Genomic DNA, 56,867 nt, shown 5'->3' with positions numbered 1-56,867 from the left:
GTGGTGCTGTTCGGGGTCGTGGCATCGCTTCCGCCCATGCTCGGAAAGGCGAAGGCGAGCAAGAGCGCACGCGAGCTCTTCGGCAAGAACCGCGGCGTCAACCTGCTGGCGATCGCGCGCGTGGCGCTGTTCGGCGCCCGGGACGTCTGGTTCGTCGTCGGCGTACCCGTCTTCCTCTACGCCGCGGGCTGGACCTTCACGATGGTCGGCAGCTTCGTCGCGCTCTGGACCATTGGCTACGGGCTCGTGCAAGCGGCTGCACCCGCCGTGGTCAAGCGCAGCCCTGACGGGCTGACGCAGGAAGTGAAGGCGGCAAGGCTCTGGTCGCTGATCCTCGCCATCATTCCGGCCGCCATCGCTGCCGTTCTGGCGAGCAACTCGGGATTGAGGCCGGATATCGTCCTGGTGGTGGGCCTGGGCCTGTTCGGCTTTGCCTTCGCCGTCAATTCCTCGGTCCACTCCTACCTGATCCTGGCCTATGCCGGATCCGAGAAGGCCGCAGAGGATGTCGGGTTCTACTACGCTGCCAATGCGCTCGGACGGTTCACTGGCACGCTGCTGTCAGGCCTTCTCTTTCAATGGGGCGGCATCTACGCCTGCCTGGTCGGCTCCTGCCTGATGCTGGCCGCCTGCTTCGCGGCGACGCTGGCGTTACCGGCGCGGGGTGCGTTAGTCCCAGCAAAAAGCTGAACACGCAGTGATCCCGGGCTTGCCTTCTTAACTAGTGGCTTGTGCCTTGATCTTAGGTGGCGGCCCAGAAACGGCCCCACGCAGCGTTGCCGTGTCGCAGGAATCTGAAATTGGGTCCAGCGTGAGGCCCGCAATGCCTCATCGATGCCGCCCTGCATAGGCGAGCCCAGCGCCGCCACCTTGACCGGAAGCAAGGCTTTGCCGCGTTAGAGCTCACATGCGGCAAGCCCTAACGTCTCGGAGCGGCGCCTTCTGGGTTAAATGTGCAGGCTCGACATTAAGTAATCCCGAATTTCAAAAAGATTTATTTTGTGTTTTGGCACATCGCCAGGGTGGACGATTATGCTCAATTTGTTTGAGAATACGGCGTCAGTCGAGGCGTCAGCAAAAGATTGGGCAATTCTCTCGATAATCTTCTTGCGCGACAGTGAGACTCGGCCACGGCCCGTACCAAGAACCGGAATAGCGATCTCACCAAGCTCGCCACGCGTTGCCATATACTTCCAAAGCGCCTCCAATGCGTCGTCTATCATTCGCGGTGTAGAGCTCGCGGTTCCATGTTCATTTAATTCTGACATAGCTAGGAAGTAGAAATTCTTACCGTGCGCCTTCACCCTTGCTACCGTCCCGATCTTATATACCTCGTTCTTCCCTTTCCTGTTATTGTCCGTACGGCTCTTTTCGCCATTGAGAGATTCTTCTATTTGCTTCTCAAGATCGCCATAGTTTCCAGGAAAATATTTTAGAAGAAATTGCCCCTGCAAACTTTCCGGCGCGATAAGACCATTGGTGATATCAGTATCAAACGTTGTATTTGTGCTGATAATAACCTCTCCGGGAGAGTCCAAAATATTTCCAATTCGTACTTCGACACTGAAATCACGTTTAGGAATTTTGTACCGGACGCGCGAGACAGGCCGCCTAGTCGCCAGAACGTAAACAAAGGCAACCAGCATTATGATAGGAAAGGCAAATACGCTGTACTTGTCTTTCGTATATATGTTAAAAAATTCGAACAGCTCAATGAACAGCCACATGACGCCGACAGCCGCAAAAAAAACGAGCAACTGCCTCGGTCGAGAAAACCGCATAGCGCCAGTATGACCAGGTGCATATTGAATCGAAAAAGTACCTCACTCTACAGACCCAAACTCATGTAGGTTGCGTCCGTGTAGTGATAATAATCTGTCTTGCCTTCTGATTTATACTTGGCGTGAGACGCTGGCCAATTTGCCATCGCGTGTTCCACTATCTTCATTCCGAAGGGAACATACACTGCAAGCTCGTCGCGAATGGTCGGTGGGCACAGAGCATCTCTTTTTCGAGATCCGTTGAGATTCACGCCGATAATTGGAAGGTCCAGCCTGAGGGCAACTTCCATTTCCCATTTTACGAATCTCGTGAGGCGCGCGGTGTTCTCGCCGATGAGCACCACGAGAAGCTTCGAATTAGCGAAGCGCACACGTAGCTGGCGCTTGATGCTTTCGACCTCGCTTGTGTCGCGCGCCGAGTTTAAGTCGTGCGCATTGTAGAAGTCAAAGGAGAATCTTTGATTAGCTGACCACGCCTGCATCAAGCGGTAATACTTCATATCTGTATCACCATCGAAGCAGATGTATGTTTTGTTGCGGTATGCCATCACACCCCCCCGGGCCGTTCGTAGCAGTATCATCAGGGCTGGAAATCAGAAGCTGCGCAAGTGAGGACGTCATTTCTGCGCGAGAAACTCGTGGAATTGCCCCTGCTGGAAAATCCGCTGACGCATCACGCGACCTTTGCCCTGGCAGCAAATGATCACACGCGTGATCGCGTCCTGGAGGCGACGTTAGCGGCGCAGGAAGCGATTTCTCGTGAACCATGAAAGATCCGGGGCCTCCCGCGGCCGAGGCGGAACAATCTCCTGTGGCATGAGCTGAAACTCATCAGAGTCTTTCGCCTTACCGATACGTCGAAGCTGCCTCCGGAATAGATGGACATCGCCGAAATAATTTGGATACGCCTCCTTTAGATTCTTGACCTTATCTACCTCGACGAGAACGGTATCAAAGCTCGGCCGTTCGGGGTCAATAATGGTTTCGATTTCCTCCCGTTCGTAAGACTCAATACCTTTCATCGGCTCTCGATAAGCCGTGACAGACACTTCATTTGTCGCCGTGTCATAGCGGATCAGGAAATACTTGGTATCGCGATCAAAAATATGACGTTCGGCGGCTCGAAACGCTTGGCTCAGATTGTCTAACGTCGCAGCGGCTCCAAGTCTGCGATCGAGATCGAGAATCTCTTGGCGTCGCGGCCTGCCGACTGGCGCACCTGGGACGGGCGAGCAATTCTCGTGCTCTGCGAACTCCGATGACACCAACTCGAACAGGCGCAGCCAATCTCCGTTACCGGCGCCCCCTTTGAGATCCTCACCTCGGATTAAACCGACAGCCTCGACAGCCGTCGCCCAAGTGTGTTGAAGTTGCGTTCTAACCTGCACTTCGATCCGGCGCCCCGAGAAGTGCTCTACCTCCCCGCTGCCGGTGAATTTGAGCTTGAGGTGATGGCTGCGGTAACCGCCTGGCTTCGGTTCTGCGATGTAGTTGTTCTGGTCAAAGATTATGTGGCGGCAACTGTCACCGTAGGCGTTCACGAGTCGTTGCACGTCCTCCATCCGCGGCAGGATTGCTCGGCAACCACCCAGGTCTTGAATCGCTTCCAGTCCGATATTGATTTTCCGGAGCTTCTTCCGGATGGACGTCATGCGCTTTAGTCGGGCTGCGCTGATTCCAGAGGTCTGTTTGAGACCGAGCTTCCTGACCTTCGCGATTAACTCAGCGTGTATGCGGCGCATCGGCGCCGCATGTGAGTCGCGCCAACTATTCGCGACAGCAAAGGCATGACGAATTTCGTCCTGTGTTTCAGTATTCCAGACAAGATCACCGGCGAGTTTTCTGCCTGCTCGGCCGACATCCTTCTTGCTGTAGACGAAAAGTGGATAGGCGACCATGAGAGGTTCACTGAGAAACAGACAGGGGCGGACGCTCATTATTTAGGCTGCCCCTGCGTCGCCCGGCAACATGCTGTCGCAAATGTCCACAGGCACAAATTATCGCGAGAAGCGTATCCTTTCTTCGACTACCCGGAGGCTGATGCTCCGAATGTCAGCCAAGGGCCGATTGTGTTGAAGAAGTGGGCGTTGCTACGAGACTGAAGTCCTGATTCAGTTGTCCTTGGGAGGGGCGGCCGATGATGGGCGAACGAACAGTGGCGCAGGAGGCGCTGTTCTACGAGTTCAGCCTGGAGCGGCATGTCCCGCCTCAGCACCTGCTGCGCGCGATCGACCGCTTCGTCGACCTGTCCGGCGTCCGCGCGCATCTGCGTCCGTTCTACAGCGACACCGGCCGCCCCTCGATCGATCCGGAGCTGATGATCCGGATGCTGATCGTCGGCTACTGCTTCGGCATCCGCTCCGAGCGCAGGCTCTGCGACGAGGTCCATCTGAACCTCGCCTATCGGTGGTTTTGCCGGCTCGGGCTCGATGGTGATGTGCCCGATCACTCAACCTTCTCGAAGAACCGGCACGGCCGCTTCCGCGACAGCGATCTGCTGCGCGAAGTGTTCGAGACGACGGTTCGGCGCTGCATGGCGGAAGGGCTGGTCGGCGGCGAGGGCTTCGCGGTCGACGCCAGCCTGATCAAGGCAGACGCCAACCGTCAAGACGGCGTGCCCGGCAAGGACGGTTTGCCTCCCGAGGTCTCGCACCATGCCGTGCGCGAGTATCTCGCCGTGTTGGACGATGCCGCCTTCGGCGCGGCGACCCCGGTCGTGCCGAAGTTCATCTCGCCGGCCGCCCCGGCAGCGCGCTGGACCGCGGCCCATGGCGGGCAGGCCTTCTTCGCTTATGCGACCAACTATCTGATCGACCTGAAGCATGCCGTCATCATGGACGTGGAGGCGACCACGGCCGTGCGCCAGGCCGAGGTCGGGGCTGCGCGAACCATGGTCGAGCGGACGCAGGACCGCTTCGGCACCTGGCCCGAGAAACTGGTGGCGGATGCCGGCTACGGCTCGGCCGAGAACCTCGCCTGGCTGGTGCATGAGCGCGGGATCGAGCCGCATATCCCGGTCTTCGACAGATCGCAGCGCCGTGACGGCTCCTTCAGCCGCTCTGACTTCGCTTACGACCATGAGGGCGATCTTTACATCTGCCCGGGCGGCAAGGAGCTTCGACAGTTCCGTCGCGCCTTCGCGGTGCCGCGTGACGGCGTCGATCGCGAGGGCCTCATGCGCTACCGGGCCATGAAGCGTGACTGCGACGCCTGCTCCTTGAAGCCGCGGTGCTGTCCGAAAGACCCAGCCCGCAAGGTCCTCCGCTCCATCCATGAAGGCGCCCGCGACATGGCGCGTGACATCGCCGCCACCGATGCCTACGCAACCTCACGACGCGAGCGGAAGAAGGTCGAAATGCTCTTCGCCCATCTGAAACGCATCCTCAAACTCGATCGTTTGCGGCTGCGAGGACCTTGTGGCGCACGCGACGAGTTCCTCCTCGCAGCCACCGCCCAGAACCTCAGGAAAATGGCAAAGCTGATGCCGATGGGAGCGCCGCCCCAGCCGGCATGAGGGGCGAGCGCCCTCTCACCGATCACCCTGCCTTCGTCGATAGCCGACCCGGCGCCCACTTCTTCAACACAATCGGCCGCGAGCGAACGTGATATTTGCTCACGGAGCCTTCTTTCCATCCTTGTCGAACTGCTTGAGGAAAGCGGTCAGGTCTTTGATCTCCTGATCATTCTTTATCCCGGCGAACACCATCTTGGTTCCTGGAATCCTGGCCTTCGGATCCTTGATGTAGACGGCGAATGTCGCCTCGTCCCAGGTGATGCCCGAGTTCTTGTTGGCGCTCGAATAGCTGTAGCCCTCGACTGATCCGGAATGCCGGCCGAACAACCCGTTGAGTTCTGGCCCGACGCCGTTCTTCGCGGTTTCACCTATCTGGTGGCAGGCACGGCATTTGTTCCAGGAGCGCTCGCCCGCCGAAATGTCCTGGGCAAAGGCAACGGACGGCGAAGCTGCGAGCAAGGCAAGCACAGGCCAGAGGCGATTCATGGTCGATGGATCTCCGATGATGAAAGGGTCAGATGGCGAAAGCGCCACGAAGCGGATGAAACAGGATCACGTCTCCGGGACGAACGCCGCCGTTCTCCGCAGCGATCTCGGCCAAACCGTCGGCTTCAGCGAGGGGTTGCAACCGGGCAGAGCCGCCCCGGCCAAGGATTTCGACGCCAAGGCCCTCGGGACCGTCGACGAGTTTGACCGGAACGAACTCAGTTCGGCCTGCGCGGCGAGCAAAGGCTGACTTGCTCGGTAAGGGAAAGCCGAGCCGCCGTGGAAGCTCCCGCCCCTCAAGGGAGCAAGTCATCGTTCGGCCCAGCAGCAGCCAGCAGACTAGGCTCGAAACCGGATTTCCGGGCAGGCCCAGGTACGCCGCGGTACGGATGCGACCGACGACGGCGGGCTTGCCGGGCTTCAAGGCGATCTTGAGGGTTTCGCCGCTGCCTCCTGCCCGCTCCAGCGCTTCAAGTGCATGGTCCTCCTCGCCGAGGGAGGCGCCCCCGCTGGTGATTACGAGGTCGGCTCGCTCGGCCGCACACTGAAGTCGATCGGCGATCATTTCAGGGCGGTCAGGAACCCAGCCACCGTCGATTGGCACCAGGCCTGATTGCTCGATCAAGGCGAGCAGCATTGGCCGGTTGGAATCATAGATCGCGCTGGGTTCGAGTGCGTCACCGGCCTGTCGGAGCTCGTCTCCCGTCGAGATCACGGCCACACGCGGCCGTGCGCGTACCTTGAAGGTGCCGATGCCCTGCGCGGCGGCAAGGGCGACATGGCGGGCATCGAGACGCTCGCCCACTTGGAGAAGGGTCTCAAGCGGTTGAACGTCCTCGCCCTTGATCCGGATATTGTCTCCCGCCCGGATCGGGCGACGCAGGACGATGATATCGCCATCGCGATCGACATGCTCTTGCATGACGACGGCGTCGGCCCCCTCGGGAATCGGGGCTCCGGTGAATAGCCGGGTCGCTTGGCCACGAGCGATCTTGCCCCCGCGACTGCCAGCGGGAACACGACCGACGACCTGAATGCGGGCTCCGACCGCAATCCCGTCACGCGCCACCACGGCATAACCGTCCATGGCGGACTGGGTGAAGGGCGGAGTCGCGACCAACGCCACAACGGGCTCGGCAAGCGTACGGCCCGTCGCCTGCGCGACCGGGACAATGTCGGCCTCGATCAACGGCGCGGCATAGGCCGATGCGCGAGCGCATGCTTCCGGGATCGAGAGAGTGACGGAAGCATGATCGACGGCTGGAGCCGCGAGCAATGCTTCCGCCGCAACAGGAGCGGTCATGGGCAACCTGCGAGCTGGAAGCGACGGGAAATGAGCGGGTCGCGCATGCGTCCGACCCGCTCATCGTGACGACGTCAGACCGCGTATTCGCGGCTCTTGAAGGACAGATGCCTGGTATTCTCCGGCGCGCTCGCGATCTTCCGGATGTTGCCCCAGGTCTGCTTGTAGTTCGGGATCACGAACTCATTGACGCCTGGCGAGACGACATTGCCTTGGACGCCAGTGGGAAACGCGAACAGCATGAAGGCCTGCTTTCGCTTCGCCGAAGGCGTCGGATAGGCCATGGCCTGCGTCGAGCCATTGTCATTGTAGACCTCGACGAGATCCCCGTCCTTGAGACCGAGCTCGGTCATGTCGGCTGGGTTCAGCTCGATGAAGGGATACGGCTGGGCGTCCATGACGAAGTCGTTCTTCTGGTCGAGATAGGCGCTCTGCCAGATCAGGTTGGCCCGCCCATTGTTTATCAGGAACGGGAATTTGTCCTTCTCGGCCTGCTTGCCGGCAGCCTGGAGACCACGCCACTGCGTCTCCATGAAGGTCGCCTTGCCGTCTTTGCCGCCGAATTTACCGTCAGCGAAAAGCCGCTTCGTGCCAATGATCTTGCCGTCCGCGAAGCCGGTCGCCGGCTCCTGGAAGCCATTCGTGCCCATCGCCTTCAGGCGAGCATAGGTGACGTGCTCTCCGCCCTTCTCATGGGCATGATAGCCGTCCATGAAAGCGTCTTCCTCGGTTTTCCAATCGAAGCCTTTGAAGTTGTCGGCGACCTGGGCCATGCCGATCTCCCGGAAGACGCGCTCCATGTTGTTGGCGATGCGGGCCGCGATCAGACAATCGGGCATCGCCTGTCCAGGCGGGTCCATGTAGCGCTCGACGAGGCGCATACGACGCTCGCCATTCATGGAGGTCAGGTTCATTTCGCCGGAGGTCGCGGCCGGGAGCCAGACATGCGACGCCTGCCCGATCTGGCTCGGTATGATGTCCATATCGACCGAGAACAGGCCGCCCTTCTTGATCGCCTCGACGATGGCGTTGACCAGCGCCGTACGGTCACCGAACGGGACCGAGTCCATGGCCTCCTTCACCAGGTCAGTGCGCTTCTTGTAGGTTCTCTTGAACTGGTAGGCATTGAGCGTCGTCTTGTAGTGGTCGCACCCCCAGATGTGGTGAACGCCCCCCTTGCCCTCGATCAGGAGCTTGTCGACGTATGCCGCCGGGCGACCGACATGGGCATCGGACGGACGCGAGTAGCCTTCCTGGTGGCCGCCCAGACGCACGCAGCCACCTCCCGGCCGACCGATGTTGCCGGTGGCGAGAGCGACATTCACGAGCGCGCCGTTGGTGCGGTAGTTGTCATTGCCCCAGATCAGGCCCTTCTCGTAGGCGAACATGGTGCGGCGACGCGCATTGCCTTCCTTTGGCGACGCGATCCATTCCGCCGACTGGCGGATCTGGTCGACGGTAAGACCGGTCAGAGCGGCAGCTTGCTCCAAGGTCGTCTTGTTGGCCGCGACCATCTTGTCGAAGCCGTTGGTCGAGGCGGCAATCAGTGCCCGGTCGAGCCAACCCTTCTCGGCGATGTACGTCATCCAGGCATTGAACAGCGCAAGATCGCTGCCCGAGTTGATGGCCAGGTGCATCACCCGGTCCTTGCCGGCCTCCACCTCGCAGGCGTTGACCGTGACGGTGCGCCGCGGATCGATGATAACGATCCGCGCAGGGGGATGAGCCTCATTCGGAAGCTCGGCGCGCTTCTTGTCCATCGACGTGCCACGCAGGTTCGGCACCCAATGGTTCAGGAAATAGTTGGTTTGGGTCTCCAGCGGATTGGCGCCCACCACGACGATCGTGTCGGCGAGCTCCGCATCCTCGTAGCAGTTGTTGAGCTCGCCGATGCCCATGTCGCGCGTGGCGTGGACCTCGGAATTGTAGGCGGGCCGGTTGTGGATCCGGATATTCTTCACCTTCATGGCGCCGAAATAGAGCTTGCCGGTGCCCCAGGTGTTCTCGTAGCCGCCCCCGGCGCCGCCATGGTCGAAAGCGGAGACGAAAAGCCCGTCCTCGCCCTGATCCTTGACGATCTGGCACGTGACCCGGGCCACGAGATCGAGCGCATCATCCCAGGACGTCGGCGACATCGCGCCGTAGCGCCAGACCATCGGGTGCGTGAGGCGCTGCTGCTGTGTCGAACGCGCCTCCGAGAATGAAGTCTCCGCCATGCGGGCGCCGCGAACCGAGCCGAGGCCCGAATTCACCACGCAGTTCTTGTCCGGCATGATGACCAAGTGGACGTCCTTACCGTCCTGCTTGACGATGTTGTACATCGACGGCGAATACCAGGCGCTGCTGTCGGCCCCTTGCTGCTGGGCAAGGTCGACCTTGAACTTGTTCTGACTCGGATCCGTGCCGCCCTGCCGATTGATGTCCCAGGTGTAGGCCTTGTAGCCGCATCCGACGATGCAGAAATGGCAGGTGACGTTGTGCTCCTTGGCGTCCGCGGGGACGATGGGGAGGCGATCGATCTGACGCTTATAGGTCATGGCCTTCTCCCTCAGAGCACGTTCGACAGGCGGCCGTAGAGCAGCTCGTCGAGCCCCTCAGCCACGATGTCGCCATTGGCTTCGACCCGCAGCGCATATTGCGGCAGGTTCTGGGTCGACTGCCCCCAAACCTGCTGGCCGCCAGCCTCGCAATCGAAGCGGGAGTAATGCCCGGGGCAGTTCAGCGTCTTGTCGGTCGCGTTGAACGCGAGCGGAAAGCCCTTGTGCGGGCAGACGGTCGAGAAGCCGACGATATCGCCGTCAGGGCCGACGCCTCCCGGAACGCGCTTGCCGAGCTTGATCAGCACGCCCGGCGCATCATCATCGGGATAGGCAACATCCTTCGGCTCGTTGACCTTGAGCTCTGCGACAGTTCCGAGCTTGTTGGCGGGATACTCGACCAGCGCGGCAGCGGGTTTTGCCTGAGCCGGCGCGGAAACGATCGTCGTCGCAGCGGCGCCTGCCGCGGCGAACCCCGCTCCTGACAGGAACCGGCGGCGGCCGAGATCGACCATCAGATCGCACTTCTTCATTGAGGTTCCTCCAGCCAGCTTCTCGTGAGCGGTAGGAGGTGATTGCAGGCCCCGTGCCAGGGCTCAGAAGGCCGAAGTCCTTAACAAAAACAGTGGCCTAAGGATCATGGTCGATCTGAGCATGTTCGAATTCTCGAACATGCTGCGGTTGCGAAAGTAAGGAAATCCAGACCCTGCAATCAGCGCGAAGAGTTCGTCGGCTGCTCGCCGTCGTCGCGACCGAAAGAAATCTCGAAATCCCGCCATTTGAGCCGCCGCAGGCGCATGGCAAGCACGAGCCCGAGGACCCCGATCAAGCTCAACACGGTCGGAGTGGCGACAATCGCAGTGAGGGCATCCATGCTTGGCATCGCGCTTCTCACTCGTCCAGGTCCGTGGTCTCAACGACCAGATGCGGGCGATCGAGTTTCGCCAGGATCGCTTCGGCCGCCTTCTTCGTGTCGAAAACAATTGTAACCGGCCCACCGGGCTGAAGCGTTCCCCGCTCTCGCTCATACTCATCGAGACTGTCCGTCCGACAGACCCCGGCGCTATCGACGATCACATAGCGGCCGATCCTGTGGCGGGGATCAGTCGTCCCGACCGCATAATTGGCGAAGCCGAGCATCGGCAACATGGCCATGCTCGCCGCCGTTTCCGCGTTGCGGAAGCCGTCGCTACCGAGCGGCGTGGCGGCGACCCGAAGTCCGATCCCCGCATCCGAAAAGGACTTGAGCGCGAGCATATGGCTCAGGTCTTCGAATGTGTACCTGCTGTGCTTTCCATCGTCCCGCGAGGCCAAATAGCCGCGTCGCTTCCAATCACGCTGCAACTCGACCGAAACGCCGGTCGCACGCGCCGCTTCACCAGGCGTGTACTCGGTCGAGATATATCGGACCGTCCGGCGTCGAGAGCTCATGCATTGCAATCCGTGAGATGCCCCACGAATACCGCAAAGACAAAACCGTGTCAAAGACCACGGTTTATCTGCAGTCTCAATCTCTCGCGGATCCCAGGCCGTACCGTCTCATCTTTTCCCAAAGTGTGGTCCGGGAGACCCCAAGTGCCTTCGCGGTAGCAAGCACTGCTCCATCGTTTTCAGAGAGAACACGGGCAATATGGCGCCGCTCGGCTTCGTCGCGAATGCCCTCCAACCCCTCCCGCTGAGACGGTTTGAAGGCAGTTTCGAGATCAGGAAACAGATCACCCGGCATCAGCAACGGTCCGTCGCTCAGAGCAACCGCACGTTCCACCCGGTTGCGGAGCTCGCGCACATTGCCAGGCCAACTATGGGCGAGCGCAGCTTCCAGGGTCAGCGCGCTGGCACCTTGAACGCGCTCTCCCATCTCGCTCGCGAATTCCGCCACGAAGCGATTGATCAGCCAGATCACGTCTTCATTTCGATCGCGCAGCGGTGGAACGGGAACATGCACGACATTGATGCGATAGAGGAGGTCTTCGCGGAATGTCCCTTCCCTCACCTTCCGATGCAGGTCTGCATTGGTGGCACAAACTACTCTTGCCCTGAACGGAACGATCTGCTCGCCACCCACCCGGCTGAAATTGCGATCCTCCAGAAGCCGCAGGAGCTTTGCCTGAAGCTTCGGCGCGAGATCGCCGATCTCGTCGAGAAACAGGGTTCCCGCACCAGCCCGCTCAGCGTAGCCAAGATGGCGGGCGTGAGCGCCCGAGAAAGAGCCCTTCTCATGCCCGAAGAGCTCGCTCTCCATGAGGTCCGACGGAATAGCGGCGCAGTTCACGGCCATGAACGGCCCGGCTGTCCCACGGGACGCATGTAGCAACCGGGCGCAAACCTCCTTGCCGCACCCGGTCTCACCCGTGAGCAGGACCGGAGCGCTGACCCTGGCCAGTCGCATGAGAGTGCTTTCGAGCGCGCGCATTGCAGGCGATACGCCGAGAAGCCCCTCGCCCTCCGGCTCAGCCGGATCAACCAAGGTCTCCAAGCGCTCAAGGAATACCGACATCTCGAAGGGCTTTGTGACGTAATCCGCCGCGCCACACCGCATCAACCGCACCGCCTGATCAATCTCTCCGAAGGCCGTCATAAACAGGAATGGGGGAGCTCGTTCGGACTTCACGGTCTCAAGGAAGATCTCCTCGCCATTGCCGTCTGGCAGCTTGAGATCGCAGATCACCGCCTGCGGCCGGCGCTTCGAGAGTCCCTGCACAGCCTCCGCTTTGGTCTTCCACCAGGTGACGTAGGCACCTTCAATGGCGAGCCTCTGGACAAGAGATTCCCCCATGATCGGATCGTCCTCGATCAAGCCGATGGCGCAACGTTCAAGCGACATCGCGAAGCTCCTCTTTTGCGCGCAGGGGGATTGTCATGCGGATCAAGGCACCTCCAAGCGGTGACCTGGCGATCACCACCTGACCTCCCATCTCCTCGAGGAGACGACGCGTGACCCATAATCCGAGCCCCGCCCCTTCGCCGAACGGAACTGGGCTGCTGGTCTCACCGGCAAGAACGGCATAGGCATCGGGGCTGAAGCCGGGCCCCTGATCGTGGACTTCCAGCAGCAAATGATCGCCTTCTATCGCGCAGATTACTGAAAGCTGGCCGCCAGGTGGGCTTACACCGATCGCATTGAGCAACAGGTTCAACGCGATTTGACGGAACGCAGTCGCCTCGATTGGCAACTCGCCCTGGATCGTGTTTTGCCAATCCAGTGTCAATGTGCGCCGGGCAATCTCTGGCCGAACGAGCAATCGCAGATCATCGAGGTCATTTGCGGCCAGATGGCGTGGATCGCGATCGGCACGATATGCCGCCAGCGTCGAGCGGACGACGTCCCGGATTCCCTTGAGGCCGCGTTCAATCAAATCGAGCGAGATCGATCGAACCTTCGGCTTGTCGCCATGGCGCTTCAACGTGTCGATCGCGTTGAACAGGCCGCCGAGAGGGTTGTTGATCTCATGGGCCATGCCGGAGGCCAGGCGTCCGAGACTGGCCAGCCGCTCCTCATTCGCCAGCTCTTTGGCAATCGCCTCGCGCTCGTTGACTGCACGCGCCATCGCGTTGAAGCGGATGAACAGGCGTCTGAACTCGCGGGTCGACGCGACGATTTCGTCTTTAGGAATCGGCTGTACCGGCCCCGAGACGCTGAGATCGAGGTGCCTCGATAGGGTGCCAAGCGGCCCGAGCATGCGCCTGATGATCCAGTAGCCTAAGGCGGCCAGCAGCAAGGCGATTGCAGCGTTTGTGGCGACCAGGGTTCGGAGGACCTCGCCGCGCTCGCGCAGCAGGTGGGAGATATCATAGTCAACATAGATCTCGCCGATGCGGCGATCCTGGTAGAGCAAAGGCCTCCGCGCGAAAGCGCGCCCCTTGCCAGTGTCGACGAAAAGCAGCGCGTCGCCATCGAATGCACGATCTCGTTCAGATTGCCGACTGAGCACAGGCGCTTGCCGGGGATCGCTTGCGGCAAGCGTTTCTCCCTTGCTGTCGACGACCACGATGCTCGCGCGGCCGAAGCCACCTTCGAGCGTCGCTCCCCTCTCGATAATGTCGAAGATCTCCCAGATATCCTCCCGCAAGACATGCGGGATGACTGCCGAGGCCAGGCCGTTGAGGTAGATCGTCGACATCGCCGCGAGCTGTCGCTCCTGAGTCTCGCGCAGTCGCGTCAGCACGACATTGGTTAGTACGATACTGACCACCACCATGAAAACTGCGACGAGAACAGGCGCCTTGAAAGCCAGCGGCCAGCGCCGCGGATCAAGCGAAGCTCGCCTCATCCGAGTGCCCTCACCAAATCCACGCGGGCCGCGATGCTGTCGAAAAGCGCAGGCTCCCCAGGCGTGAAACCATCGAGCCTCAGAAGAGCCAAAACGTCCCGACCCGTCTGATCAGCTGGCATTTCGATCAATGCCCGCCGCAGGCGCGCAATCCCGTCACTCCTGACGTTCGGGGTGGACGTCGCGATGGGCGGGAAGCCCATCCAGGCAGAGCGCCAGGCAGGCCTAGTTTGCCGTGTCAGCTCCGGCTCGGTCTCCGTCATCACCTCCCAGACGTATCCATCCACGCTACCCGATTGAGCCAGGCCCGCGGCTACCGCGCGAACAACGTTTCGATGCCCGTACGTGAAGAAGGTTCGCCGAAAGAAATCCTGGGGCTTGGCTCTACGCTCCGCCAACAATGCCCGTGTCACGAGATATCCCGAGTTGGAGTCTGGGTCAGAGAACGCGTGAATGTCTCCGCGTAGATCGGCGATCGAGCTCGCATCGCGATCAGCACCAACAAGAAGATAGGACTGATAGGTCGGTTTGCCGCGCCAGACGGGGACAGCCACCAGTTCGAGCTCACGACGATAGGCCACGAAGGGAAACCCGCAGATCCAGGCGGCGTCGAGCAGCCCTGAGATCAGCTGCGACGTAATCTCCTGATAGGTCCGCTTCAAAACAAGCTGGACCTCCATGTTCATGGCGGTCGAGAGATACCGCTGCAGCGCTTCGAGCAGTTCGAGATCGGAGGTCAGAAACACCGGTGTCAGGCCGAAGCGGAATGGTTGTTGAGCTCGGAGCACAGAAGGCGCGGCGAGAGTTGAGCTTACACCAATCAAGACGGCTCGACGCGTGAGAGCGCGGCGTTTGACGGCTGGACCTGAGAGCCGGCCGACCCTCGATGTCACGGCAAACCTCCCAGATTTTGCTTATTTTATTTCAATCTGGTCCCTCGCTGGACCCCAGTCAAATAGCTTCGGCATCTCGATGATCGTCGAATTGTCGCCTTCAAGATTCTCTCTGTTGATAGCCTCGCGCTGCGAGCTAGGCGTTCGCGCCACTATCGTAGACCCCGCACTACTCCCGTCGCGCGTTGCCAGATCGCCCCGGTTGCGCCGTCCTGCGACGCGAGTTCCTCGAGGTCGAAAAACCCTTTTGCTTCCGGGCACCCTGCTCCGAGCACCAGCGTCGGGCAGACCCGTATAGTGCTACCGACAAGGCCTGCCAGCCGGGTCGCTCGATCGACCGGCTGGCAGGCATCCGTTTAGATCATTCGTTTGATTTCGACATAAGCGCCGTTGGTTTTCAGCGTGATCGTCACGTCCTTAGCGCCACGATTGCGCCAGAACCAGCCGTGGCCTCCGTCGCCTTCGGCGGTCAGAACGCCTTCGTCGCCAGCGGCGCCGCGGCCCTGCTTGTAACTTTTTTCTTTGCCGCCCCCGGCCGGGGTGCCGTGCATGTCGTAGTTCACGACGCCGCCGTCGGTGGCCCAAGAAAAGTTCACTTTGGCGCCCGCCTTCATCGTCAGCTTGTATTCAACGCCTTCGCTCGGCTTCAGGGTGATGACCGTCTCCTCTTTGCGTCCGGCAGCCTGGGCGACAACCAGCCGCTCGCTCGCATGGGCGGGTGAGACGAGAAGGGCCGCGAGCGCACTGCCGAACAGGCTGGAACGCTGATCCGAGGCCGGACGGTTGGATTGCTCGATGGAGCCCGTCGAATCCTTCTGGCGATCGCGCTGGGCTTCCTCTGCGAGTTGAGCCTTGATCTCGCCCATCTCGGTCAACTTGAGCATGCGGCCGACCCCGGTCGGGTCGATAGCATACTCGGCCGGGAGCACGATGGTGACGAGGATGCCAGCCGCGGCGACAAAGGCGATGGCAGTGGAACGCAGGAGCTGCGCCGAGGTCGGCAGTTCCGCGCGGGTCGGAATATCGGTGTTGTACATGGGTTCGAACCTCAAACCTGCGAGATGAAGTAGCCGGTGAGCTGATAACCGATCAGCACGAACCCGGCGGTGAGCATGACGGTGTTGGCGGCGTAGGCATTGCGCCAGAAGCTGTTGGTGCGACGCCAGAAGCCCATCACGATCAAGATCGTAGCCAGGGCGGTGAGCTGCCCGATCTCGACGCCGACATTGAACGCGAGGAGGTTCGGGACGAGGCCGTCCGGGGAGATGCTGTATTCGAGGATCTTGGTCGACAGGCCAAAGCCATGGAACAGGCCGAAGATGAGCGTCGCGACCTTGGTGTTCGGCTGGAAGCCGAGCCATCTCTGGAACGCGCCCATGTTGTCGAGCGCCTTGTAAAGGACCGAGAGGCCAATGATCGCGTCGATGATGTAGCTGTTTATTCCGACGTTGAAATAGACGCCGAGCAGCATTGTCGTCGAATGGCCGATGGCGAACAGGCTGACATAGATCGCAATGTGCTTCAGCCGGTAGAGGAAGAAGATCACCCCAAAAAGGAACAGGATATGGTCGTATCCCGTCACCATGTGCTTGGCCCCGAGATAGACGAAGGGGACGATGTTCACCCCCGTGATCTCCTGGATGTAACCCTTGTCGCCTTCGGCGACGGCATGGGCGAGCGCAGCGTTCAGGCCGAAGAGCCCGAACATCGCAGCGAGCAGGATTATGAGCAGAGCGCGCAGCTTGCGACGCCCCGCCAATGAGGATTGTTTCATTTGATTTCCAAGATTTGTCGTAAGGGAACGCCGCCTGTGGCGGAGCGCTTTTCAAACGACGACAGATCTCGGAGGTCGATCGAGGCCGTGGCGAAGCCTCAGTTCGGTGTCTTGCGGCTCAAGCCGCATCACGATGCCGACGAAACGCGGTATTCCGAGCCGGGGCTGACCGACCAGGTTCGCAGTCTCGTGAACATGGTCGGAGGTGCTGTGGCCGTGGACATGTCCTGGGACGCGCTCGTTCGGCTCGCCCTCGTCATGCGAATGCCCGTGCTCCGCGATCGCTACGGCAAGTTCGGCATGGCGCAGGGCTTCGGCCTGAGCCATCGCATAGACATTGTGGCCCGACTGGGACCGCGGACAGCAACATCGCGAACACCGCCAAGAAGGCGGCCGCGAGGCTCGATCTGCTTCTGATGCTGCGACGCGGCATACGATTAGCTAGGGACACCATTCTTAACGAAAGTTTGACGTGATGACATGGAGGCGCCGAATCGCGCTTTGACTCATCCTATCCAGGGGGATACCATCAGCTATGTCCGATAGCCATCTTCACGAGAGCCATCCCGAGATCGCCAAACGCCTGAAGCGGGCGGAGGGCCATCTGCGCAAGGTCATCGAAATGATCGAAGCCGGCCGGCCGTGCCTGGAGCTCGCCCAGCAACTCCAGGCGGTCGAAAAGGCGATCGGGCAGGCCAAGAAGAACCTCATCCAAGACCATCTCGATCACTGCCTTGAAGACGTCATCGGCCCTCTCGCACGCGAACAGCGCCGCCCGATCGACGAGTTCAAGGAGATAGCCAAATACCTATGAGAACGTGATCCCAGGCTGCCCTGACTTCGCCGCTCCGCGGCTGATTAGAACTGCATCGGACGATCATGCTCGACGTTCTCGCCAACCGAACCTATCGGCACCTCTTCCTCGCCCAGATCATCGCGCTGCTTGGGACAGGCCTTCTGACCGTCGCGCTGGGACTACTCGCTTTCGCGCTTGCGGGTGAAAAGGCGGGCGCGGTTCTCGGCACCGCGCTTGCGGTCAAGATGATCGCCTATGTAACCGTCGCGCCCGTGGTCGGTGCCTTCGCCGCACAGCTGCCGCGACGCGCCTTCCTGATCGCGATGGATCTCGTGCGGGCCGGGATCGCTCTGCTACTGCCCTTCGTTTCCGAGGTCTGGCAGATCTATGTCCTGATCTACCTGCTGCAATCGGCCTCGGCTGCCTTCACACCAACCTTCCAGGCGACGATCCCCGACGTGCTTCCGGAGGAAGCCGACTATACGCGGGCCCTCTCGCTCTCGCGCCTGGCCTACGATCTCGAGAGTCTGGTCAGCCCGGCTCTCGCGGCACTACTGCTGAGCCTTGTTAGCTTTCACTGGCTATTCTCAGGCACCGTTGTCGGCTTTCTCTGCTCCGCAGCTCTCGTGCTGTCGGTGTCTCTACCCGCTTCGCCCGCCGCCCATCGGCAGGGAGGCATCTACGACAAGACGACGCGTGGGATGCGCATTTATTTGGCGACGCCGCGCCTGCGCGGTCTACTGGCTCTGAACATGGCGGCGGCAGCCGGCGGTGCGCTGGTCATCGTCAACACCGTCGTCATCGTGAAGGGTTGGCTCGGATTGGGCGATGGGCAGGTTGCCCTGGCGCTGGCCTGCTTTGGGGGCGGTTCCATGCTTGCGGCGCTCGTCCTGCCGCGCATTCTCGACAAGCTTCCCGACCGGCGCGTGATGCTGTCTGCGGCGTTCTGGCTCGGCCTCATCCTGACGTTCTTCAGCGCGTCGCTGTTCGCCGCTTCCGGGACCGGCACCACGAACGCGACCTTGCCGGCGGGAAGCCAGGTTTGGTCTTTGCTCCTGTTGACCTGGCTGCTGCTCGGCATCGGCTACTCAGCCGTGCAGACACCATCGGGCAGGCTGCTGCGGCGTTCCGCCCAGGCAGCCGACCGTCCGGCCGTGTTTGCCGCGCAATTTGCGCTATCGCATGCCTGCTGGCTGGTGACCTATCCGCTCGCTGGATGGCTCGGTGCTACGCTTCCGCTCGCCGTCACCGCCTTGGCCTTCTCCGCCCTCACCTTTGCCGCACTCGTCGTTGCCGCACAGGTCTGGCCCGCGGCCGACGCCGAGACCCAGGTTCACAGCCATGACGATCTACCGCCGGATCATCCCCACTTGGTCGAGGCCGATGGCCATCGTCATGACCACGCCTTCGTGATCGATGACCTGCACACCCGCTGGCCCTCGAGGGCCAATTGATGGGCTGGGACGGATAGGCTGATCTCGCTTCACAGATCACCTGTGACATGCGTTGATCGACTGATCAGACCTCAACGACGCAAAGAGGGTCGAACCGTCGATTCTCTCGATCGCCGTGCAGATTTGGGTAACCAGCCTGGTTGGCCAAAACGCGCGTGCGTCCCACCCTGTAGTCGTGCGATCCGTGATCATGGCCATGGATCCAGAGGTCTGGCTGGTAGTCCTCGATTAGGACACTCAGATCCGAGACGAAAGCCGGGGACAGCGCGCTGCCCTGGTGTCTTGGCTGGACCGATTGCGGGTGTGGCGCGTGGTGCGTGACCACAACGGTTGGCCCCTCGTGCGTCTTTGCAAGCTCGCTGCGAATGAAAGCAAGATCGAGCCGGTGTTCGGCCGCTGCATGCCAGGGCATGAAGCGGCTATAATGACCGCTGTCCTCGCGATAGCGAATGAGTCTGTGATCGTTCAGCTCCTGCCCGGCAAACACCATCGACGGCTTAGGTGTCCCGAGGAGGCGATAATCGGTCCATAATACGCAGCCGATAAAGCGGACGCCATCAATGACGACGCTGCGACGGGCGAGCAGCTCGATCCCCGCTGCCCTCGCTGCTTCTCTGCCATCGGCGAGGCTCGACTTCATCTCGCTGCCGTAGAATTCGTGATTCCCAGGTACATAAACGACTGGGCGCCCAGAGAGCGGGCCCAGGTGCTGCTCTTGCTGCACCATCCACGCCACAGCCGCCGTAATTGGCTGCCCCATGTCGCCGGCGAACACCGCCACGTCAAACTCCGGCATAGGCGCAGGAAACTTGAAGGGGCCAAATTCAAGATGCAGATCGGAGATCACCAGCAAGCGCATTCTGCCTCCAAGTCGTTTGAACTGACGGAAGGGTCGAAGTTGGGGGCGGAACTACCGCGCCTTCGCAGCGGCAATTCGCGCGAAGAGGTCGACAACCTCGCTCGGCGCAAAGAAGGATACGCGCCCCGAGTACGAGCTCTCGAACTCCTCGATAGGCATGGCCAGCGCATCGATGGCGCCCGGTCCGAAGACGTCTGCCTCCAGATCGTCGCCGGTGAACAGGACTTCAGAGGGCTGCAGTCGTAGCTCCCTGCATACCAACCGGTAAATCTCATGCTGGGGCTTCATCAGGCCCGCACGAAACGACAGCACGAGCGCGTCAGGTGAATCGGGAAGCTGATCGATCAAGGTCTGCTCGTAGGAGTAAGCGAGGTTCGAACAGATCGCGATCTTCAGCCCGGCTCGACGCAACGCGGACCACATCTCGCTCACGCCCGGTCGCAACCGCGTCGATGCACACTCCGCTTCAACGTCTGCTTCTAGCCGTGCCAGCTCGTCTTCAGTTACGGGGTTGGCCATCTCTCGCGACAGTTGTCGCAAGCCGGTCGGGCGCGTGATTGCCATCACCGCCAGCGCGCCCGACGGTTCATCGCGGAGAAGCGCGTGGAATGGACGACGCTTGTCGACGATTTCTACAACGGTCCCGAATGCATCAAAGCAAACTGCCTGAATCTCACGCGACGTGGCACCTGTCCAAATCTCCTCGTTGGCGGTACTGGCTGGATCGCTCAAATCTATGTCACGGCGAGCCGATGCGCCCTCGACGACAGCAGCAATATGCCGCCGTACGGTCATCTGATCTTCGAATGATCCGCAAAGCACCTCAAGCGGACACAGGCCATTGAACGGAGGAAGCTGTCGGGGTCGAAGCAACCACAATCGCTCTTCTCGTGCGCCGGAAACGAGCAACAAGAATTGGCGCAGGTCGGCAAAAACACCGATTACTACCGAAATCCTTAGTAGCGTGCCTGTATCGAGCGCGAGCGGCTTATGCTCACGAGCAATCCTCGCCCATTTGCGGAGTTGCGGTAATTTGCACTCCAGAAGCTGCGCCTGCTGTCTCTCAGATAGTTCCCAGCGACGAGCAATGTTGAGGAACGTGCGCATACCGGGTGCACTCACGCGAGCGCGCTCTTCGAAACTCCGTTCGGACATTTGGACCTCGTGCGGCGAATTGCTGTTTGCGGACAACTTCGCGGGAAGCTGCGGATAAACGGCGAGATCAGCCTTTGAACGCCTGAGCAAACTCGACCGGGACCACCATTTTTGCGATGCTCCCGTTCACGTTGATTCAGCCGCTAATGCGGAATTTTTCAAAACAGAACGCCACATCGCTCGATGTCGCGTAACGACATAGCTCGCAGGCACTGTTGGTGAAGAAGCGCTGATGAAGGCCAAGTCGGAGTCATATCCACCTGCGGAGACCGCCGCACCTTCGGGCGAGCCTCGCGACCAGGTATATCATTATACCAGTAGTATACGAATTTTCCACCTAAAAAAGGATGGTCCGATCCTGCTCACGTCGGGGAGCATGCTGCCGATGCCTGAAGATGAGGAAATTCCCGGCTTCTTGTGCCAGGCAGCCCGACAGCTTCTCAATATCTCGCAGCAGACGCTTCACGAGCGCGCTGGCGTTTCCAAGAAAACTATCAATGATTTCGAGAATTTATTTGTCGCGCCACAATTGGAAACGAACAGGAAAATTCGGCAGGAACTAGAGAGGCAAGGCGCTCGTTTTTTGATCGGAAGCGAGCGAACTGGTGTCGTCATTCTGAACGAACCCCTCCCAGCGCCCAGGTCAAAAACCCGAGATTAGTGCGCTTCAGAATTAACCATATTGCGTCGAATTGTATGAAATTATCTACACCGCTGGTATATTAATTAGGTCGAGGCCAACCCGAGGTAACCGCCCTGCCCGCCTGCAGCAGCACTTGCCCGATCCGGATCGGCCTGCATCGGAGCCGGATTGATCGGCGCATTCCGCTAACTGCCCACCGGCCGCGACGGCCGTTGATGTGCCTGCAAACCACTTAGGCCAGCGGAGAATTCCCATGATAGGCACGACCCAGGTCTGGCGCGCGAACGCGCTCGAACGAGAACTCATTGCCAGTCTTCCTCGGCGGCGCCGCGGGGCGCCCCCTCACCCGGATATTAGACGGCGGGTCTCACCGGCGCGAGGTGCGACAATTTCGATAGCCGACGGGCCCCTATCGGACCAACTCCTCGATGAGGAGTTCGACGAACTGGGCTGCGAACTGACGACACTACTTCAGATGGCGGCCCAACTTTAACGCTCGGCTCTCACGCCCCACGCGGGCAAAAAGCCCGTCGGCCTAACTTCCTGCGCCATCCTACGCGCCTAGGGCAACGCAGGCCTCATCATATACCCCAAAAAGAACTGCCGATCCGGGTAGCCACACGTCGCTAGCGCCCAAGACGACGCCAAGCGGAACTCACCGACAAGGCGCCTATCGCGTCGCGTCAGCTGACGCGGCAACCCATTATCAAGTAATTAACCAAACCCGCAAAGCAGCCGGTATAGAATCGCTTCATCCGCGATCGGCTTTTTTGGTTCGTCCGGCGCTAACGATAATCACCCCGCCCATACCATAAAGCGAATACAGAGTCGAATCGGTAAAGTCGACGCAAAACCGGTCATGAGTCGGCGTCAAATCGCTGGACAGAGATACCGTTGCCTGAGGTACAAACCCGTCAACCAGCGAATGAGTTGGGATAACAGATGGAGATTTCGCGACAGAAACACAGATTGAAAACGCACAGGCAGCATCAACTTTGGCTAGTTCATGCCCAATCGACCTGAACCATACCCCTTTCATCTACGGAGTACGGAATGGAGAAGTTGGCTGCTCTCGTAGTCCGGCTCGGTCAAATCCGAGTGGAATTTGGCGATCGGGTCGCACTGCGTGCCATTCACGCAGCATCCGTGGCCGCCGCACAGGTCGTTCTGGCGGAGGCCGAGGCTGAAGCGCGGGTCAGGCCCGTTCTAACAGCCGAGATCATCGCCTTCCCTCTCATCGGCAGAACCGAGCCCGAACCAGATCAGGAACCAGGAATGTAGAGACGAAGCTCGAACCGACTCAAAAATGAAAGGGACATTCTGACGCCCGTCAGAATGTCCCCTTGAGACAACCCACTCCTCCGGAACTGGAAAACCTCGGAGTGGACCTACCGAACTCCGGCAGCTGCCGAACTCAGTTCCTCGTGTATACATGCGCGCGTGATAAAGCGCAAGCAGTTTTCACGAGAAATTGGGGTCGCGGTAGTGTGCCTACCGAAGAGAACCCCAAGATGCTTACTATTGAAAACCTGCCTTCTTCGCCGGCTCCGATGATCTATCTGCCGGGCGAGTCGCGTTCGTCTCGAAATGTCCACTCCAAGAGCCGCGGGGCGTGCCGACCCAGCATCGTTGTCCACGGTCGCGAGGTCATGTGCGAGTCTGGTGAGGAACGTGACGCGGCGCAAATCATCGCGACCAATCCAGATGTCGTCGACCTTCGAGAGCAGCCTCCCGCTGTGACCTGGGTCGACGCCGAAGGTACCCCTCGGCGGCACACATTCGACTTCCTGGCAACTTTGCGATCGGGAAAGAAGATCGCAATCGCGGTCAAGCCCATGGAAGTCGCGAAACGCACTCGCTTTCTGGAGACATTAAGTCTCATCGCTCGGCAATTGCCGCGCAGCTTCGCCGATGGCGTAAAGCTCGTCACCGACGAGGACCTCCCGCTAGACCATGTCCATAACGCGGTTTTGCTCAGGCAGTCGCTTCGCACCTCGAACCCGGCGCACGACGAACTCATCAAACGTCTTCTGGCCGAGCATAAGTACGCGACGATCGGGCAGATCATCGAGGCGAGCGGCCTCGAAGGTCAGGCCTTCCAGGCAATCATCCGCCTGATCGCCGCGGGCGTCGTTCGCGTCATCGACAATGCCCGCATCGGATATCTGGCTAGGATCGAGCTCACGATCTCCTCGAGCAATGAGGAGGTCGCGTGATGAACTCCGAATTCACCCCGCGCTTCAGCCTGTCGTACCAGGATCGCCTGGTCATCAACAACATCGCTTACAAGCGCCGCCGCCGTCTGCCCCACGGATATATTCTCGAACGCGTTGATGATCCCGATGTGGTCGAGACTTTCACCGACCGGGATCTCTTGCTGGCTTCCTCAAAGCCCGACTTCCGTTTTGAACGGAGCGCATTTGCCGAGGGCAAAGCGTCCGCTGCCTCCAATTCGGTCGATGGGCTGATCAGTTGGATTCCAGAAGATCAGCAGGAAGAGGTGCTGTGGCGCACGAGGTTTTGCGGAGGGATGGAGAAGGAGATCCAGGCCAAGAATGCCACTCTCTCGGACGCATCCTATAAGAAGTGGGCTCCAGTTGTCGCGCAGCGCGACCATGCTGATGAGCTAAGTCGTACTGCAAACCGCAATGCAGATGGCGAAATCATCAAGCCGAAGGCTGGCGATCGCGAGCTTGGGTGCCGCAAACCTCCAAGCGCGCGCACTTATCGCAAATGGCGCAAGTGGTACCTGGAGGGCGGCGAACGAGCTATCGCGCTCCGGAAGCGCTATTTCAGATCGGGTAACCGTGTAACGGAGCGACTGGGGCTGCCTGAGCGGCAGATCATGCACCGCTTCACCCAGATGTACATGTCGGAAACCCGGCCGACCAAGCGCGATGTCCATCGCCTAATGAAGGCTCACATCATCGAGGAGGAAAACCCGAAGCGGGAGGCGGCGGGTGAAAAGCCGCTTCGGGTCCCAAGCTATGAGCGCTTGGTGGCGGAGATCAACTCCTTCCACGAATTCGATGTTCATGCATGCCGCTACGGTCTCGATGCCGCAAGAAAGCGCTTCGCGATGGTGCAAAACGGCGTCGACGTCGAGCGGCCACTTCAGCGCGTTGAAATCGATGAATGGCGCGTGAACCTGCAAACCCTCTGCGCAGATCTCGGGATCCTCGATAAGCTTTCAGACAAGCTGCAGTCAGAGATCGCAACCGCTCGTCCGTGGCTATGCGCTGCCCTGGATAGCGCGACATCCGTCTGTGTTGGATTCAAGCTCGGCCTCACACCGACGGCCGAGCTTGCGTTGGACACTCTCGAGATGGTGGTGACGCCGAAGGCGCCGTACGCCTTGGCCGCCGGCGCGATGTGCCGAGACGACTTCTATGGCTCGCCCGAGCGCATTGTTCATGATCAGGGGGCCGCTTTTCTGTCCCTGCGGTTTCGTCGCGCGATCATCGATCTCGAAGCCGACGCGGAAGCTCCGCCAGCCGGAATTCCGTCACTTCGGGGTCGCATCGAGCGGTTCTTCAGAACAGCAGGTACGCAAGCGCTTTGCCCGTACACCGGCCGGACTTTTGAATCGATCGCGGCGAAGGGTGATTACGACCCGGTCGCCCGAGTCAGCCTGACCTTACATGAGCTCTGCGATGTCATCACCCGGTGGGTGCTCGACATCTACCACAACACTCCGCACGCCGGTTTGAAAGGAGAAACACCCGCCAACTGCTGGAAGCGGTTGGTCAAGGCCTATGGGATCATTCCATCGCCTGATCGCCACCGTCGTCGTGCCGTCTTCGGTGTCAAGCGCGATTGCTGCTTGACGCCCAAAGGCGTCAACTTGTTCGGCCTCCACTTCAATAGCCGCGAGTTGCAGGAATTTCGCCGCCAGCGAGGTGATGTCACCCTCGAGGTCCGCATGGACCATATGGACCTCGGTCACGTCTCCGTCCGCCTCGAAGATGGCGGCTGGCTCGCAGTTCCGAACGTACGGCCCGGCTTCGACGACGTCCCATTGAAAATTTGGCGCGCGGCGGAGGCGGATCTTCGGCGGCGATTCAAGGCTGAGGCGGCGGTTGCGGATAGGATCGTCGCGAAGGCGATCAAGGATGCCTGGGAGCTTGGCAGGGCAGCTGCTGCCCGCGTGAATATCTTCTCCACTCGGCCCAGCACCGAAGAACTGGACTACGCACAAAAGGAGCTCGGGTACGGCTTTGGTCGACCTGCGCAGCTGGCTGACGGCGCCACGCCGCTCGTCGGCAATCTGCTCGCGGGGGCGATTCCGACCGGGACCAGCGAACGCGCTGTGCCTTCAGCTGTCGCACCCAAAACCAAGACCCGTTCATTTAAGATTACGGATTGATATTTCCATGACCTATAACTCTGACCTCATTGAGGTATTCCGCGTTTCGCTTTCAGAGCAGCAGAAAATCGTTTTGGCGGCGCGTGAAAAGCTGAAAAACAAGCATATCGAGACGGAATGGGATCCTGAGCTCAGGCGCAAGTTCGATACGCTGATGCGTTCCGTTCTGAGCCAGCGGCAGTCTGGCAGCGAGCCAGCGCACGCTCGGCATGAGGGGCGCTGCCTCTTCGTGAGCGGGGAGGCCGGAACCGGAAAAACCGCATCTCTCGAGCGGCTTTTTCGAACACACCCCATCCTTCAGCCTCGGGGAGAGCATCGCTCTCCCTTGCTCAGGGTGATCGTGCCAGCTCCTTGCACCTTAAAAACGCTCGGGCGAGAGGTGCTCAGAGCACTGGGTTACCCTCTGGCTCGGGAATTGGCGGATCACATCATCTGGGCCCGCATCCTGGAGCTTCTACCCGTTGCCGGTGTGCTGATCATCCATTTCGACGAGACGCACAATCTGACGGACAACGCCAACGTGGTCCAAATGGACAACATCAGGAAGACCTTCAAGACGCTGATGGTCTCGTCCTGGCCAGTTGGCCTGATCATTTCGGGCTTGCCTAGCCTGATCCCCGAGATGCGCAAAATCGACGAGATTCGCCGTCGTGGCCAGTTTGTGTCGGTTCCGCTGCTAAGGCTGCCCGACGACAATGAGATGGTCGAAGGCATCATCTGCGGCCTTGCGGAGGTGGTTGGCGTCGCCATTGGCGAAGACGCGGCCGAGCAGATCGCGCCTCGGCTGATCCACGGCGCCTTGCACCGCTTCGGGCTTGTGATTGAGCTGATTCACGAGGCCGTCGAGCTGGCCCTGTTGGACGAGAAGGCGCTTTCGATCGAGCACTTCGCCACTGCCTACACAGACCGAACCGGCTGCGGCGCGCTGATGAACCCATTCGTGGCTCCAAACTGGGCTGATCTCGATTGCTCACAGGTCCTGGTTGATGAGCCGCCAATCGAGCCCGTCCTACCGATTGACCCGCCGCGTCGTAGTGGTCGCGGTCGCAAGAATGGAGGTCGCTCATGAGCGGCCTCTATCCTTCGCTCGAGCTGCGGACCGGTGAGTCACCGGCGAGCTTCCTGTCACGGCTGGCACTTCTGCACCGCGCCCAGAGCCTCAGCGTGTTCGCGCTTGATATGGGTTTCCAGTACCAGCACATCGTAGACGGAGATCGGGCCGCGTTGAGCCGGTTTGCCAGCGTCTCCGGTGCTTCGGTCGAGCAGCTCTTCGATCAGGCCATTGTCCGTGAGCATGACCATTATCTCTATCGCGGGCAGACCTTCGTCAGATCCTCCCTCCGACGAGCGCGAGTCGTGGCCTGCCCCCGCTGCCTGGCGGAGGATCTCGGCGATGGCGCCAGTCCATGGCAAGCGAGCGGCCGCAGCGATTGGCTGTTTCAACATTACCGTGTTTGCCTGAAGCACCATGTGCGGCTGGTGGAGTTCGGCGAGGTCAGCAACGACCAGACCACTCATGACTTTGCCCGGAGAATGGCACCGCTCGTCGTTGATATTCCGACACTCGCTCAGGAGGCAAAGCCGGGCGATCCAACAGAGTTGGAGCAGTATCTTGAAGCGCGTCTGACTGGCGGCGCCGGCCCCCGCTGGCTCGACAGCCTGCCATTCTATGTTGCCTGGAGAACCTGCGAAGTGATCGGTGCCGTAGACCGCAACGGGCGCGATGCGCCCATTCGCGATCTGAGCGAAGAGGACTGGCGACATGCCGGCAGCCGCGGGTACGACATTGCCGCTGGCGGTCCTGCCGATGTTCGAGCGTTCTTGCACGATCTCTGGTCGACAAGCAGTTGCGCCAGGCAAGGCGCCTCCGGCCCTCAGGCCTGGTTTGGGCAATTCTTCAAATGGTTGTACGCGATGAAGGGCGATCTGAACTACGACCCGGTTCAAGCCATCGTCATCGACTTCGTCGCTGACGTGGCCCCTGTCAGCCCGGACGACAGGCTCTTCGGCAAGCAAATTGTTCAGGAACGACGGCTGCACTCGGTCTTCACGGCGGCCCGCGCAAGTGGAATCCATCACAAGCGCCTCAGGAGGGTGCTCCGCGCGTCAGGCGTGTTGCCGCCCGATAGCGACCACCTCAGCGACAACTTGGTGACCTTTCGCCTGTCAGCAGGTGAGCCGATCATCGAGATGCTCCAGAACGTCATCACGCTGAAGCAGGCTGAGACCTACATCAATGCCGGGCGCGTGCACACCAAACTCCTGGCAGATCATGGCTTCATTCAGCCGGTGGAAGGGCATGACCGCCTCGAACTAGGCGATCAGCGCTACGACCGCCGTGAGCTTGACGAATTCATAAGGCGCCTGTCCGCCAACGCTGTATGGGTTAAAGAACCTGAGGGGCCCCAGTTGACCATCGCAGCAGCGGCGAAGCGTGCCTGCTGCTCGGCGATGGAGATTGTAAAACTGATACTCGATCACCAGTTGGGGTGGGTAGGCTCGTGGACCGCGACAACCGGATACCATTCCATTTTGGTCGATGTGTCCGAGATCAAACGGCTTACGCACGGTGAATACGGTGACAATCTTACAATGCGTCAGGCTGCAGACTTACTTCGATCCACCGATAGGGTTGTCAGCGTGCTCGTAGAGCGCCAGCTGCTCGCGACTGAGAGCCGGATCAACCCTATCAATCGATGTCCCTATATCGCCGTTCCACGCAAATCCATCGAAGGTTTCAAAGCTCAATATGCGTCGCTCCATGAGCTCGCCCGCAGTCGCGGACAGCATATGCCCGCCTTGAAGCGGGAATTGGCAATGCGCGGTGTTGAGCCAGCTTGGCCCCCAAATCAGGTTGGCGCGTCGTTTTACGAGCGAGCCGCTATTCCGCCCGGCATCTAAATCGAATCCAGGTTCGCTAGGATTTCAACCCGGCCTCACGGCCGGGTTTTTTTGTGTTTTGGGCTAAGAGAGCGGCTAAGTTTGCGGAAGTACTATCCCTCTGATTGCGGAACTTTGATCCTGGAATCCAAAACTCCCAATCAAACGATTTCAATAACTTAGGGTTTCTATTGCGGAAACACTATGCCTCTCTCTTCATGAAGAGAGAGGCATAGTGTTGCCGCGATTGTCGGTCGAGTTCCGCAATCTGCCTCTGGACGCCCGGCCTGAGCCGGGCGTCCAATATGATTCTAAGGCATTCCGATCATAGCTTGCTGCCGAGGTTGTCGCTTCCCGTCGCCGGCCTGGCCGGCGCTGGACCCTCGGCGGTCCAATTCCTTAGCCCCCTCCCCGATTTAGGTTCAGCGTGACGCTGCAAGTGAGTAGGCCTTCGCATAGCGCGAAGGCCCGTATCGATTAGGACCCAACTTACCAAATTGGCCCTTTCCGGACATCGAGGATGTCTGCATCTGGGCGATTCATTTTGGCATATGGCGCGCAGCATGGGCGGGCCCGTTCCCGCCGTTGGCAAGGTCAGCTTCAGGCCCGTTGAATTCGGAAAGAGTGTGCAGCCCACGTTGGCTTTTGCCCGGTTTGCAAGCTGAACAGCGAGAGTCCACCAAATTGCCATCAGTCGCTGCTCGCGCAGATCATGCTGATCGAACACGGTCGCGGCAGCCGACTCTCGATCTGCATTCTTTATCGGAGTGGTGCGAATACCGGGTGCCGCGGGGTCCGGAGCAGCCTCCGGTTAGCCGCCAATCGGATGCGAGCCGGACCGCGGCACGTCGCGAATGGGGTCGCCCAGAAGCCGCAAGCCATTTAGGACGACGAGAACCGTCCCACCCTCATGGCCGAGCACTGCAAGCGGCAGGGGAAGGTCAAAAAAGACAGCGCTGGTCACGAGAAGCAGCATCGCGCCGATCGCGAAGATCAGGTTCTGGCGAATGATCCACGCGGTGCGCCGCGAGAGCCTGTGCGCCGCCGCAAGCCGCCCCATATCCTCCGAAAGCAGCGCTACGTCGGCCGCCTGGAGGGCTACCTCTGAACCGGCCGCCCCCATGGCGATGCCGACATCGGCACGCGCCAAGGCCGCCGCATCGTTAACGCCGTCGCCGACGAACGCGATCTTGTCTTGCCTCGCTGCTTCGGCGACCAGTCTGACCTTGTCCTCAGGCAGCATCTCTGAGTGGATCTCATCGTCGCGGAGACCCAGTTCCGAGCCGATCCGCAACGCCACCGGGCGCCGGTCGCCCGTCATCATGAGAATCGTTTCGACGCCGCTCCGCCGCAGCGCCACGAGCGCCGCGGCTGAGGTTTCACGCGGCATGTCCGCGACGCTGACAGCGCCGAGGACGCGGTTGCCACGGCCGAGATAGACCACGGTCTCCGCCGCGCTTTGAATCGCCTTCAGGGCCTCGTGGTCGACGGATGCGCCCGTGGCTTCGGTCATGCGGCGGTTCCCCGCCCAGAGCGGACCGGCATCGTCTTCCCCCGCAATTCCCAAGCTGGGAAGCGCTTTGACATTCCGCACCTCGCGCATGGGCAGTCCACGCCGCATGACTTCGCGCCGCAGGGCATTCGCGATGTGATGTTCGGATTGGGCTTCGAGGCTGGCCAGCGTCGACAGGAAATCGCTCTCGTTGCCGTCGAGGGTGACGACATCGGTGACGGTGGCTCTCCCAGCCGTCAACGTCCCGGTCTTGTCGAATGCGAATGTCTTGACGCCGGCCAAGGTCTCGATCGCCGCGCCGCCCTTGAAGAGGACGCCGCCGCGGGCCGCCGCCGAGAGAGCCGAAAGGATGGCGGCCGGCACAGAGATGACGATCGCGCAAGGGCTGGCCGCCACCAGCATGGTCGCAGCACGATACAAAGCAATCTCCCAGCTGTTTCCGAGCCAGAGAAAGACGCCGAGCGCCGCCACGGACCCGACGAGCACCGCGACCGTGTATCGTTGTCCGAACCATGCGCTGAATCGTTCGGAGGGTGCTTTCGCCGCCTGCGCGTCCGTGACGAGCGCGATCATCCGGGCGACCGTGCTCTGCTCAAGCGTTTTCGTGACACGCACCTCCAGAACGCCGTCGAGATTGACCGTCGCCTCGAAAAGCGGCTGGCCCGGCTCCTTGCCGACCGGCATCGACTCGCCGGTGATCGTGGATTCGTCGAGCGAGCCCCTGCCGGAGAGGACCACGCCGTCCGCAGGAACCCGTGACCCGGGGCGAAGGATCACGATGTCGTCGACATGAAGATCGGCCGCGGGCACTTCCTCGACCTCGCCATCGGCTGTCTTGCGGAACGCTGTTTCCGGCCGCAGGGCCATCAAAGCCTCGATGGCGCGCCGGGCACGACCCATCGCTCTCTCTTCGAGTGTCGTCGACAGGCTGAACAGCGTCAGCAGGACCGCGCCCTCAAGCGAGGCGCCTACGGCTGCTGCCGCGAGGGCTGCGACGATCATCAGAAGATCGATGTCGAGGATGTGGTCGCACCACAGTTCGCCCAGCGCGCGCCAGCCGGCCGGCATGCCCCCCGCCAGGTAGGCGATGGTGGTGCCGGCAAGGAAGGCCAGCGAGCCGATCTGGCCAGCGAGAAGCCATTTGCCTGCGACCGCCAAGGCAAGGCCGGTCACCGTTGCCGCGGTCAAAGCAACCGACAGGTTCGATAGGAAACGCTGCAACTGCCCCTCCAGTGCGCGATCAGTGCCAGCCGGCGTCATGTGTGGAGCTGTTTGGAATAATTCTAATATATAGCGTGACTCCCGTTGCGCAACCATCGGGACAGTTTATCGCCCCCGGCGCGGGCGAATGCGAAATCAAGCTGGCCAGCCGATCCGGAGCCGGACGCCGAAGCCGGCCTCTTGCCCTTCCGCGCAAGGGCAATCCGAGCCTGCCCCATACAGGCAGCAGCACCTTCGGGATGACCAGCCCAGCCGGAGCCTTTGGCCAACTGCAAAACGCCGCTTGCATCGATCATTATACATTATATGATAACGTATAATGTATGGTTCTGAGAGGATGCCTGCGATGACCAGCGTGAAGATCGACGACCGGCTGACGGTAGCCTGCCAGCCGCGCCAGGAGGCGCTGGCCGCGCTGGCGGCCGCTGGCTTCGCCACCGTCATCAACAATCGACCCGACGGTGAAGAGCCAGGGCAGCCCGGCAACGCTGCCGAGAAGGCAGCCCTGGAGCGGCCGGGCCTTGCCTATCGCTTCATCCCCGTAACGGCGGCGACGATCACCGAGGCCGATATCCGCTCATTTCAAGAGGCGGTCTCCGGGGCGAAAGGGCCGGTCTACGCCCATTGCCGCAGCGGCACGCGGTCCCTGACTCTTCACGTGCTCGGCGAGGTGCTGGCGGGGCGGATGAAGCCCGGCGACGTCGAGGCCTTCGGCCGGGCCCACGGCTTCGATCTCTCAGGCGCGGTGCAGTGGCTCGCCCGCAATGCGGCCCGGGCGCCGCTGGTAAAGGGCTTCCACGAGCCGCGGACCGGCAGCGTCCAGTATGTCGTCGCCGATCCGAAGACGATGCGCTGCGCGATCATCGATCCGGTCTATGAGTTCGATGAGAAGTCCGGAGCGACCGCCACGCATCAGGCCGACGAGATTCTCGCCTATGTGGCGCGCGAGGGGTTCACAGTCGAGTGGATCCTCGACACCCATCCTCACGCCGATCACTTCTCAGCCGCTCACTATCTCAAGCAGAAGACAGGCGCCCAGACGGCCATCGGAGCGCGCGTCACGGATGTCCAGAAGCTCTGGCAGGGCCTCTACAACTGGCCGGAGCTGGCAACCGACGGCTCGCAATGGGACCGGCTCTTCGCCGAGGGCGACAGCTTCAAGGTGGGTGAGCTCACCGGGCGCGTGATGTTCTCGCCCGGCCACACCCTTGCCTCCGTGACTTACGTCATCGGCGATGCGGCCTTCGTGCACGACACGATCTTCATGCCGGATTCCGGCACGGCGCGAGCGGATTTCCCGGGCGGCAGCGCAAAGGCTCTTTGGGCATCGATCCAGGCGATCCTGGCCTTGCCGGATGATACGCGCCTGTTCACCGGGCACGACTACGAGCCCGGCGGGCGCGCCGCCAAATGGGAGAGCACGGTGGGCGAGCAGAAGCGCGCAAACCCGCATCTCGCCGGCATGACGGAGGAGCGCTTCGTCGCGTTGCGGGAGGCGCGCGACCGAACTCTGCCGATGCCGAAGCTGATCCTGCATGCGCTGCAGGTGAACATCCGCGGAGGCCGGCTGCCGGAGCCTGAAGCCAACGGCAGGCGCTATCTCAAATTCCCGCTCGATGCGCTCGTGGGGGCTGCGTGGTGATGGACGCCAAGACGACGCAGGTCAAGACGGCCCACGCCATGCCTCCGGCAGAGATGGAGGCGCGTGCTGGCGAGGTCGCCGCCCTGCTCAAGACGTTGTCGCACCCGGCCCGTCTGAGGCTCGCCTGCGCCCTTGCCGAGGGCGAATACGCCGTTGGCGAACTCGAGGAGCGGCTGGGCATCCGTCAGCCGACGCTGTCGCAACAGCTCGGCGCGCTGCGAGATGCAGGCGTCGTCACCACGCGCCGCGACGCCAAGCAGATCTTCTACCACCTGAGCGAAGAGAAGGCCGCGCGTCTGATCGAAGCCCTTTACGCCATCTTCTGCGAACCGGAGCAGCACCCATGAGTGCCTATTGGCCTTCCCTGATCGGCGGCATGTTGCTCGGCCTCTCGGCCGTCGCGCTGCTGCTGCTCGATGGGCGGATCGCCGGCATCAGCGGCATCGTTGGCCGCTTACTCGGCGGTGTGCAGATCCCGCTGAATGCGGCTTTCGTCATCGGGCTCCTAAGCGGCCCGCCGCTCTACATGCTGGCCTTCGGGAGCTTCCCGGCCGTGACCATCGCCACCTCCGGCACACTGGTCGTCGTGGCCGGGCTCGCCGTCGGCATCGGCACGCGCATTAGCTCGGGCTGTACTTCGGGCCACGGCATCCTAGGCCTCGCCCGCTTTTCGAAACGTTCCTTCGCTGCGACCGTGACCTTCCTCCTCGCAGGGGTCGCGGTGGCGACGCTGATGGAGTTCCTGCGGTGAACCGTCTCGCATCCCTACGTATCGTCGTGGCGCTCTTGGCCGGCGCTCTCTTCGGCTTCGGCCTGTCGCTCTCCGGAATGCTCGATCCGGCGCGCGTGCTCGGCTTCCTCAACCTCGCCAGCGGGCATTGGGACCCGAGCCTGGCCTTCGTGCTCGGCGGCGCGGTGCTCGTGGCGGTGCCCGGCGTCATGCTGCAACGCCGTCTGCGGCGCCCCTTGCTCGACGACAGCTTTCACCTGCCGGAGAAGGCGGAGATCGATGGGCGGCTGCTGGCCGGCTCGGCGTTATTCGGAGCCGGATGGGGGCTCGCCGGCTTCTGCCCGGGCCCCGCGGTCTCAGGCCTCTCGATGGGGCTCGTCCCGGTCTTCCTGTTCGTCGCGGCGATGGCGGCAGGGATGATGCTGCATGACCGTGTGATCGCGGAAATGCTGCCGCGATGACCTCGACCCTGGTTCCCGCGCTCGCTTCCGGCGGCCTCGTCGGCTTCAGCCTCGGCCTGGTCGGCGGCGGCGGCTCGATCTTGGCCACGCCGCTGCTCCTCTATGTCGTCGGCGTCGCCAGCCCGCATGCCGCGATCGGCACCGGCGCGCTGGCGGTTTCGATCAATGCCTATGCCAACCTGCTCGCCCATGCCCGGAAGGGTCATGTGCGCTGGCTCTGCGCGGCCGTCTTCGCGGCTATCGGATCGCTCGGCGCCCTTCTTGGTTCCAGCCTCGGCCTCGTCATCGACGGAGCGCGCCTTCTCCTGATCTTCGGCGCACTGATGGTCGTCGTCGGGCTGCTGATGCTGCGGCCGCGCAGCGTCGTCCGCGGGGGCGAGCGGCCGGTCGATCGACGGATGTGTGCGCTTACGGCCACCGCGGCATTGGCGACGGGCGGAGCCTCTGGCTTCTTTGGTATCGGCGGCGGCTTCCTCATCGTGCCGGCGCTGATCTTCGCCACCGGCATGCCGATGATCAACGCCATCGGCTCCTCGCTGCTGGCGGTCGGCACCTTCGGGTTGGCGACGGCCTTGAATTACGCTCGAGGCGGCCAGGTCGACTGGGTCGTCGCAGCGGAGTTCATCTCGGGCGGTGTCTTGGGCGGCATTCTCGGCATGCTGCTGGCGACGCGTCTCTCCGCGGGCAAGGCCACGCTGAACCGCATCTTCGCCGCGCTCATCCTGACGGTAGCTATCTATGTGATTATGAAGAACCTACCGGCGGTCATTGACGAAATGTAGCCGCGGATTCCGACCCTACGGCACGCTCCAATCCAAGGTTCCAATTTCCCCTTTCGACACGACCATATTGGATGGGCTGCGCCTAGTGGTGCAAGTAGATATTCCCGCTGAAAGCCGACATCGTCGAGCAGAATGATGATGACATTGTGCGCCCTCTACAGGCCGTTCGAAATGAACGCTGGAGGAAAGTTTGGGCCTGATCGTGCCGCCGTGGATAGCTGCCTTGCAGTTCCTGCCAACCGCCTAATGTCTGGAGTTGGCGTATGTCGTCATCACAAGAGTCGGTCGCGATCCGAATGTTACCGGGACGACCCGTTGTTACCGCCATGGAGACATGCGAGACAGAGCCCCATCTTTGAGTACAAATTGGTGGAAAAGCGCCGCACCGGCATGAGCGAGGGCAACGGCCACGAGGCAGTTAGCCGCGAGTTCGTGCCAGCCATTGATCGAGCGGCGCAGTGCGCGGTCGTCGGCGGTGAATGCGGGGATCTGGACAAGGCCGAACAGGTCCCAGCCACGCGCGCAGACATTGGCAAGCCCCACGATCAGCGTCGCCGCGATGAGCGCATAAAGAAGGGCGTGAACAATATGCTCCATCGCTCGCAAGATGCCGGAACTGACCGCGGCGGGCCTGGATCCTTTTGTCAGGCGCCAAAGGAGCCGACCCGCATAGACGACGATGAGCAGGCCTCCGAGCGTGATATGGACGGACCACATACCGTGCCGCCACTCCCTGGGCAGGACCGCTTCACTCTGAGCCATGAGCCATAGCAGCGCTATCAGGACCGCGGTCAACCAGTGAAAGCGGATGCTGATATTGTCGTAGCGGGCTGGGGTTTGGACGAAAGCCATCGTTTTATCCTTCTGCAGTTCAAGCGCCGCCGATCAGAATGCCCGTGGCCAGGACGAGAAGGCCGCCGAGAACGATCTGGAACATGGCGCGTCCGATGGGCGTCTCCATGTAGCGGTTCTGGATCCAGACGATGGCCCAGAGCTCGACGAAAACGACGCAAAGGGCGATGACCGTCGCTGTCCAGAAATGCGGGATGAGATAGGGCAGCGCATGCCCGAGCCCACCGAGCGCCGTCATGAAGCCTGAGGCTAGCCCTCGCTTCCACGGGGCCCCACGTCCCGACAGCTTGCCGTCGTCATGGGCCGCTTCGGTGAAGCCCATCGATATGCCTGCGCCGATCGACGCCGACAGCCCGATCAGAAACGTCGTCCAGGAGTTCTGCGTCGCGAAAGCCGTCGCGAAGATGGGCGCCAGCGTCGAAACCGAGCCGTCCATCAAGCCTGCCAGCCCCGGCTGGACCCAGGTCAGGACGAACTGGCGCTTCGCGGTCTCTTCTTCCTGCCGGCCATCATCGCCGGTTGACAAACCATCTTCAAGCGCGACCGCGCGGCGCTCATGCGCCGCCTCGGCAACCGCGAGGTCTCCGAGAAGCTTGCGCGTCGCTGCGTCCGTGCTGCGCGAGGCGGCGAGCCGATAGAACGTCTCGGCCTGTCGTTCCATGTCCGCCGCCTCGGCGCGCGCGCGCTCCAGCGGCAAGGTCTTCGCTAGCCAGAGAGGCCGCCGCGCATAAAAGCCTTCGACGTGCTCGCGCCTGATCGGAACAAGCGTTGGTCCGAACTTGCTCACATAGAGATCAAGCAGGGTGCGGCGATGCTCGTCTTCCTCGGCAGCCATCGTGTCGAACATCGCTGCCGAAGTTGGATAGGCCTCGCGCAGGTTCGCCGCATAGGCCGCATAGATCCGCCCATCCTCCTCTTCCGACAGAATGGCGAGCGACAGGATTTCCTGTGGACCCAGATCGTCGAACCGGCGGCGGCTGGAGCGGAAGATCGGAAAGAGAGATGGCATCGTGGTGTCACCGGATGTTGATGGCCATCATTTAGAATCTTTCTAAACTGAAAGCCAGTCTCCTTCCTGAGACTGCGGCCAGCCATCGCCACCCGCCTGAGCGCTTACGGAAGTTGTCATTGGCCGGTCGCATGAGGCCAGTTGCGTCGCTCGAGCCAGAGCCCGGCAACGAGCACGACATTGAGTAGCGCGAGGGACAGTAGCGCGCCGAACATCGGTACCGAGCCCATGCGATCGAGCAGCAAGGCGCCTGCGGTCGGTGCGATCGCTTGTGCGATGAGGCTCGGCCGCGCCAGCCTTCCGATCAGCGCCGCGTAGCGCTGAGGGCCGAACTGGGCCAGCGGAAGCGTACCCTTAGCAATCGAGAAAACGCCGTTGCCTGCCCCGTAGAGGATGATCGCAAGCCCGATCGGGCCGACATCAAGTGCCATCAGTCCCAATCCGAGGGCAATCAGCCCAAGCGCGGCACGCATGGTCCAGAGCGGATGATGCCGGGCTCCGCCAGCCATCTCGATCACCCGTCCGCCGACCTGCGCGGGACCGACAAGTGCGCCCAGAGCCACGGCCGCCGCGAGACCATTTCCTTGTCCTTGGAGCAACGTCAGCAGGTGAACGCCGACGATGGCGCCGATCGCACCACCGATGACGACGATGCCGGAGAGAAGTTGGAAAGCGCGACGCTCCGCCGGGAGCAGGTTCGATGCCGCCCCGGAAGTCCCCGTCGTCAGCGTTGGCAGCTCCGGCGGGACGCGCGGCAGGATCGTCAACACGAGCGGAAGCGAGATCAGAAGCTGGATGGCTGCATAGACGAAGCAGGTTCCTCGCCATCCGAGATGCGCAACGAGGTAGGCCGACAACGGCCAGCACACGGTGCTGGCGAATCCGCCCCATAGGGTCAGCATCGTGATCGCCGACCGCGCAGCGCCGCCGTAAAGACGCCCAAGCGTCGAGAACGCCGCATCGTACAGACCTGCGGCCATCCCCGCCCCGAGAACGATCCAGCCGAACACGAAGACCGGCAGATTCGGGGCGATGCCCAGGGTGAATTGCCCGGCGGCCAGGAGGATTGCCGCCGCCGCCAGAACCGGTCGCCCGCCCGTCTCGCCGATGGCGCGGCCGACATAGGGCGCAACGGCGCCCGCCGTTAGCAGGCCGACCGAAAGCGCGCCGACGATCCAGGGCAACGGCCATCCCGTATCGGCAGCGATGGGGGCCGCGAGAACCGCCGGGAGATAGTAGGAGGAACCCCAGGCGAGGATTTGAACCACGCCCAGAGCCGAGATCACCGTCAGCCGGTTTCGATCAGTCACGCGACCTTGCCGCAGCAGGAGGAGGTCGTTACGGGTTCCGGGAGCTTGGCGGGGCCGCAACCGCAGCCGACCTGACCATCGGCCTTCGCACGGGCGTCATCGGCGCAACAGGCCGCGACGGGGTCCGGCGCGGGGCCACCACAGCATGACGACGCGCCTACCGGCGCTGTCGTGCACACGCCCGTCTCCGGGAGAACCAGTTTGATGTCGTCTGCCGCCACCATGTCACCGGCGATGGCGGCGACGACCGATCTGACCTGTTCGAAGCCCGTGAGCATCAGGAAGGTCGGCGCACGCCCGTAGCTCTTGATCCCGACCGTGTAGAAGTCCGGCTCGTGATGCGACAGTTCGCGATGTCCATGCGGCGGCACCGACCCGCAGGAATGCAGGTTGGGATCGATCATCGGCCCGAGCATGCGGGTGCTCTCGAGCCAGGGATCCAGCTCGACGCGAAGCTCTCGGGTCAGGCTGAGATCCGGGCGCTGTCCCGTGCAGGCGACGATCCGGTCAACCGGGCCGACCGTGCGACCTCCTTCCGGTGTCTCGCCGTGGACCAGCAGGCTTCCACCTTCCTGCCGGAAGCCTGCAAGGGCGAAGCCGCGGACGAGTTCGATCAAGCCGCTATCGACAACCTGACGCAGCCGCGTCCCGAGGTCGCCGCGCCCGGCGAGCTGATCATTCGCGCCACCGCCATAGACCCGGGACAGGTCGCGCCCGCGCGTCACCCAGATCGCTTTCGTTGCGCCGTCCTGCTCGGCCAACTCGGTAAGGTCGAGCAGGACGTTCGCGGCGGAATGCCCGGCGCCGAGCACGAGCGTCGTGCGTCCCGCATACGTCTCGCGGTCGGCATCGAGCACGTCCGGGATACCGTAGGCGATCCGCTCCGCATACGCCTCCTCCCCATCGACGGGCATGCCGCCCGCTCCAGCCGGGTTTGGAGTGGTCCAGGTTCCAGAAGCGTCGATGACTGCGCGGGCCAGCACGCGGCGCGTGCCCCCGTCCCGGTCGCGAATGATGAGCTGGAACGGGTGAAGTTCGCGATCCCGGCTCACCACCTTGTCGATGCCGCGGCGCCCGATCGCCATGACGTGGGCGCCGTATTCGATGACCGGGGCGAGCTCGGCCGTTCCCGCCAAGGGAGCGAGGTAGCGATCGACCAGTTCGTGTCCCGTCGGATAGCCCTGCTTGTCCGGCTCGGCCCAACCCGCGGCCTCGAGCAGCTTTCTGCTCGCCGGGTCCACGTTGAACTCCCACGGCGAGAATAGGCGAACATGGCCCCAGTCGCAGATGTTGGCGCCGACGGATTCCCCGGCTTCGTAGACCTTCACGGCCATTCGACGCGCGATGAGATTGGCCGCGGCGGCAAGGCCGACGGGACCAGCGCCGATCACGACGACGGGAAGCTCATTCATCGCGGCATCCTCCGCTCCTGCTGGAATCATGGAATTAAAAGGCAAATCAAAAACCGCTCAGGCGGCCTTCCCGGATGATGCGGAACAGGCTTCTTCGATGCAGCATTCGTCGGAAAGAAAGCCGAGCAGCGCATCCATCGCCGGGTAGACAGCACGACAGATCAGCGTCGTCGCCTGCCGCTCTTGCGAGACGAGGCCGTTGCGGATCAGGCGCTGAAGGTGGTGGGACAACGTCGAGGCCGGAATGCCGAGACGCTCCTGCACCTGCGCGACCGGAAGGCCCTCATGCCCGGCACGGACGAGAACCCGATAGACCTCTAGACGCGTCTGGTTGCCGAGTGCCTCAAGCTGCGCCGCTGCTGTTTCGATATCCATGGAAATATAAATTCATACCGTCAGTGGGCGGTCAAGCGCTATTTCCATGATCACCGAATTATTCTGGAGCTTGAACCTTCCGGACGCCGTTACCGCGCTCGTACCAGCCCTTCGATCGGTTCACGATCCAGACGACGGTGAGCATAACCGGGACCTCGATCAGCACGCCGACAACGGTCGCGAGCGCCGCTCCGGAGTGAAAACCGAACAGGCTGATCGCGGCGGCGACGGCAAGTTCGAAGAAGTTTGAGGCGCCGATCAGGGCAGACGGCCCCGCGACGCAATGCTGCTCGCCTGCGACCCGGTTCAGGACGTAGGCCAGCCCGGCATTCAGGTAGACCTGGATCAGGATCGGCACCGCCAGGAGCGCGATCACCATCGGCTGGGCGAGGATCTGCTCGCCCTGGAAGCCGAAGAGCAGGACGAGGGTGGCGAGCAGGGCCACAAGCGAAACAGGTCCCAGTCGGCCGAGCAGTCGATCGAGCGCAGCCTGCCCGCCCTTCGCCAGAACGCGGCTGCGGACGAGTTGCGCGACGATCACGGGAATGACGATGTAGAGGACGACCGAGAGTACGAGCGTTCCCCATGGCACGGTGATCGCGGACAGGCCGAGCAGCAGGCCGACAATCGGGGCGAAGGCGACGACCATGATGGCGTCATTTAGTGCGACCTGGCTGAGCGTGAAGTGCGGCTCGCCCTTCGTCAGATTCGACCAGACGAAGACCATCGCGGTGCAGGGCGCCGCCGCCAGGATGATGAGCCCGGCGATGTAGCTGTCGATCTGGTCAGCGGGCAGCCACGGCCGGAACAGCCAGGCGATGAAGATCCACCCCAGTGCCGCCATCGAGAAAGGCTTCACCGCCCAGTTGATGAACAGGGTCACGCCAATCCCGCGCCAGTGCTTGCCGACCTGACTCAGCGCGGCGAAGTCGATCTTCAGCAGCATGGGGATGACCATCAGCCAGATCAGCACGGCGACGGGCAGATTGACCTTGGCGATCTCGGCGGCGCCGACGGCCTGGAAGACGCCGGGCATGACATGGCCCAGTGCGATGCCGACCACGATGCACAGTCCGACCCAGACGGTCAGATAACGTTCGAAAGTGGACATGCTGACCTCAGGCGAGAGCTGCGGGCCGACCGGCCGCGTCGACGACGAGTTCGCCGTCCTCCTTGCGAAACTCGCCGCGTTGCGGCGGCAGGAGCGACAGAACGGCTTCGGATGGGCGGCAGAGCTTCACGCCTTTCGGAGAGACCACTAGCGGTCGGTTCATCAGGATCGGGTGCGCCTCGATGGCGTCGAAGAGAGATTCGTCGCTCATGCTCGGATCGCCGAGGCCGAGTTCGGCGAAAGGCGTGCCCTTCTCGCGGAGGATTTCCCGGACGCTCATGCCGGCGCGATCGAGAAGCTGCTTCAGCAAGGTGCGGTTGGGCGGGGTCTTGAGATATTCGATGATGTGCGGCTCGACCCCAGCGTTACGGATCAGCCCGAGCGTGTTCCGCGAGGTTCCGCAGGCTGGGTTGTGATAGATGATTACGTCGATCGGCTCAGACATTGGCGGTTGCCTTCGGTTGGCAGCACGGGCTCAGTTCGGCCATCAGCGGTGCGCAGATCTCTGGTCGCCCGCCGCAGCAATCCTTGAGCAGGAAGGCGACAACTGACCTTAGGGCATTGAGATCGGCTCGATAGACGATTGAGCGGCTGAACCTCTCTGAGCGTATGAGGCCAGCCCGGCTGAGGATGCCGAGATGCGATGACATCGTGTTGTGGGGGACGTCGAGGCGCCGCGCGATCTCGCCTGCCGCCAATCCCTCCGGCTCGGCGCTCACAAGAATGCGGAATACATCGAGCCGCGTGCTCTGCGCCAAGGCTGCCAGCGCGAGGATGACCTGTTCATTTTCCATATGTCGAGACTTATCGAAATATTTCTAGCGGCGCAAGTGAAGGCATCCTCGCTCATAGCTGCGAGGTCGAGTTTCGGGGGCTGAACGTCTGCTTCCTGGAGGTGGCTGAATGTCAGCTGAGTGGCGCAAGTGGGCGTCTGCCCGAAAGAAAAGGATTTCACATAGCTGATATGGAATTAGCTTGCCCGGCGCCAATCCCAAGCGTCTGGATGGCGTCCCTTACAACGTTCCGCATGCAGCTCCTGTCCGCCAGCCGACGAGGCAGCGTTCCTCACCTCTCAGCGGATGTGCAGGTTCTAATCGGCGCGGCAGGCCCGGCTACCTGCCACTGGCCGGGACGGTCGCGCTGATGGCGCGCCTAAGCGCCGACTATGCCGAGCATCCGGGAGCTCCTTCGCCTATGACCCGCCGGGCAGCAATGGGCAGCGACGAGACCTGGCCGGCGCCCACGATCGATGCGGAGCAGCATGGCCTTGGCATCTATTTCCATGTGCTCGAAGCGTCGGCGCAGGCAGCCTGTGCGCGCTCGCACTATCCTGAAAGGTTCCTGTTTCGGGTCGAACGCCTCAGTGGGCATCCAGGCTCGCGACGATCTCTGCCTAGCTTGATGCCATGGGTTCTTGCCGCTGCGCCTCCAATATCTGATGCGCCGCTGCAGCCGCGGCTTCGCCACTGCCTTCGACGCGGACCGTGGGGAACGCGATCTTGACACCATTGGCTTCGAAGGCCTGCTTGATCATCATGTGAGCCCGCCGCTTGATCGTGAACTGCGTTCCCGGCTTGGTCATGAGCTTCATGCGCAGGACGATGGCATACTCCCCGAAGTTCTCGATGCCCTGCATCTTGAGCGGCTCAATGATATCCGCAGAGAATTCGGGGTCCGCCGCTAGCTCCTGGCCGATTGTCTTGATGAGCTTGCGTGCGAGGTCGATGTCCGAATCATAGGTGACGCCGACCGTCATCTTCTCGATGACCCAGTCGCGACTCATGTTCTGGATGGCGCCGAGTTGGCCGAACGGGACGGTATAGACAGGTCCGCGATGATGCCGCAGCCTTATCGAGCGCAGGCTGAAGGACTCCACGGTTCCCTTGTAGGATCCTGACTGGATGTATTCTCCGACCCGAAATGCGTCATCGAGCATGTAGAACACGCCGCTCAGGATGTCCTTGACCAGCGTCTGGGAACCGAAGCCGATCGCCACGCCGACGACGCCGGCACCCGCTATCAGCGGCAGGATTTGAACGCCCATGCCGGAGAGGATCGTCAGTCCGGCGATGACGACGATCGAAACCGCCAGCGCATTGCGCAGTATCGGCAGCAGCGTGTGCAATCTGCCGGATTGGATAGCCTGTTCCCCGCCGCCGGCCTGCTCGGCCGCTTTCAGGCGATACGCGATCAATTCCTTCGCAAGCTGCCAGGCCAGATCTGCCATGACGAGGATGATGATGCCGTTGAGCAAGCCGCCGACAAGCCTGGCGCCGAACTCGCCGCCGGCCAGACCGCCAGCGCTGAAGCGCCACAGATAGGCCAGCCAGGCGACGGCCGCTGCGAGCACCAGGGCCCTGATCCCTCTGGCGACGAGAATGTTGTAGACAATGCCGGGCGCCCCGGAGGGCCTGTAGCTGCTGGCGGCGTCCTGAGCCAGCCGGCCGGCTCCTCGCAGAAGGCCGGGCAAGAGCAAGGCGTAGATGCCGAGCCACAGCAGGCCCAGCATTCCCGCGGCCCATAGCAGCCAGAGGATGGTCAGGAAGAGCGTGAGCGAAATCCGGCCCGATCGTGAGGCCGCTTCGCCGGGATGCCGCCAGACCGCTTCGATGGCCGCCGCCAGCAGGCCGAGCCCCCATAGATATGCGACCAGCTCGGCGACGTCCGAAGATACGCCCAGAGATTGCAGGGAGCTGACGGCCGCCCAGCCGAACAGCGTGATGCCGGCCATGAGGCTGATGCGGCGGTGCCGGAATCGCGCCGAGGCGTGATCGCTCGCGACAGGCCCCGCGTCAGGGTCTGCGCCGCTTCCCGCCGCATGAGCGGTCCCGGACGCTCTTTCGCAAGGCGTTGCCGCAGGCTTGCAGAGAGCTCTCACAACTCGAAATGCGATCACCGCGATCAGCAGCGTCAGGACGACCCTATGTAACAGCGGCGGCCATTCGAAAGCCAGGAACGCACCAAGACTGGCCAGCGCGAATGCCAGCAAGGCCGCCAGGTCGGTCATCACCATGGCCATAGCGGGCTTCGGCGCGCCGTCTCCCGCCGCGGCGCGCTTTGCAAGCGTTCGCCGTACGAGCCATTCCACGCCCAGCCCCACCATGATCGACGCGGCGAGAATGAGGGCCACCAGCCCTGGCCGGCCGCCATTCACATCGCGCATGAGGGTATCGGCGGCGCTCGCCAGTTCGGGCGCTGCGCGCGGCACGGCATCTGCGAGCCCGCTGATGTGCCGACGGAGAGCCGCCTCCCAGGCCGCGAGCATGTCGGCGGGAGAAGGCGCCGGCTCAAACGCAGGCGCAGGGCCTTTCTTGAGCCAGGCGAGAATCTCCGGGTCGTTCAACAAGGCGACAAGCTGCTTCGTCTTCTCGGACGGCGGCTCGGCAGGTGCCTGTCCCCAACCGGCTACCGGACATGTGAGAGCGGCGGCCAACAGCAGGGCGATTGGCATGAACCGAAATCGCGCCAGGATTCTTTCCATTCGCTTCATGCCCGGCGAGTGAATGCGTGGGCACTCCCGTGTTTCGCTTTGTGCCAGAGGCCAGGAACGGGGGCGCGGAGGATGACCCCGATCCATCTGGAGATTTTGCAGTTTCCGTTCGACGACTTGTCCCTCGACGTGTCGTCGAACGGGCATCATCAATGGCCGCTGAAGACTAGCGTCTTGATCGGCAGCACCAATGCCTGGATGCGCAGAAGCATGGCATGGACCAGGCCGACCGCGTCGACCGCATGCAAGGCGATGCGCCGGAATGTGCCCGTCTCCTTCGCGGCGATGAGGTCGTGGTTACTGCTGTAGGCATTGGCGATGCAGCTGCTGCCGGGCGTCACGCCGTCGAGGCCGCCATGGTAAAGCGGTTCGAGAAAGGCGAGGATCGTTCCGGGCCGCACCACCTGCTGGGCGTCGATCAGCTGCTCGCCGCTCCTGATCTGGCCGGCGGCGATGAAGTCCTGCACGCCCGTCACCACCATCGGAATGACCGTCCAGGGCTTCGAGATGCAGGTGACTTCGGCAACCATGCCGACCTTGATCACTTGCGCCTCGATCTGGTTGAAACCGGCCTGCAACCTGCCTCGCCCTGCCTCTTCCGGGATGATGATTCCGGCGGGGCGCATGAAGGGGTTCACGATATCGCCGACCCTTAACGTGAACTGTTCGACGCGCCCGTTGAACCCGGCGCGCACCACTGTCTTCTGCAGTTCGACCTCGGCCTGGGCGAGCGCGGCGGCGGCACTGGCGCGCTCGGCGGGAAGCTGCGCGGTGATCCTCGCCTGGGCGGCATCCTTGCCGGCGGTCGCCGCCTGGACGGCCGCCTCCCGTCCGGCAACGAGGTTCTCCAATCTCTCGATCTCGCGAGCTGCGACGACAGCGTCGTTACGGCGCCTCAGCTCAAGCTTCGTCTGCAGTTCGTCCTGCGCCTGCTGCAGCGCGCTTCTCGCCTCCTGAATCTTGCCTTCATTGGCCAGAATATCGGCCTTTGCGACCACCAGCGCGGCGTCGACCTCGGCAATCTTGCGGCGAGCCGTCTCCGCGGCCGCTTCCTGGGTGCTGCTATCGAGCGTGAAGATCGGCGTGCCCTTGGTGACGGCTTGGCTGAAGCCGACATGGACCTTCGCGACACGGCCATTGATCTCCGGCACGATCGGAACCGTCCGGAAGAAGGCCGCGGCACTGGTCGTCGAGGGATGATTGTAGAAGATCACGGTGATCAGGCCGACCGTCAGCATCACGCAGGTGACGATGCCCCAGCGCAGCTCGAACCAGACCGAAAAGAGCGTGATCTCGCGGCCGAAGCGTTTGCCCTGGCCGTAGCGGCGATAGAGATAGTCGGGAAGGATGGTGAAGAGCGCACAGACGAGGAGTTCAAGCATGGTTGGTCTCTTCGCTGCTCGTGACGGGGCGGGTGGCGCCGTCCGGAGCGGCTGGCGCCTCCTCTCTCGGCCCCGCCGTGGCGAGCTCCGCCGCCTGCCCACCCTGGTTAGGCCTGATGCCGGCGATCTTCTCCAGCGAGCCCGCCATCCGGCTGAACGTTCCTGAAAAATCTGGAAGATCGATCAGCGCGAGCAGCAGACCGGCGACCCAGAACAGGTGGATATGCGTGAAGAGAGCGAGCAGCCCGAGAACGGCGACGATCTCGAACTGCAGCTTGTGCGCCTTGTGGGCCATCCGTTCGGGCAGTGTGTGAAGGCGCAGGAAGAGCAGCCCGACGCCCAGGACCGCGCCGACCAAGATGATGGCGACGACGACCATCAGGTAGTCGGCCCCGCCCGGCTGCGTAATAAAGCTCGGCAGGTGGCCGGGCGCTGCCGGATTCACCGCGGCGTTCATGGCATCGCTTTCTGACCTGGAGGACTGGAACGGGTCTACTGCTTGAAGCCGATCAGGACGCCATCGGCGCCCAATGAAAGCTGCAAGCCTTTTCTTTGCGTCGCGAGACGCATCGTCACGCCCTTGGCGTTGCGCAGCCAAAGCGTGCCGCGACCTTGGGCGCCGATCGCCCAACCCTCGCGGATCTGGACATAGGCGCCTGCGATATCCTCGACCCGGCTCAGCCCATAAACCGATCCGGTCGCCGTGAGCCGCGACGCTCCGATGCCGCCAAAGCCGAGGCCACCGACGGTGAGGTCGTAGCTGCCGCCGCGGAAGCGGAGCGTCCCGCCGCCGATGGCTCCGGAGCCGATGAAAGCAACCTGGAGCTGCCTGATGCGAAGAGTAGCGCTCGGCGCGCCGGAGGGGCGGGATTGGGCATGAGCGACGCTATGCTCAAGCGTAAGGCCCAGAAAGAGAACCAGCATCCCGACCACTACGGCCATCTGCGACTTGTTCCGCTGCTTCACTCGGCTTCCCCCCATATGGCCCTGCGCTGGCATGTGCTCGATGCCATTCGCACTCGCCTTCAAATCTGGCTTCGCATGCGGGGCATCGCGTGCCCCGGTCGATATGCGGTCGTCAATCGCCTGGTGCTGTTCTATCGGGTGATCCGCACGAAGAATTGCCATTTCGCGCCAAACCAACAGAAACCTGATTCAAGCCGCGTCGATGAACAGGCTCTATCGCAACTGCAACTGGCTTCTGAAATGCCGTGGCGTAACCCCCGAGATCCGGCGGAAGGCGCGCGTGAAATGTGCCGGGTCCGCGTAGCCGCAGGCGAACGCGACCTCGATGATCTTGGCATCTGTTCCGCGCAGGAGCCGCGCGGCCTTGTCGAACCGGGCTGCACCGAGAAGATCGGAATAGGACAGCCCGGCGTCCGTGAGCTTCCGCTGAAGGCTCCTGACGCTGATGCCGGCCATTTCGGCAATGTCCGCGACAGTCGGCGCTCCTTCGTCAAGATAGGAGGGCAGCATCAATCTGAGCGCGCCGATCAAGTCGGCGCTGGATGGCTCAGCTTGGTCGACGGGCGGTGAACCCGGCAGATGGCTCTTCAGATTGGGAAGGCTCAGGAGCGAAATCGGCACTTCGATCCAGGACGCCCGCTGACCCGACAGGAAGCGGGTAGTCGGCCAGGAGGACTGGGTCTGCGGGCTCGGTGCGTACCGCGCCTCGAATGCTATCGTCGCCGGCACCCAGTTTGGCCCGGCGAACTGACGGACGATATGAATGGGAAAGATGTTTTGGAGCCACTGCGAGTGCTCGAGATGCGCGATGCCGGCCGTGCCGAGGAGGAGGCTGCATATCTTCACATGGTCATCCGAGCGCTCGAGCCACATGCTCAGAACATTGTCTTCGAGGCTCGCCCATTTGCAGGTCTGTTTCAGCGCGATGAGCAGCGTCGGAGCGCAGCCGATCACGGCCCGGAGCTTGTCGCTGAGGTGACAGAACTGCAGCTGCCGCGATGCCTGAAATCCGATATCCGGGATTCCCTGCGACCTCTGAACGGCCTCCGCGAAGTCGACGGCCCGCAGCAGCGGTACGAAGTCGTTGGCCTTTTCCTCTAGGGAGGTCGGGAGCCGGAACTTGGCCAGAAGCGGCGCCGTCGCGGCTCCGGCCTCGTCATGAATCACGGTGAAGGGAATGAGGAATTGGCAACGGGTTAGAGGAATTGCGCCCACAATGCTTGCCCCCCGGCTGTGGAAATGGACTGTCGTTCCGACCTCGGCATCCTCCGGGAGCGCCACGTCACTAACGCTACAGAGGCCGCAGGCTTTCGATCACGTACGGTGCAGGCGCTGTGTTCTGCAACCCAAACGATGGGGGCCCCGATTCGATTCTGGCGTCTGATGGCCAGACGGCGGCCGTTTTCAGCTCTTGAATGGCGTCGCCGTTCGAACGGGGTCCAAAGCTCCCTATTGCTGCGATTAGGCGATGAAGCTCATTGACATGCCCTCCCGAGAGGCAGTGCAAACCGTGATCGCGGCGTCGCTGCAACACGATGGCGCATCTCTTTAGGAAACCGCAAGGCAGCTGCGCGTGAGTGCTCGTTCGCTGCAGCGACATCTTGCCGAAATGGGCACGAGCTACAGCGAGCTGGTCGCGCAGGTGCGCCTCGACACGGCCTGTCGCCTTCTGACCCAGTCCAGCGAGCGCATATCGCAGATCGCCATGCGCCTCGGCTATGCCGGCCCCAGCAGCTTCAGCCGCACCTTCATGCGCCTGATGAAGATTCAACCTGCCACCTATCGGCGGCAGCGCGGCCGCGCCGCTGTACCTCGCGACGGACAAGCGAGCGCCGGCAGCCCTCACTAAACGGCCGCCTTGGCGCGAAATGGCAAGACACGTCTTGCGAACTGGCGCGAAAAGTACAGCGAGAGCCTCCGTCGTCTGGATGTCGCTGCCGACGCTGATCGACCAGGCTGTGCTGTGGGGGCATGATGAAGAGCGCGCGCGCTTGGGCGTCGGAACGCATTTGGACGGCTTGCACGATCATTGCGAGTTCGCCCGGCACTAGCCTTTCGAATCTTCGCCGAGAGGCGGAGAAGAGGCCAAGCGCGCATGGAATGCGCTGCTCCCTTGCCGTCGCTGCGATCTGCATCGGGACAACGTCCTTCGCAGCCGACCTGCCGCCGCGCGCAGCAACGCCGCTGCCACAGGTTCCGAGCTGGACTTATGTCGCTATGCCCTATGCCTGGCTGCCGGCGATCAACGGGTCGACGACGGTCAAGGGCCGGACGACCGATATCAATGCCGGTATCGGCGACATCCTGGACAGAAAGATCCCGGCGCAGCTCTTCGGCCTGATGGGCGCTTTCGAAGCCCGAAACGGCCGCTTCGCCGTGATGACCGATCTGACCTACATGAAGCTCGGGGCGGATGGCGGCGCGGCCCGTCCCCGCAGCGTCCATCCCCTCGTCGGCGGGGGACTGGCCGCCTTCGCGACGGTCCAGTTCGAGATGGTCATCGCCGAAGCTGCCGTGGGTTACGAACTCGTGCGCTGGCAGGGCGCGGGCGCCTCTGAAACGGCGATCGATCTCTATGGCGGCGGGCGCTTCTGGTGGCAGAAGGCCGAGGCAGAGCTCGGGCTGGCCGCAGGCCTTACGATCGGCGACCTCACCTTCGCCCGGGGCCGTGCTCTTGCAGCTTCCGGCGACGTAACATGGCTCGATCCGCTGATCGGCCTGCGCCTGCGCCACCGGTTCACGCCACAGGCGGATCTGGTGCTGCGCGGCGATGTCGGCGGCTTCGGCGCCGGCAGCAAATTTTCCTGGCAAGCCATGGGTTACGTCAACTGGGAGTTCGCCCGCACCCAGAGCGTCGCCTGGAGCGGCATGCTCGGCTACCGGGCGCTCTATGTCGACTTCTCCAAAGGCCGCGGCAGGTCGCATTACGAGTACGACATGCTGACGCATGGGCCGGTCCTGGGCCTGACGGCGCGCTTCTGATCCGCGGCGTCACTGCGGAAGATGCCTTCAGGCCGGTGTTTCACTCTCGATACTATTGAGGAGGCTGACAAATGAAGATCACCCGTCGCTCCGCCGCATTGGGCGGCATGAGCCTGCTCGCCAGCACGGCGATGAGCAAGGCGGCGCTCGCCGAGCAGGGGGCATTTCTCGGCCTCGGCGAAGGTCTCGAGGAGTTCTGGCTCGCGACCGACGCCTACATCTTCGGCTATCCGCTGGTGACGATGGAGATGACCCGTCGGATCATGACCAATGTCGCCGAGCCCGTCGGCACCCGGGCGCCGATGGGCCAGATCATCAAGCTGCGCAACTATCCCGACGCCTCGTTCAAGGACGTCACGGCGCCGAACGCCGACACGCTCTACACGACCGCCTTCTTCGATGTCGGCAAGGAGCCCTGGGTGCTGAGCGTCCCGGATATGAAGGATCGCTATTTCCTGCTGCCGATGCTCGACGGCTGGACCACGGTGTTCCAGGTTCCGGGCAAGCGTACCACCGGCACCGGCGCGCAGACCTATGCGATCACCGGCCCCGGCTGGAAGGGCACGCTGCCGGAGGGCGTGAAGGAATATAAATCGTCGACCAACATCGTCTGGCTGCTCGGCCGCATCTACTGCACCGGCACGCCGGAGGACTATGCCGCCGTACACAAGCTGCAGGACGAGTTCAAGCTCGTGCCGCTGAGCGCCTATGGCAAGCCCTACACACCGCCGGCCGGCAAGGTCGACCCGGCGATCGACATGAAGACGGCGGTCCGCGATCAGGTCAACCGCATGGACGCGGTGTCCTATTTCACCTTGCTCTGCGAGCTGATGAAGACGAACCCGCCTTCCGAAGCGGACGCCGCTCAGCTCGCGAGATTTGCCAGCATCGGCATCGTCCCCGGCCAGTCGTTCGACGTGAGCAAGCTCAAGGCGGATTTCGCCAAGCGCATTCCGGACATCGCCTTCGACAGAATCATGCTCCAGTTCAAGATCAACAAGGCGATCACGCAGCAGAACGGCTGGGCGTTCACGACGAAGACCGGCATCTACGGCACTGACTACCTGATGCGGGCGCTGATCACGGCGATCGGGCTCGGCGCCAACCGCCCGCAGGATGCGGTGTACCCGACCTCGAAGGCGGATGCCGAGGGGCACAAATACAATGGAGCGAACAAGTACGTCATGCGCTTCCCCAAGGGGCACCTGCCGCCGGCCGAGGGGTTCTGGTCGCTGACGATGTATGACGACAAGTACTTCTTCGTGAACAATCCGCTGAACCGATACTCCATCAGCGCGAGGCAAAACCTGCAGACCAATCCGGACGGCTCGACGGACCTTTACATCCAGAAGGATTCGCCCGGAAAGGACAAGGAGTCGAACTGGCTTCCCGCGCCTGCCGGCGATTTCATCCTGATGCTGCGGATGTATTGGCCGAATGAAACGGATCCGTCGATCATCAACGGCAGCTGGACGATTCCCGCGGCCCGGAAACTCACCTGACGGTTCGGCGCCTGCATTCTCTTGGGAAGGCAGGCGCCGCCTTCGGCTTGTTCGCAGAATTCGAGAAATGGAGACGACATCATGATCCGCCAGGCCCTCGCCGCATCGGCCCTGAGCTTGCTGTTGCTGCAAGCCGCGAGCGCTCAGACCCCGTTGAGCGCCTATGCCGACGACAAGGGCTACATCGACGTCCAGAAGCTGACCTGCGCCCAGCTCGCCGGCACCTTCCAGGAAGACGCCGACATGCTGACCAGCTGGTATAGCGGCTGGTACAATGGCCTCGCCAAGAAGCATCTCCTCCAGGTCAAGCGAGCGAAGGAGGCCGAGCACGAGGTCATCCAGTACTGCAAGGCCAACCAGGACAAGAAGGTCATCGAGGCGATCGCCGTCGTGTTCAAGGACATGCGCGCCAAGCTCGGGATCAAGATGAAGCCGTAGGCTCAACGCGGAAGCGATATCCTCGACGCCACCGATTCCGGAGGCGGGGATGGCCCATTCCTCAGCCGCAACGGTGGCTGCATAATCAACAGCAGCAGGAGAAACGCCCATGAAGTCCCTGATCCTGGCATCCGGCATGCTCGGACTGGCATTGATCACCATCCCGGTCGAAGCGAATGCGGTCGTTTGCGCGCGCGGCGTCGTGCGGGCAGGATGCGCCGGTCCCTACGGGGCCGTCGTTGCACGACGACCCGTTCCAAGGGCAGTCGTGGTCAGGCCTGCTGGCGCCGTCGTCGTCAGGCCGGCGGGTGCTGTAGTCGTGCGGCCGGTGCCGGTTCGCTGTGCTATCGTGAACGGCCGGAGGGTCTGCCGCTGACGCATCGGCGGATCCTGAAATGGGGGCTGGCCGATGAGGGCTTCGAGAGTTGCGCCTGCAATGGGCGCGTTGCGGAAACGCTGTAGCACCGCCAAGCGCTTCGGGCTCGGCATGTCGTTCGCCGCAGCGCTCGCTCTCGCGGCCTGTGGGGCGCGGCCCGAGACAGGTTTCCTCGCACCGGTCACCGTGGCGTATCTCGGTGCCGCAACCCACACGATCCTCGTCGCCACGACACGCAAGCGGGATGAGCGGCCAGGGACCTTGTTCAATGGCGAGCGGGCAGAGCGGCTCGATTTCGCCAGGATCGCGGTTTCGGTTCCTCCCAATCACGAGGCCGGCCAGATCGAGTGGGCCTCGACGGCACCCGGCAATCCCGGAACCAGCTTCGTCGCGCGGCAGGCGAGCTATCTCGACGGGGACAAGGCCTTCGTGCAGGCGCTGAACGCGCAACTGGCGTCCCGGCCCAAGGGGCAGCGGCGCGTCTTCCTCTTCGTCCACGGCTACAACACCATGTTCGCGGAGGGGCTCTACCGCTTCGCCCAGATCGTCCACGACGCGAAGATGCCTGCGGTTCCCGTCCTCTTCACCTGGGCCTCGCGCGGGCAGCTCGCGCAATATGTCTACGACACCAACAGCGCGACGGCCGCGCGCGACGACCTCGAGCGGACGATCCGGCTGGTCTTCGCGAGCGATGCCGACGAGGTCAACATCCTGGCCCATTCGATGGGGAACTGGGTAACCGTCGAGGCCTTGCGCCAGATCAAGATCGCCGGCGGCCTGCCGCAATCATCCAAGGTCGGGCAGTTGATCCTCGCGGCGCCGGACATCGATATCGACGTGTTCAAGGCGCAGATGCGTCGCTTCGGCAAGCCGAAGAAGCCCTTCATCATCGTGCTGTCGAAGGACGACAAGGCGCTCGGCCTGTCGAATTTCCTGGCGGGAGGGCAGACCCGGCTCGGCGCCGACGCTGATGCCGCGGAGCTGGCGGAACTGGGCGCGCTCGTCATCGACATGACGGATGTGAAGGTGCTGGATTCCAGCAATCACGGGAAGTTCGCACAGCTGGCCGTCCTTGCCCCGCAACTCCATCAGGTGTTGGAACGCGGCGTGGCGGCCCAGCGCTCCTCGGTCGGCACGGACGAGATCGCCCGGAACTCGCTCGAAGCTCTGGTCAAGCTGCCGATCACGATCATCTCGGCTCCGCTGCGCGCCGTTGCCGGTCATTGATCCGCGCAGAATCTGCCGCCGTTCAAGTGGCCGGAAGCATCCGAGACGAGCGTGCGTTGACTGGCCCCTGTAGACAGGGCTGTCTGGAAATGAGGCGCTGAATGAGCGAGAGGGACCACCCGTCGGCGTCCGGTGCGGGACATGGCCGCGAGGCATCCCGACCGGCCGGAATGTATCTGGCATTATTGCTGATCCAGACGATCGCAGCCTCTGCGATCATTGCTGCGATCCAGGGCGCCTTCCGAATCGTGGCTGATGAGGTCGGAGTGCTGCACCGGATTCCGGCGGCAGCTCTGATCGCGCTCATCGCCGCCATGGCAGTGTCACAGGCCGCCTATTGGTATCGGTTTTCAAGGATCGAGCTCCCAGACTGGCAACAGGTCTTCCTCGGGCATTGCCTGGGGTTTGCAAGCCGCCTCAGCTTCATCTTCGGTGGCGCGATGTTCAGCCTGTTCTTTCTGCGGCATGCCCCTGAACTGATTTCGTTCCAGACGGGCGTGCCGCTGCTGGCGCGGACCGCGATCATGCTGGCAGCGCTCTTCTGCCTGTATTGCTACGCCTTGGAGCTGGACCGGCTCGGAGCAAGGCTGCAATCGTCCGCGGGGGATGACTAGGGCAGCCGGGCGGCGATGACCGCGGCGATCCGACAGGCGAAACCCCGGTCGATCGGCCGGTTGCGACCTGCCGCACCGTTGCGCTTCGAGAGGTGACCCACGCGCGGGTTTGGCGCGAAATGGCAAGACCGGCGGAGGCGACGCAGCTAGCCTCGATGAAGTGTGCTCGGTTTCATGTGCCGGCATGGTTTCCGGTTCGCTGCACCTGGGCGATGGGGCGCATGTGACCGGGGCCGAGCCTGCCGTTTTCGCCGGGAACCACCCTGTTCTTCGGTCCTCTCCTTTTTGCTGTCCAGGTGATGAATGGCTGCCAGAACATCTGAGAGAAAGACCATGATGCTGTCTGGAATGTTCCGGCCTGCCGCGCTGGCCGTTGCCGGGTTGCTTGCGACGACGCTGGCGGCGGCTGGCGAAGAGAAAACGCCAGGCTACAATCACAAGATCCCCGAAAAGATCATGACGCCGGATGCGGTGGAGACCCGCTTCGGCACCATGAAATTCTTCGACGGCATGCCGGACAAGGCAACGGTCGAGCGGCTCTATGACAATCTCGACGTCCTGCGTGGCGTCGAGACGTTCCTCAACGGCGTCCCCGCCACATCGATCGAGGGCTTGCGTCTCGGCCATCTCGATCTGGGCGCGGACACGTCGAACAAGGTGATCCTTCTCGACCAGTTGATGGATTCGGCGCCGCTGTTCCTCACCGGCAATACCGATACCGTCTATGGCAGCGCTTTTCTTCACCTGGGGACGGACGGGCCGACGGTCGTCGAGATTCCCGCCAGGTCCGGTCCCGGCACGGTCAATGACGCCTATTTCCGCTTCGTGACCGATATGGGCGCTCCGGGGCCTGATCGCGGCCGAGGAGGCAAGTATCTGATCCTCCCGCCCGACTATAAGGGAGATCTGAATCCGCCCGTCGGCGGCATGGAGGCCGAGGTCGAAGGCGAAAAGTACTTCGTCTCGAAATCGACCAGCTACGTGAACTGGTTGATCCTGCGCGGCTTCCTGGTCGATGGAAAGCCCGACGCGGCCGTGGCCTCCTTCAAGAACGGGTTGAAAATCTATCCGCTCAGCAAGCGTGCCAATCCGCCGAAAATGGAGTTCATCAGCGGGTCGCGGAAGTCCTGGAACACGATTCACGCCAATAATTTCGAGTTCTACAAGGAGCTCCATACCGTCATCGATCGTGAACCGACTTCGATGCTCGATCCCGAGTTGCTGGGGCTGTTCGCTTCTATCGGCATTGAAAAGGGCAAGCCCTTCGCCCCGGACGCCCGGATGAAGAAGCTGCTGACCGAGGCCGTCGCCGTCGGCAACGCAACTGCCCGCGCGATGATCTTCCGCCCGCGCCTCGACGGTTTCCATCTCTATCCCAACAGCGCCTGGGGGGCGGCCTTTGTCGGCGGAAGCTATCAGTGGCTTCGCGACGGCGGAAAGGGCGGGCGTTACCTCGACGCGCGGACCCTGTTCTTCTACCAGGCGACGGTCAACACACCCGCCATGGTCGAGCAGATGATCGGGGCCGGCTCCCAATACGCCTATGCCGCTACGGACCGGAACGGCGACTATCTGGACGGCGAGAAGACATACAAGCTTCGCATTCCCGCCAATCCGCCCGCCAAGGATTTCTGGTCCGTGGTGGTCTACGATCCGCAGACCCGCTCGGAGCTCCAGACCGGGCAGACCTTCCCGAGCAAGAACAACAAGCGGGACAAGCTCATCGCGAATGCCGATGGCTCGATCGATCTCTATTTCGGCCCGAAGGCTCCGGAAGGCAAGGAAGCCAACTGGATCCAAACCGTCGCCGGCAAGGGATGGTATACGATTCTTCGGCTCTATGGGCCGCTCGAACCCTGGTTCGACAAGAGCTGGCGGCCTGGCGAGTTCGAGCCAATCAAGTGACGGGCTCCTGTTCGGGCTGATGAATAGACGCCTGGTGCGGGTCTGGCGTCAGAAGCGGGCTCGCTGTCCGCAGCTTTGAAGCCTGGTCCTTCGGCGCGTCGTGCCCGGGATACCCGGCTCCGGCGTCGAGCTGGTGCCGAGGTAGGCTCGTTTTCGGAGATGACCGTTGTAAGAGTATGGCTGCCATGACGATCGCGTGGCACTACCTTCACACGAACGACGTACAGGCTGCCCGTCCAATGTTTCGACGGCGCGGCGAGTTTACCTTCGTCCCGAAAGCGTAGGCTTGATGACGAGCTTTGCCTTGAGACACGGTCCCACGGGATTACAGATCGAGCACTAGGCATGTGCGATGCCGCAGTAGGTCCGCTTTCCGGCCGAACGCTTTTGTCAGCTTCTGGCGCACATGTCGCCCCTAGGCCGCCACCGTCCGGCCGCGCCCCTTCAACCGGTCACGCGTCCAGGAGAAGACCGGCCAGAGCAGCGCGGCGAAGGTCATGGCCGCCAGCACCGACGAGACCGGTCGGTCGAAGAAGGGCAGCACGGAGCCGTCCGACTTGATCAGCGAGGTCACGAAGCTCTGCTCAGGTTGTTGCCCGCCGTGGCGAAGGCGCCGACCGCGCAGAAGATCATGATCACCGGCATCACCGCCGAACGCGGCGCGCCGACGACGCGACTCGCCAGCCGGATCATCACGATGCCGAAGGGCCTCGAAGCTCTCTGCTTAGCGCCACGGCTTCTCCTTGGCTGTCAAACGGCGCGCAAAGTTGCCCCCCGATCGGCGTGCAAGTTTGGGTCTGACTCAAATCTGCTGCAGGTCGGGGCTGTTTTGATGCTGGTTTCCAGAAGGAATCA

General features: G+C 62.2%; 55 protein-coding genes (1 of these 55 running past the window's edge). 24 read left to right on the top strand and 31 right to left on the bottom strand.

The features are described 5' to 3' along the window. Positions 1-690, top strand: partial view of an organoarsenical effux MFS transporter ArsJ gene (arsJ, locus tag AC07NY_RS24230; RefSeq protein ID WP_089174913.1) — the 3' portion only. It extends 555 nt beyond the left edge of the window; 690 of the gene's 1,245 nt are visible here — the last part of the coding sequence; its start codon lies off the left edge, out of view; the stop codon is at positions 688-690. A 257-nt stretch (positions 691-947) separates the two neighbouring features. Here arsJ and AC07NY_RS24225 read toward each other — a convergent pair whose 3' ends face one another. The 3 genes from AC07NY_RS24225 to AC07NY_RS24215 all read right to left on the bottom strand — a co-directional run bounded on the left by AC07NY_RS24225 (position 948) and on the right by AC07NY_RS24215 (position 3,679). After that, positions 948-1,727, bottom strand: a complete 780-nt coding sequence (locus tag AC07NY_RS24225; protein ID WP_494585906.1) for a macro domain-containing protein — start codon at positions 1,725-1,727, stop codon at positions 948-950. A 101-nt stretch (positions 1,728-1,828) separates the two neighbouring features. Then, entirely contained in the window at positions 1,829-2,329 is a 501-nt protein-coding gene (locus tag AC07NY_RS24220) for a TIR domain-containing protein (protein ID WP_494585905.1), read from the bottom strand. Between the two features lie 186 nt (positions 2,330-2,515). Then, entirely contained in the window at positions 2,516-3,679 is a 1,164-nt protein-coding gene (locus AC07NY_RS24215) for a RelA/SpoT domain-containing protein (protein WP_157733018.1), read from the bottom strand. A gap of 239 nt (positions 3,680-3,918) precedes the next feature. Here AC07NY_RS24215 and AC07NY_RS24210 point away from each other — a divergent pair, with 239 nt between their 5' ends. Beyond that, positions 3,919-5,295 carry a transposase gene (locus AC07NY_RS24210; RefSeq protein WP_291665144.1) on the top strand — a complete coding sequence of 459 codons (1,377 nt, stop codon included), beginning with the start codon at positions 3,919-3,921 and terminating at the stop codon, positions 5,293-5,295. 99 nt (positions 5,296-5,394) lie between these two features. Here AC07NY_RS24210 and AC07NY_RS24205 read toward each other — a convergent pair whose 3' ends face one another. From AC07NY_RS24205 to AC07NY_RS24155, 11 genes are all read right to left on the bottom strand, one after another. Then, complete coding sequence (locus AC07NY_RS24205) at positions 5,395-5,781, bottom strand: c-type cytochrome (RefSeq protein WP_089174908.1); 387 nt, start codon at positions 5,779-5,781, stop codon at positions 5,395-5,397. Between the two features lie 28 nt (positions 5,782-5,809). Further along, the gene (locus tag AC07NY_RS24200) at positions 5,810-7,084 is read right to left on the bottom strand and encodes a molybdopterin molybdotransferase MoeA (protein WP_089174907.1); all 1,275 of its coding nucleotides are present in this window, start codon (positions 7,082-7,084) and stop codon (positions 5,810-5,812) included. A 74-nt stretch (positions 7,085-7,158) separates the two neighbouring features. Continuing rightward, positions 7,159-9,621 carry an arsenate reductase (azurin) large subunit gene (locus AC07NY_RS24195; protein WP_089174906.1) on the bottom strand — a complete coding sequence of 821 codons (2,463 nt, stop codon included), beginning with the start codon at positions 9,619-9,621 and terminating at the stop codon, positions 7,159-7,161. 11 nt (positions 9,622-9,632) lie between these two features. Beyond that, a complete protein-coding gene (locus tag AC07NY_RS24190) occupies positions 9,633-10,154 on the bottom strand; it encodes an arsenate reductase (azurin) small subunit (protein ID WP_089174905.1) in 522 nt (173 codons plus the stop codon). A 179-nt stretch (positions 10,155-10,333) separates the two neighbouring features. Then, a complete protein-coding gene (locus tag AC07NY_RS24185) occupies positions 10,334-10,495 on the bottom strand; it encodes a hypothetical protein (RefSeq protein WP_291665139.1) in 162 nt (53 codons plus the stop codon). 17 nt (positions 10,496-10,512) lie between these two features. Next, positions 10,513-11,052 carry a MerR family transcriptional regulator gene (locus tag AC07NY_RS24180; RefSeq protein WP_157733016.1) on the bottom strand — a complete coding sequence of 180 codons (540 nt, stop codon included), beginning with the start codon at positions 11,050-11,052 and terminating at the stop codon, positions 10,513-10,515. Between the two features lie 76 nt (positions 11,053-11,128). Next, positions 11,129-12,445 carry a sigma-54-dependent transcriptional regulator gene (locus AC07NY_RS24175; RefSeq protein ID WP_494585904.1) on the bottom strand — a complete coding sequence of 439 codons (1,317 nt, stop codon included), beginning with the start codon at positions 12,443-12,445 and terminating at the stop codon, positions 11,129-11,131. Continuing rightward, positions 12,435-13,892, bottom strand: coding sequence for a sensor histidine kinase (locus tag AC07NY_RS24170; protein ID WP_089174902.1), 1,458 nt, complete (start codon positions 13,890-13,892; stop codon positions 12,435-12,437). The genes AC07NY_RS24175 and AC07NY_RS24170 overlap by 11 nt, the downstream gene beginning before the upstream one ends. Beyond that, positions 13,889-14,680, bottom strand: coding sequence for a substrate-binding domain-containing protein (locus AC07NY_RS24165; protein WP_349236645.1), 792 nt, complete (start codon positions 14,678-14,680; stop codon positions 13,889-13,891). The genes AC07NY_RS24170 and AC07NY_RS24165 overlap by 4 nt, the downstream gene beginning before the upstream one ends. A gap of 461 nt (positions 14,681-15,141) precedes the next feature. Next, entirely contained in the window at positions 15,142-15,822 is a 681-nt protein-coding gene (locus AC07NY_RS24160; RefSeq protein ID WP_089174900.1) for a transmembrane anchor protein, read from the bottom strand. An 11-nt stretch (positions 15,823-15,833) separates the two neighbouring features. After that, positions 15,834-16,559 (bottom strand): HupE/UreJ family protein, encoded by a 726-nt coding sequence (locus AC07NY_RS24155; RefSeq protein WP_089174899.1) that lies wholly within the window; start codon positions 16,557-16,559, stop codon positions 15,834-15,836. A gap of 87 nt (positions 16,560-16,646) precedes the next feature. Between AC07NY_RS24155 and AC07NY_RS24150 the strand changes: the two genes are divergently transcribed. The 3 genes from AC07NY_RS24150 to AC07NY_RS24140 all read left to right on the top strand — a co-directional run bounded on the left by AC07NY_RS24150 (position 16,647) and on the right by AC07NY_RS24140 (position 18,809). After that, positions 16,647-16,976, top strand: a complete 330-nt coding sequence (locus AC07NY_RS24150) for a hypothetical protein (RefSeq protein WP_494585903.1) — start codon at positions 16,647-16,649, stop codon at positions 16,974-16,976. Between the two features lie 118 nt (positions 16,977-17,094). Then, on the top strand, positions 17,095-17,373 hold the full coding sequence (locus AC07NY_RS24145) for a metal-sensing transcriptional repressor (RefSeq protein WP_089174897.1): 279 nt from the start codon (positions 17,095-17,097) through the stop codon (positions 17,371-17,373). Positions 17,374-17,438: 65 nt separating this feature from the next. Continuing rightward, positions 17,439-18,809 (top strand): MFS transporter, encoded by a 1,371-nt coding sequence (locus AC07NY_RS24140; protein ID WP_089174896.1) that lies wholly within the window; start codon positions 17,439-17,441, stop codon positions 18,807-18,809. Positions 18,810-18,873: 64 nt separating this feature from the next. Here AC07NY_RS24140 and AC07NY_RS24135 read toward each other — a convergent pair whose 3' ends face one another. Then, a complete protein-coding gene (locus AC07NY_RS24135) occupies positions 18,874-19,668 on the bottom strand; it encodes a metallophosphoesterase (RefSeq protein WP_089174895.1) in 795 nt (264 codons plus the stop codon). Positions 19,669-19,719: 51 nt separating this feature from the next. Continuing rightward, the gene (locus AC07NY_RS24130) at positions 19,720-20,823 is read right to left on the bottom strand and encodes an HAD family hydrolase (RefSeq protein ID WP_291550179.1); all 1,104 of its coding nucleotides are present in this window, start codon (positions 20,821-20,823) and stop codon (positions 19,720-19,722) included. A 232-nt stretch (positions 20,824-21,055) separates the two neighbouring features. Here AC07NY_RS24130 and AC07NY_RS24125 point away from each other — a divergent pair, with 232 nt between their 5' ends. From AC07NY_RS24125 to AC07NY_RS24105, 5 genes are all read left to right on the top strand, one after another. Beyond that, positions 21,056-21,484, top strand: coding sequence for a helix-turn-helix domain-containing protein (locus AC07NY_RS24125; protein WP_089174893.1), 429 nt, complete (start codon positions 21,056-21,058; stop codon positions 21,482-21,484). Positions 21,485-22,977: 1,493 nt separating this feature from the next. Further along, entirely contained in the window at positions 22,978-23,682 is a 705-nt protein-coding gene (locus AC07NY_RS24120; protein ID WP_089174890.1) for a TnsA endonuclease N-terminal domain-containing protein, read from the top strand. Continuing rightward, on the top strand, positions 23,682-25,832 hold the full coding sequence (locus AC07NY_RS24115) for a TnsB C-terminal domain-containing protein (RefSeq protein ID WP_494585902.1): 2,151 nt from the start codon (positions 23,682-23,684) through the stop codon (positions 25,830-25,832). The genes AC07NY_RS24120 and AC07NY_RS24115 overlap by 1 nt, the downstream gene beginning before the upstream one ends. Positions 25,833-25,839: 7 nt before the next feature. Further along, on the top strand, positions 25,840-26,901 hold the full coding sequence (locus tag AC07NY_RS24110) for an ATP-binding protein (protein WP_089174888.1): 1,062 nt from the start codon (positions 25,840-25,842) through the stop codon (positions 26,899-26,901). Then, entirely contained in the window at positions 26,898-28,733 is a 1,836-nt protein-coding gene (locus AC07NY_RS24105; protein ID WP_089174887.1) for a TniQ family protein, read from the top strand. Before AC07NY_RS24110 ends, AC07NY_RS24105 begins: the two co-directional genes overlap by 4 nt. 790 nt (positions 28,734-29,523) lie before the next feature. Here AC07NY_RS24105 and AC07NY_RS24100 read toward each other — a convergent pair. Then, positions 29,524-31,485: a heavy metal translocating P-type ATPase gene (locus AC07NY_RS24100; RefSeq protein WP_492287806.1), complete on the bottom strand. Its 1,962-nt coding sequence runs from the start codon at positions 31,483-31,485 to the stop codon at positions 29,524-29,526. Between the two features lie 307 nt (positions 31,486-31,792). On the opposite strand from AC07NY_RS24100, the gene blh reads away from it, so the two are divergent. The 5 genes from blh to AC07NY_RS24075 are packed head-to-tail and all read left to right on the top strand — an operon-like array spanning position 31,793 to position 35,061. Further along, entirely contained in the window at positions 31,793-33,088 is a 1,296-nt protein-coding gene (blh, locus tag AC07NY_RS24095; RefSeq protein ID WP_492287805.1) for a bifunctional sulfur transferase/dioxygenase Blh, read from the top strand. Further along, positions 33,088-33,435 (top strand): sulfite-sensing transcriptional repressor BigR, encoded by a 348-nt coding sequence (gene bigR, locus AC07NY_RS24090; protein WP_492287804.1) that lies wholly within the window; start codon positions 33,088-33,090, stop codon positions 33,433-33,435. Before blh ends, bigR begins: the two co-directional genes overlap by 1 nt. After that, entirely contained in the window at positions 33,432-33,839 is a 408-nt protein-coding gene (locus AC07NY_RS24085; RefSeq protein ID WP_492287803.1) for a YeeE/YedE family protein, read from the top strand. The genes bigR and AC07NY_RS24085 overlap by 4 nt, the downstream gene beginning before the upstream one ends. Beyond that, positions 33,836-34,279, top strand: coding sequence for a DUF6691 family protein (locus tag AC07NY_RS24080; RefSeq protein ID WP_492287802.1), 444 nt, complete (start codon positions 33,836-33,838; stop codon positions 34,277-34,279). Before AC07NY_RS24085 ends, AC07NY_RS24080 begins: the two co-directional genes overlap by 4 nt. Then, the gene (locus AC07NY_RS24075; protein ID WP_492287801.1) at positions 34,276-35,061 is read left to right on the top strand and encodes a sulfite exporter TauE/SafE family protein; all 786 of its coding nucleotides are present in this window, start codon (positions 34,276-34,278) and stop codon (positions 35,059-35,061) included. The genes AC07NY_RS24080 and AC07NY_RS24075 overlap by 4 nt, the downstream gene beginning before the upstream one ends. A 318-nt stretch (positions 35,062-35,379) precedes the next feature. Here AC07NY_RS24075 and AC07NY_RS24070 read toward each other — a convergent pair whose 3' ends face one another. From AC07NY_RS24070 to AC07NY_RS24010, 13 genes are all read right to left on the bottom strand, one after another. Next, the gene (locus AC07NY_RS24070; RefSeq protein WP_492287800.1) at positions 35,380-35,913 is read right to left on the bottom strand and encodes a cytochrome b; all 534 of its coding nucleotides are present in this window, start codon (positions 35,911-35,913) and stop codon (positions 35,380-35,382) included. Positions 35,914-35,932: 19 nt separating this feature from the next. Continuing rightward, on the bottom strand, positions 35,933-36,922 hold the full coding sequence (mbfA, locus tag AC07NY_RS24065) for an iron exporter MbfA (RefSeq protein WP_492287799.1): 990 nt from the start codon (positions 36,920-36,922) through the stop codon (positions 35,933-35,935). Between the two features lie 116 nt (positions 36,923-37,038). Further along, positions 37,039-38,232, bottom strand: a complete 1,194-nt coding sequence (locus AC07NY_RS24060) for an MFS transporter (RefSeq protein ID WP_492287810.1) — start codon at positions 38,230-38,232, stop codon at positions 37,039-37,041. After that, a complete protein-coding gene (locus tag AC07NY_RS24055; protein WP_492287798.1) occupies positions 38,229-39,644 on the bottom strand; it encodes an NAD(P)-binding protein in 1,416 nt (471 codons plus the stop codon). The genes AC07NY_RS24060 and AC07NY_RS24055 overlap by 4 nt, the downstream gene beginning before the upstream one ends. Before the next feature lie 57 nt (positions 39,645-39,701). Next, positions 39,702-40,019 (bottom strand): ArsR/SmtB family transcription factor, encoded by a 318-nt coding sequence (locus AC07NY_RS24050; RefSeq protein ID WP_492287797.1) that lies wholly within the window; start codon positions 40,017-40,019, stop codon positions 39,702-39,704. A gap of 58 nt (positions 40,020-40,077) precedes the next feature. Next, positions 40,078-41,130, bottom strand: a complete 1,053-nt coding sequence (arsB, locus tag AC07NY_RS24045) for an ACR3 family arsenite efflux transporter (protein WP_257735562.1) — start codon at positions 41,128-41,130, stop codon at positions 40,078-40,080. Positions 41,131-41,137: 7 nt separating this feature from the next. Then, positions 41,138-41,563, bottom strand: coding sequence for an arsenate reductase (glutaredoxin) (gene arsC, locus AC07NY_RS24040; protein WP_492287809.1), 426 nt, complete (start codon positions 41,561-41,563; stop codon positions 41,138-41,140). Between the two features lie 4 nt (positions 41,564-41,567). Continuing rightward, on the bottom strand, positions 41,568-41,924 hold the full coding sequence (locus AC07NY_RS24035; RefSeq protein ID WP_492287796.1) for an ArsR/SmtB family transcription factor: 357 nt from the start codon (positions 41,922-41,924) through the stop codon (positions 41,568-41,570). Between the two features lie 599 nt (positions 41,925-42,523). After that, on the bottom strand, positions 42,524-44,581 hold the full coding sequence (locus AC07NY_RS24030) for a mechanosensitive ion channel family protein (RefSeq protein ID WP_492287795.1): 2,058 nt from the start codon (positions 44,579-44,581) through the stop codon (positions 42,524-42,526). Between the two features lie 188 nt (positions 44,582-44,769). Next, the gene (locus AC07NY_RS24025) at positions 44,770-46,002 is read right to left on the bottom strand and encodes an HlyD family secretion protein (RefSeq protein WP_492287794.1); all 1,233 of its coding nucleotides are present in this window, start codon (positions 46,000-46,002) and stop codon (positions 44,770-44,772) included. After that, positions 45,995-46,459, bottom strand: coding sequence for a hypothetical protein (locus AC07NY_RS24020; protein WP_257735749.1), 465 nt, complete (start codon positions 46,457-46,459; stop codon positions 45,995-45,997). The genes AC07NY_RS24025 and AC07NY_RS24020 overlap by 8 nt, the downstream gene beginning before the upstream one ends. A 35-nt stretch (positions 46,460-46,494) precedes the next feature. Then, a complete protein-coding gene (locus tag AC07NY_RS24015; RefSeq protein ID WP_257735748.1) occupies positions 46,495-47,130 on the bottom strand; it encodes a hypothetical protein in 636 nt (211 codons plus the stop codon). Positions 47,131-47,181: 51 nt separating this feature from the next. Continuing rightward, positions 47,182-48,249, bottom strand: coding sequence for a helix-turn-helix domain-containing protein (locus AC07NY_RS24010; protein WP_492287793.1), 1,068 nt, complete (start codon positions 48,247-48,249; stop codon positions 47,182-47,184). A gap of 286 nt (positions 48,250-48,535) precedes the next feature. Here AC07NY_RS24010 and AC07NY_RS24005 point away from each other — a divergent pair, with 286 nt between their 5' ends. From AC07NY_RS24005 to AC07NY_RS23970, 8 genes are all read left to right on the top strand, one after another. Next, positions 48,536-48,817 (top strand): helix-turn-helix transcriptional regulator, encoded by a 282-nt coding sequence (locus AC07NY_RS24005; RefSeq protein ID WP_492287808.1) that lies wholly within the window; start codon positions 48,536-48,538, stop codon positions 48,815-48,817. A 251-nt stretch (positions 48,818-49,068) separates the two neighbouring features. Then, the gene (locus AC07NY_RS24000; RefSeq protein WP_257735745.1) at positions 49,069-49,950 is read left to right on the top strand and encodes a hypothetical protein; all 882 of its coding nucleotides are present in this window, start codon (positions 49,069-49,071) and stop codon (positions 49,948-49,950) included. Between the two features lie 71 nt (positions 49,951-50,021). Further along, complete coding sequence (locus AC07NY_RS23995) at positions 50,022-51,452, top strand: DUF1254 domain-containing protein (RefSeq protein ID WP_492287792.1); 1,431 nt, start codon at positions 50,022-50,024, stop codon at positions 51,450-51,452. An 81-nt stretch (positions 51,453-51,533) separates the two neighbouring features. Then, entirely contained in the window at positions 51,534-51,890 is a 357-nt protein-coding gene (locus AC07NY_RS23990; protein ID WP_257735743.1) for an HdeA/HdeB family chaperone, read from the top strand. Positions 51,891-51,999: 109 nt separating this feature from the next. Continuing rightward, on the top strand, positions 52,000-52,266 hold the full coding sequence (locus tag AC07NY_RS23985; RefSeq protein ID WP_257735742.1) for a hypothetical protein: 267 nt from the start codon (positions 52,000-52,002) through the stop codon (positions 52,264-52,266). Positions 52,267-52,377: 111 nt separating this feature from the next. Beyond that, on the top strand, positions 52,378-53,493 hold the full coding sequence (locus AC07NY_RS23980; protein WP_492287791.1) for an alpha/beta hydrolase: 1,116 nt from the start codon (positions 52,378-52,380) through the stop codon (positions 53,491-53,493). 101 nt (positions 53,494-53,594) lie between these two features. Next, positions 53,595-54,107, top strand: coding sequence for a hypothetical protein (locus tag AC07NY_RS23975; protein WP_257735740.1), 513 nt, complete (start codon positions 53,595-53,597; stop codon positions 54,105-54,107). Positions 54,108-54,440: 333 nt separating this feature from the next. Continuing rightward, positions 54,441-56,012: a DUF1254 domain-containing protein gene (locus AC07NY_RS23970; protein ID WP_257735739.1), complete on the top strand. Its 1,572-nt coding sequence runs from the start codon at positions 54,441-54,443 to the stop codon at positions 56,010-56,012. Positions 56,013-56,427: 415 nt separating this feature from the next. Here the strand turns inward: AC07NY_RS23970 and AC07NY_RS23965 are convergent, their stop codons facing one another. Then, positions 56,428-56,586 carry a hypothetical protein gene (locus AC07NY_RS23965; protein WP_492287790.1) on the bottom strand — a complete coding sequence of 53 codons (159 nt, stop codon included), beginning with the start codon at positions 56,584-56,586 and terminating at the stop codon, positions 56,428-56,430. 57 nt (positions 56,587-56,643) lie between these two features. On the opposite strand from AC07NY_RS23965, the gene AC07NY_RS23960 reads away from it, so the two are divergent. Continuing rightward, positions 56,644-56,867 (top strand): hypothetical protein (locus AC07NY_RS23960; protein ID WP_494585901.1); only part of this gene is annotated, 224 nt, incomplete at its 3' end.

The sequence above is a fragment of the Allobosea sp. GW821-FHT09G06 genome (assembly GCF_059416005.1).
This window is presented reverse-complemented; position numbering and strand designations above follow the sequence as displayed.

Bases quoted from the DNA above. Each gene is read 5' to 3' on its own strand.
- AC07NY_RS24025 (WP_492287794.1), bottom strand. From the start codon at position 46,002: ATGCTTGAACTCCTCGTCTGTGCGCTCTTCACCATCCTTCCCGACTAT.
- blh (WP_492287805.1), top strand. From the start codon at position 31,793: ATGACCAGCGTGAAGATCGACGACCGGCTGACGGTAGCCTGCCAGCCG.
- AC07NY_RS23970 (WP_257735739.1), top strand. From the start codon at position 54,441: ATGATGCTGTCTGGAATGTTCCGGCCTGCCGCGCTGGCCGTTGCCGGG.
- AC07NY_RS24015 (WP_257735748.1), bottom strand. From the start codon at position 47,130: ATGGCAATTCTTCGTGCGGATCACCCGATAGAACAGCACCAGGCGATT.
- AC07NY_RS24185 (WP_291665139.1), bottom strand. From the start codon at position 10,495: ATGGATGCCCTCACTGCGATTGTCGCCACTCCGACCGTGTTGAGCTTG.
- AC07NY_RS24155 (WP_089174899.1), bottom strand. From the start codon at position 16,559: ATGAAACAATCCTCATTGGCGGGGCGTCGCAAGCTGCGCGCTCTGCTC.
- AC07NY_RS24120 (WP_089174890.1), top strand. From the start codon at position 22,978: ATGCTTACTATTGAAAACCTGCCTTCTTCGCCGGCTCCGATGATCTAT.
- AC07NY_RS24145 (WP_089174897.1), top strand. From the start codon at position 17,095: ATGTCCGATAGCCATCTTCACGAGAGCCATCCCGAGATCGCCAAACGC.
- AC07NY_RS24130 (WP_291550179.1), bottom strand. From the start codon at position 20,823: ATGTCCGAACGGAGTTTCGAAGAGCGCGCTCGCGTGAGTGCACCCGGT.
- AC07NY_RS24225 (WP_494585906.1), bottom strand. From the start codon at position 1,727: ATGTGGCTGTTCATTGAGCTGTTCGAATTTTTTAACATATATACGAAA.
- AC07NY_RS24020 (WP_257735749.1), bottom strand. From the start codon at position 46,459: ATGAACGCCGCGGTGAATCCGGCAGCGCCCGGCCACCTGCCGAGCTTT.
- AC07NY_RS24140 (WP_089174896.1), top strand. From the start codon at position 17,439: ATGCTCGACGTTCTCGCCAACCGAACCTATCGGCACCTCTTCCTCGCC.
- AC07NY_RS24105 (WP_089174887.1), top strand. From the start codon at position 26,898: ATGAGCGGCCTCTATCCTTCGCTCGAGCTGCGGACCGGTGAGTCACCG.
- AC07NY_RS24000 (WP_257735745.1), top strand. From the start codon at position 49,069: ATGCGCTGCTCCCTTGCCGTCGCTGCGATCTGCATCGGGACAACGTCC.
- AC07NY_RS24110 (WP_089174888.1), top strand. From the start codon at position 25,840: ATGACCTATAACTCTGACCTCATTGAGGTATTCCGCGTTTCGCTTTCA.
- AC07NY_RS24215 (WP_157733018.1), bottom strand. From the start codon at position 3,679: ATGGTCGCCTATCCACTTTTCGTCTACAGCAAGAAGGATGTCGGCCGA.
- AC07NY_RS24055 (WP_492287798.1), bottom strand. From the start codon at position 39,644: ATGAATGAGCTTCCCGTCGTCGTGATCGGCGCTGGTCCCGTCGGCCTT.
- AC07NY_RS24220 (WP_494585905.1), bottom strand. From the start codon at position 2,329: ATGGCATACCGCAACAAAACATACATCTGCTTCGATGGTGATACAGAT.
- AC07NY_RS24180 (WP_157733016.1), bottom strand. From the start codon at position 11,052: ATGAGCTCTCGACGCCGGACGGTCCGATATATCTCGACCGAGTACACG.
- AC07NY_RS24030 (WP_492287795.1), bottom strand. From the start codon at position 44,581: ATGCCAATCGCCCTGCTGTTGGCCGCCGCTCTCACATGTCCGGTAGCC.
- AC07NY_RS24170 (WP_089174902.1), bottom strand. From the start codon at position 13,892: ATGAGGCGAGCTTCGCTTGATCCGCGGCGCTGGCCGCTGGCTTTCAAG.
- AC07NY_RS23975 (WP_257735740.1), top strand. From the start codon at position 53,595: ATGAGCGAGAGGGACCACCCGTCGGCGTCCGGTGCGGGACATGGCCGC.
- AC07NY_RS23995 (WP_492287792.1), top strand. From the start codon at position 50,022: ATGAAGATCACCCGTCGCTCCGCCGCATTGGGCGGCATGAGCCTGCTC.
- AC07NY_RS23985 (WP_257735742.1), top strand. From the start codon at position 52,000: ATGAAGTCCCTGATCCTGGCATCCGGCATGCTCGGACTGGCATTGATC.
- AC07NY_RS24195 (WP_089174906.1), bottom strand. From the start codon at position 9,621: ATGACCTATAAGCGTCAGATCGATCGCCTCCCCATCGTCCCCGCGGAC.
- arsB (WP_257735562.1), bottom strand. From the start codon at position 41,130: ATGTCCACTTTCGAACGTTATCTGACCGTCTGGGTCGGACTGTGCATC.
- AC07NY_RS24135 (WP_089174895.1), bottom strand. From the start codon at position 19,668: ATGCGCTTGCTGGTGATCTCCGATCTGCATCTTGAATTTGGCCCCTTC.
- AC07NY_RS24050 (WP_492287797.1), bottom strand. From the start codon at position 40,019: ATGGATATCGAAACAGCAGCGGCGCAGCTTGAGGCACTCGGCAACCAG.
- AC07NY_RS24035 (WP_492287796.1), bottom strand. From the start codon at position 41,924: ATGGAAAATGAACAGGTCATCCTCGCGCTGGCAGCCTTGGCGCAGAGC.
- AC07NY_RS24085 (WP_492287803.1), top strand. From the start codon at position 33,432: ATGAGTGCCTATTGGCCTTCCCTGATCGGCGGCATGTTGCTCGGCCTC.
- AC07NY_RS24200 (WP_089174907.1), bottom strand. From the start codon at position 7,084: ATGACCGCTCCTGTTGCGGCGGAAGCATTGCTCGCGGCTCCAGCCGTC.
- AC07NY_RS24175 (WP_494585904.1), bottom strand. From the start codon at position 12,445: ATGTCGCTTGAACGTTGCGCCATCGGCTTGATCGAGGACGATCCGATC.
- AC07NY_RS23990 (WP_257735743.1), top strand. From the start codon at position 51,534: ATGATCCGCCAGGCCCTCGCCGCATCGGCCCTGAGCTTGCTGTTGCTG.
- AC07NY_RS24115 (WP_494585902.1), top strand. From the start codon at position 23,682: ATGAACTCCGAATTCACCCCGCGCTTCAGCCTGTCGTACCAGGATCGC.
- AC07NY_RS24160 (WP_089174900.1), bottom strand. From the start codon at position 15,822: ATGTACAACACCGATATTCCGACCCGCGCGGAACTGCCGACCTCGGCG.
- AC07NY_RS24100 (WP_492287806.1), bottom strand. From the start codon at position 31,485: ATGACGCCGGCTGGCACTGATCGCGCACTGGAGGGGCAGTTGCAGCGT.
- AC07NY_RS24125 (WP_089174893.1), top strand. From the start codon at position 21,056: ATGAAGGCCAAGTCGGAGTCATATCCACCTGCGGAGACCGCCGCACCT.
- AC07NY_RS24210 (WP_291665144.1), top strand. From the start codon at position 3,919: ATGATGGGCGAACGAACAGTGGCGCAGGAGGCGCTGTTCTACGAGTTC.
- AC07NY_RS24190 (WP_089174905.1), bottom strand. From the start codon at position 10,154: ATGAAGAAGTGCGATCTGATGGTCGATCTCGGCCGCCGCCGGTTCCTG.
- mbfA (WP_492287799.1), bottom strand. From the start codon at position 36,922: ATGCCATCTCTCTTTCCGATCTTCCGCTCCAGCCGCCGCCGGTTCGAC.
- AC07NY_RS23980 (WP_492287791.1), top strand. From the start codon at position 52,378: ATGTCGTTCGCCGCAGCGCTCGCTCTCGCGGCCTGTGGGGCGCGGCCC.
- AC07NY_RS24205 (WP_089174908.1), bottom strand. From the start codon at position 5,781: ATGAATCGCCTCTGGCCTGTGCTTGCCTTGCTCGCAGCTTCGCCGTCC.
- AC07NY_RS24070 (WP_492287800.1), bottom strand. From the start codon at position 35,913: ATGGCTTTCGTCCAAACCCCAGCCCGCTACGACAATATCAGCATCCGC.
- AC07NY_RS24075 (WP_492287801.1), top strand. From the start codon at position 34,276: ATGACCTCGACCCTGGTTCCCGCGCTCGCTTCCGGCGGCCTCGTCGGC.
- bigR (WP_492287804.1), top strand. From the start codon at position 33,088: ATGGACGCCAAGACGACGCAGGTCAAGACGGCCCACGCCATGCCTCCG.